Origin of the sequence: Aeromonas sp. L_1B5_3 (assembly GCF_963866575.1) — a bacterium.
GTDB classification, from domain to species: Bacteria; Pseudomonadota; Gammaproteobacteria; order Enterobacterales; family Aeromonadaceae; genus Aeromonas; species Aeromonas jandaei.
Genome location: NZ_CAWMDN010000132.1, coordinates 54683 through 112353 on the forward strand (window position 1 = coordinate 54683; position 57671 = coordinate 112353).

General features: G+C 59.5%; 55 protein-coding genes and 1 tRNA gene (2 of these 56 running past the window's edge). 31 read left to right on the plus strand and 25 right to left on the minus strand.

What is annotated here, in order from left to right:
• The 27 genes from AACR93_RS17260 to AACR93_RS17390 all read left to right on the plus strand — a co-directional run.
• Positions 1–385, plus strand: the final stretch of a protein-coding gene (locus tag AACR93_RS17260) for an amino acid ABC transporter ATP-binding protein (RefSeq protein ID WP_043851475.1). It extends 386 nt beyond the left edge of the window; the window shows 385 of its 771 coding nt (coding positions 387–771); the start codon falls outside the window, past its left edge; the stop codon is at positions 383–385.
• Positions 378–1181, plus strand: a complete 804-nt coding sequence (locus AACR93_RS17265; RefSeq protein ID WP_043851476.1) for an amino acid ABC transporter permease — start codon at positions 378–380, stop codon at positions 1179–1181. Before AACR93_RS17260 ends, AACR93_RS17265 begins: the two co-directional genes overlap by 8 nt.
• Positions 1178–1999: a transporter substrate-binding domain-containing protein gene (locus AACR93_RS17270; protein WP_042033528.1), complete on the plus strand. Its 822-nt coding sequence runs from the start codon at positions 1178–1180 to the stop codon at positions 1997–1999. Before AACR93_RS17265 ends, AACR93_RS17270 begins: the two co-directional genes overlap by 4 nt.
• Positions 1999–2880: an amino acid ABC transporter permease gene (locus tag AACR93_RS17275; RefSeq protein WP_043851477.1), complete on the plus strand. Its 882-nt coding sequence runs from the start codon at positions 1999–2001 to the stop codon at positions 2878–2880. Before AACR93_RS17270 ends, AACR93_RS17275 begins: the two co-directional genes overlap by 1 nt.
• Positions 2874–3611 (plus strand): penicillin-insensitive murein endopeptidase, encoded by a 738-nt coding sequence (gene mepA, locus AACR93_RS17280; RefSeq protein ID WP_043851478.1) that lies wholly within the window; start codon positions 2874–2876, stop codon positions 3609–3611. The genes AACR93_RS17275 and mepA overlap by 7 nt, the downstream gene beginning before the upstream one ends.
• A gap of 44 nt (positions 3612–3655) precedes the next feature.
• A complete protein-coding gene (locus tag AACR93_RS17285; RefSeq protein WP_043851512.1) occupies positions 3656–4261 on the plus strand; it encodes a LemA family protein in 606 nt (201 codons plus the stop codon).
• On the plus strand, positions 4258–4983 hold the full coding sequence (locus AACR93_RS17290) for a TPM domain-containing protein (protein WP_041207439.1): 726 nt from the start codon (positions 4258–4260) through the stop codon (positions 4981–4983). The genes AACR93_RS17285 and AACR93_RS17290 overlap by 4 nt, the downstream gene beginning before the upstream one ends.
• Before the next feature lie 21 nt (positions 4984–5004).
• A complete protein-coding gene (locus tag AACR93_RS17295) occupies positions 5005–5622 on the plus strand; it encodes a TPM domain-containing protein (RefSeq protein WP_041207438.1) in 618 nt (205 codons plus the stop codon).
• Between the two features lie 145 nt (positions 5623–5767).
• A tRNA-Ser gene (locus tag AACR93_RS17300) sits at positions 5768–5855 on the plus strand.
• Between the two features lie 230 nt (positions 5856–6085).
• Complete coding sequence (locus AACR93_RS17305) at positions 6086–6844, plus strand: flagellar motor protein (RefSeq protein ID WP_033114530.1); 759 nt, start codon at positions 6086–6088, stop codon at positions 6842–6844.
• Entirely contained in the window at positions 6819–7697 is an 879-nt protein-coding gene (locus AACR93_RS17310) for a flagellar motor protein MotB (protein ID WP_043851479.1), read from the plus strand. Before AACR93_RS17305 ends, AACR93_RS17310 begins: the two co-directional genes overlap by 26 nt.
• 363 nt (positions 7698–8060) lie before the next feature.
• Positions 8061–8465 carry an NADH-quinone oxidoreductase subunit A gene (locus tag AACR93_RS17315; RefSeq protein ID WP_033114528.1) on the plus strand — a complete coding sequence of 135 codons (405 nt, stop codon included), beginning with the start codon at positions 8061–8063 and terminating at the stop codon, positions 8463–8465.
• Between the two features lie 29 nt (positions 8466–8494).
• A complete protein-coding gene (locus AACR93_RS17320) occupies positions 8495–9169 on the plus strand; it encodes a NuoB/complex I 20 kDa subunit family protein (protein ID WP_033114527.1) in 675 nt (224 codons plus the stop codon).
• A gap of 2 nt (positions 9170–9171) precedes the next feature.
• Positions 9172–10977, plus strand: a complete 1806-nt coding sequence (gene nuoC, locus AACR93_RS17325) for an NADH-quinone oxidoreductase subunit C/D (RefSeq protein WP_043851480.1) — start codon at positions 9172–9174, stop codon at positions 10975–10977.
• A 90-nt stretch (positions 10978–11067) separates the two neighbouring features.
• Entirely contained in the window at positions 11068–11610 is a 543-nt protein-coding gene (gene nuoE / locus AACR93_RS17330) for an NADH-quinone oxidoreductase subunit NuoE (RefSeq protein WP_042033538.1), read from the plus strand.
• Positions 11607–12992: an NADH-quinone oxidoreductase subunit NuoF gene (gene nuoF / locus AACR93_RS17335; protein WP_042033539.1), complete on the plus strand. Its 1386-nt coding sequence runs from the start codon at positions 11607–11609 to the stop codon at positions 12990–12992. Before nuoE ends, nuoF begins: the two co-directional genes overlap by 4 nt.
• Before the next feature lie 56 nt (positions 12993–13048).
• Complete coding sequence (gene nuoG, locus AACR93_RS17340; RefSeq protein ID WP_043851481.1) at positions 13049–15772, plus strand: NADH-quinone oxidoreductase subunit NuoG; 2724 nt, start codon at positions 13049–13051, stop codon at positions 15770–15772.
• Entirely contained in the window at positions 15769–16737 is a 969-nt protein-coding gene (gene nuoH, locus AACR93_RS17345) for an NADH-quinone oxidoreductase subunit NuoH (RefSeq protein ID WP_033114522.1), read from the plus strand. Before nuoG ends, nuoH begins: the two co-directional genes overlap by 4 nt.
• A gap of 8 nt (positions 16738–16745) precedes the next feature.
• Entirely contained in the window at positions 16746–17288 is a 543-nt protein-coding gene (gene nuoI / locus AACR93_RS17350; protein ID WP_033114521.1) for an NADH-quinone oxidoreductase subunit NuoI, read from the plus strand.
• 10 nt (positions 17289–17298) lie between these two features.
• Positions 17299–17850: an NADH-quinone oxidoreductase subunit J gene (gene nuoJ, locus AACR93_RS17355; protein ID WP_033114520.1), complete on the plus strand. Its 552-nt coding sequence runs from the start codon at positions 17299–17301 to the stop codon at positions 17848–17850.
• Positions 17847–18155 carry an NADH-quinone oxidoreductase subunit NuoK gene (gene nuoK / locus AACR93_RS17360; protein ID WP_033114519.1) on the plus strand — a complete coding sequence of 103 codons (309 nt, stop codon included), beginning with the start codon at positions 17847–17849 and terminating at the stop codon, positions 18153–18155. The genes nuoJ and nuoK overlap by 4 nt, the downstream gene beginning before the upstream one ends.
• On the plus strand, positions 18152–19999 hold the full coding sequence (nuoL, locus tag AACR93_RS17365; protein ID WP_043851482.1) for an NADH-quinone oxidoreductase subunit L: 1848 nt from the start codon (positions 18152–18154) through the stop codon (positions 19997–19999). Before nuoK ends, nuoL begins: the two co-directional genes overlap by 4 nt.
• Before the next feature lie 99 nt (positions 20000–20098).
• Positions 20099–21643 carry an NADH-quinone oxidoreductase subunit M gene (gene nuoM / locus AACR93_RS17370; protein ID WP_041207432.1) on the plus strand — a complete coding sequence of 515 codons (1545 nt, stop codon included), beginning with the start codon at positions 20099–20101 and terminating at the stop codon, positions 21641–21643.
• A complete protein-coding gene (nuoN, locus tag AACR93_RS17375; protein WP_041207431.1) occupies positions 21640–23103 on the plus strand; it encodes an NADH-quinone oxidoreductase subunit NuoN in 1464 nt (487 codons plus the stop codon). The genes nuoM and nuoN overlap by 4 nt, the downstream gene beginning before the upstream one ends.
• A gap of 191 nt (positions 23104–23294) precedes the next feature.
• Complete coding sequence (locus tag AACR93_RS17380) at positions 23295–24425, plus strand: FIST signal transduction protein (RefSeq protein WP_043851483.1); 1131 nt, start codon at positions 23295–23297, stop codon at positions 24423–24425.
• A complete protein-coding gene (locus tag AACR93_RS17385) occupies positions 24422–25852 on the plus strand; it encodes an HD domain-containing phosphohydrolase (protein ID WP_043851484.1) in 1431 nt (476 codons plus the stop codon). Before AACR93_RS17380 ends, AACR93_RS17385 begins: the two co-directional genes overlap by 4 nt.
• A 15-nt stretch (positions 25853–25867) precedes the next feature.
• On the plus strand, positions 25868–27412 hold the full coding sequence (locus tag AACR93_RS17390) for an HD domain-containing phosphohydrolase (protein WP_043851485.1): 1545 nt from the start codon (positions 25868–25870) through the stop codon (positions 27410–27412).
• 69 nt (positions 27413–27481) lie between these two features.
• Here the strand turns inward: AACR93_RS17390 and purL are convergent, their stop codons facing one another.
• Positions 27482–31387, minus strand: coding sequence for a phosphoribosylformylglycinamidine synthase (gene purL, locus AACR93_RS17395; RefSeq protein ID WP_043851486.1), 3906 nt, complete (start codon positions 31385–31387; stop codon positions 27482–27484).
• A 148-nt stretch (positions 31388–31535) separates the two neighbouring features.
• Here purL and mltF point away from each other — a divergent pair, with 148 nt between their 5' ends.
• Positions 31536–33020, plus strand: coding sequence for a membrane-bound lytic murein transglycosylase MltF (gene mltF, locus AACR93_RS17400; protein WP_041207429.1), 1485 nt, complete (start codon positions 31536–31538; stop codon positions 33018–33020).
• 360 nt (positions 33021–33380) lie between these two features.
• Here mltF and AACR93_RS17405 read toward each other — a convergent pair whose 3' ends face one another.
• From AACR93_RS17405 to trmJ, 20 genes are all read right to left on the minus strand, one after another.
• Positions 33381–33611, minus strand: coding sequence for a zinc ribbon domain-containing protein (locus AACR93_RS17405; protein ID WP_043851513.1), 231 nt, complete (start codon positions 33609–33611; stop codon positions 33381–33383).
• 124 nt (positions 33612–33735) lie between these two features.
• The gene (gene der / locus AACR93_RS17410; RefSeq protein ID WP_033114513.1) at positions 33736–35232 is read right to left on the minus strand and encodes a ribosome biogenesis GTPase Der; all 1497 of its coding nucleotides are present in this window, start codon (positions 35230–35232) and stop codon (positions 33736–33738) included.
• 74 nt (positions 35233–35306) lie between these two features.
• On the minus strand, positions 35307–36491 hold the full coding sequence (gene bamB, locus AACR93_RS17415; RefSeq protein WP_043851487.1) for an outer membrane protein assembly factor BamB: 1185 nt from the start codon (positions 36489–36491) through the stop codon (positions 35307–35309).
• Entirely contained in the window at positions 36484–37134 is a 651-nt protein-coding gene (locus AACR93_RS17420; protein WP_043851488.1) for a YfgM family protein, read from the minus strand. The genes bamB and AACR93_RS17420 overlap by 8 nt, the downstream gene beginning before the upstream one ends.
• 3 nt (positions 37135–37137) lie before the next feature.
• A complete protein-coding gene (gene hisS / locus AACR93_RS17425) occupies positions 37138–38415 on the minus strand; it encodes a histidine--tRNA ligase (RefSeq protein WP_033114510.1) in 1278 nt (425 codons plus the stop codon).
• Between the two features lie 138 nt (positions 38416–38553).
• Positions 38554–39669, minus strand: coding sequence for a flavodoxin-dependent (E)-4-hydroxy-3-methylbut-2-enyl-diphosphate synthase (gene ispG / locus AACR93_RS17430; RefSeq protein ID WP_033114509.1), 1116 nt, complete (start codon positions 39667–39669; stop codon positions 38554–38556).
• A gap of 10 nt (positions 39670–39679) precedes the next feature.
• A complete protein-coding gene (rodZ, locus tag AACR93_RS17435) occupies positions 39680–40645 on the minus strand; it encodes a cytoskeleton protein RodZ (RefSeq protein ID WP_043851489.1) in 966 nt (321 codons plus the stop codon).
• The gene (tapF, locus tag AACR93_RS17440; protein ID WP_104014527.1) at positions 40635–41426 is read right to left on the minus strand and encodes a PilW family type IVa pilus biogenesis/stability lipoprotein TapF; all 792 of its coding nucleotides are present in this window, start codon (positions 41424–41426) and stop codon (positions 40635–40637) included. Before tapF ends, rodZ begins: the two co-directional genes overlap by 11 nt.
• Before the next feature lie 11 nt (positions 41427–41437).
• Positions 41438–42541: a bifunctional tRNA (adenosine(37)-C2)-methyltransferase TrmG/ribosomal RNA large subunit methyltransferase RlmN gene (locus AACR93_RS17445; protein WP_043851490.1), complete on the minus strand. Its 1104-nt coding sequence runs from the start codon at positions 42539–42541 to the stop codon at positions 41438–41440.
• 168 nt (positions 42542–42709) lie between these two features.
• On the minus strand, positions 42710–43138 hold the full coding sequence (ndk, locus tag AACR93_RS17450; RefSeq protein ID WP_041207423.1) for a nucleoside-diphosphate kinase: 429 nt from the start codon (positions 43136–43138) through the stop codon (positions 42710–42712).
• Between the two features lie 267 nt (positions 43139–43405).
• On the minus strand, positions 43406–44689 hold the full coding sequence (gene pepB / locus AACR93_RS17455; protein ID WP_043851491.1) for an aminopeptidase PepB: 1284 nt from the start codon (positions 44687–44689) through the stop codon (positions 43406–43408).
• Positions 44686–45990, minus strand: coding sequence for an aminopeptidase PepB (gene pepB, locus AACR93_RS17460; protein WP_043851492.1), 1305 nt, complete (start codon positions 45988–45990; stop codon positions 44686–44688). Before pepB (AACR93_RS17460) ends, pepB (AACR93_RS17455) begins: the two co-directional genes overlap by 4 nt.
• Before the next feature lie 150 nt (positions 45991–46140).
• Entirely contained in the window at positions 46141–46479 is a 339-nt protein-coding gene (fdx, locus tag AACR93_RS17465; RefSeq protein ID WP_033114502.1) for an ISC system 2Fe-2S type ferredoxin, read from the minus strand.
• A gap of 1 nt (position 46480) precedes the next feature.
• On the minus strand, positions 46481–48328 hold the full coding sequence (gene hscA / locus AACR93_RS17470) for a Fe-S protein assembly chaperone HscA (RefSeq protein WP_043851493.1): 1848 nt from the start codon (positions 48326–48328) through the stop codon (positions 46481–46483).
• Positions 48329–48356: 28 nt separating this feature from the next.
• Positions 48357–48875 carry a co-chaperone HscB gene (hscB, locus tag AACR93_RS17475; RefSeq protein ID WP_043851494.1) on the minus strand — a complete coding sequence of 173 codons (519 nt, stop codon included), beginning with the start codon at positions 48873–48875 and terminating at the stop codon, positions 48357–48359.
• Between the two features lie 9 nt (positions 48876–48884).
• Entirely contained in the window at positions 48885–49208 is a 324-nt protein-coding gene (iscA, locus tag AACR93_RS17480) for an iron-sulfur cluster assembly protein IscA (protein WP_041207418.1), read from the minus strand.
• A gap of 15 nt (positions 49209–49223) precedes the next feature.
• Positions 49224–49607: a Fe-S cluster assembly scaffold IscU gene (gene iscU / locus AACR93_RS17485; protein ID WP_033114498.1), complete on the minus strand. Its 384-nt coding sequence runs from the start codon at positions 49605–49607 to the stop codon at positions 49224–49226.
• Positions 49608–49644: 37 nt separating this feature from the next.
• The gene (locus AACR93_RS17490; RefSeq protein ID WP_043851495.1) at positions 49645–50859 is read right to left on the minus strand and encodes an IscS subfamily cysteine desulfurase; all 1215 of its coding nucleotides are present in this window, start codon (positions 50857–50859) and stop codon (positions 49645–49647) included.
• 53 nt (positions 50860–50912) lie between these two features.
• Entirely contained in the window at positions 50913–51416 is a 504-nt protein-coding gene (gene iscR, locus AACR93_RS17495; RefSeq protein WP_041207415.1) for a Fe-S cluster assembly transcriptional regulator IscR, read from the minus strand.
• Positions 51417–51509: 93 nt separating this feature from the next.
• Positions 51510–52235: a tRNA (cytosine(32)/uridine(32)-2'-O)-methyltransferase TrmJ gene (trmJ, locus tag AACR93_RS17500; protein WP_043851496.1), complete on the minus strand. Its 726-nt coding sequence runs from the start codon at positions 52233–52235 to the stop codon at positions 51510–51512.
• Between the two features lie 186 nt (positions 52236–52421).
• Here trmJ and AACR93_RS17505 point away from each other — a divergent pair, with 186 nt between their 5' ends.
• Positions 52422–52838: a hypothetical protein gene (locus AACR93_RS17505; RefSeq protein ID WP_043851497.1), complete on the plus strand. Its 417-nt coding sequence runs from the start codon at positions 52422–52424 to the stop codon at positions 52836–52838.
• Here AACR93_RS17505 and ubiT read toward each other — a convergent pair.
• Positions 52791–53324 (minus strand): ubiquinone anaerobic biosynthesis accessory factor UbiT, encoded by a 534-nt coding sequence (gene ubiT / locus AACR93_RS17510; protein WP_082044149.1) that lies wholly within the window; start codon positions 53322–53324, stop codon positions 52791–52793. The two genes, AACR93_RS17505 and ubiT, sit on opposite strands and share 48 nt — an antisense overlap.
• 189 nt (positions 53325–53513) lie before the next feature.
• On the opposite strand from ubiT, the gene ubiU reads away from it, so the two are divergent.
• Positions 53514–54509, plus strand: a complete 996-nt coding sequence (ubiU, locus tag AACR93_RS17515) for a ubiquinone anaerobic biosynthesis protein UbiU (protein ID WP_041207411.1) — start codon at positions 53514–53516, stop codon at positions 54507–54509.
• A gap of 13 nt (positions 54510–54522) precedes the next feature.
• The gene (locus AACR93_RS17520; protein WP_043851499.1) at positions 54523–55395 is read left to right on the plus strand and encodes a U32 family peptidase; all 873 of its coding nucleotides are present in this window, start codon (positions 54523–54525) and stop codon (positions 55393–55395) included.
• Positions 55396–55458: 63 nt separating this feature from the next.
• Here the strand turns inward: AACR93_RS17520 and nlpI are convergent, their stop codons facing one another.
• The 3 genes from nlpI to secF all read right to left on the minus strand — a co-directional run.
• Positions 55459–56403 (minus strand): lipoprotein NlpI, encoded by a 945-nt coding sequence (nlpI, locus tag AACR93_RS17525; RefSeq protein ID WP_280136025.1) that lies wholly within the window; start codon positions 56401–56403, stop codon positions 55459–55461.
• Positions 56404–56493: 90 nt separating this feature from the next.
• A complete protein-coding gene (locus AACR93_RS17530) occupies positions 56494–56862 on the minus strand; it encodes a rhodanese-like domain-containing protein (RefSeq protein ID WP_033114489.1) in 369 nt (122 codons plus the stop codon).
• An 86-nt stretch (positions 56863–56948) separates the two neighbouring features.
• Positions 56949–57671, minus strand: partial view of a protein translocase subunit SecF gene (secF, locus tag AACR93_RS17535; RefSeq protein WP_033114488.1) — the 3' portion only. It continues 225 nt past the right edge of the window; the window shows 723 of its 948 coding nt (coding positions 226–948); its start codon lies off the right edge, out of view; it ends in the stop codon at positions 56949–56951.

Consider the following 57671-nt stretch of genomic DNA (forward strand, 5'->3'; position numbering starts at 1 on the left):
TCTCGGCTTGCTCGAGCGGGTACGCATTCAGGCACAGGCTGACAAATACCCCCATCAGCTCTCCGGTGGTCAGCAGCAACGGGTCGCCATCGCCCGCTCCCTCTGCATGCAGCCTGAGTTGATGCTGTTCGACGAGCCCACCTCGGCCCTCGATCCCGAGATGATCCGCGAAGTGCTGGATGTGATCCGCGAGCTGGCGGACGAGGGCATGACCCTGATCTGCGTCACCCACGAGATGGGCTTTGCCCGTCAGGTGGCGGATCGGGTCATCTTTATGGACGAGGGGCGGATCATCGAATCGGCCCCACCCGCCCAGCTGTTTGGCAACCCGACCCAGCCGCGAACCAGAGCCTTTCTGGAGCAGGTACTCAGCTACCATGACTAACGCAAAACCCGTGCGGCTGCTCGGCTGGCTCTGTGGCACTCTTGTGCTCTCTCTGCTGCTCGGCTGGAGCATATATAGCGGTGCGCAAGCGATGGGATATGAGTGGCAGTGGCCACGCGTATTGCCTTTTTTAGGCGAATGGGATGAAGGAACCTTTTATGCCGGTCCCCTGCTAAACGGGTTGCTGGTGACCTTGCAGGTCGCGCTGCTCAGTTTGCTCGGTACGCTGGTGGTCGGGATCTGCGTGGTGAGTCTGCGTCTGCTCCCCTCCCGCCTTGGGCCACTGCTTGCCATCACCTATTTGGGCTTGGTGCGAACAACGCCACAACTGGTACAGCTCTATATTCTCTACTTCCTGCTCGGCCCCATGCTGGGGCTGGCGCCGCTGACCTGCGCCGTGCTGAGCCTCTCTCTCTATCAGGGCGCCTTCACCGCCGAAGTGCTGCGGGCGGGGATCAAGGCGATCCCCCAAGGCCAGTGGGAGGCAGCGCGTACCCTCGGCCTGTCGCGGGCCATTACCCTGCGCAAGGTGATCCTGCCGCAGCTGGTGCGCATCACACTGCCGCCCCTCACCAACGAGCTGGTATCGCTGATCAAACATTCGGCATTGGTCAGCGTCATTGCCATCTTCGATCTGACCAACGAAGGCCGTACTCTGGTGGCCAATACATTTCTGACTTTCGAGGTGTGGTTCACCGTGGCCGCCCTCTATTTGCTGTTAACGCTGACCCTCTCCGGCTGTGCCCGGCTGCTCGCCCGGCATCTGGATCCGGAACAACAAGGACGCCAATCATGACGATTTCCATCAAAACCGCGCTATCGGGTGCCGCCCTGCTGCTGGCGACCCTCTTGACACCGGCACATGCAGACACGGCCCCTTCCGCTACCCAGGCCCGGATCGAGCAGAGCGGCACCCTGCGGGTCGGCATGTCCACCTTCGCCCCCTGGGCGATGCGGGACAAACAAGGTGCGCTGATCGGCTTTGAGATCGATGTCGCCCGGCGCCTCGCCACCGATCTCGGCTGGCAAGTGGAGTTTGTACCCACCGCTTGGGATGGCATTATCCCCTCCCTGCTGGCGAAAAAGTACGACGTCATCATCGGTGGCCTCACCATCACCCCGGAGCGGGAGAAGAGCGTGCGCTTCACTCACCCCTATTCCCACTCGGGCGTCCAGCTGGCCGCCTCCAGCACGTTGGCCAAAGAGAAAAAAACCATCGCTGACTTCAACCAGCGCGGGGTGATCCTGGCGGTACGCCGGGGCGCATCGCCGGTACAGGTGGCCAAGGCCAACTTCCCCAAGGCAACCCTGCGCCAGTTTGACGATGAATCTCAGGTATTTCAGGAGGTATTGAACGGTCGCGCCCACGGCGCTCTCTCCTCCTCGCCAAAACCGGAGCAGGAGACGCTGCGCCACCCCGATGCCCTGTTCATGCCTTTTGCCAAGCAGTTGGCTCAGGGCGATGAGGGGTTTGCCCTGCGCAAGGGGGATGACGCGCTGGCCGAACAGTTCAACGAGTGGATCGCCGCCCGTCAGGCCGATGGCTGGCTCAAGGCCCGTCACGACTACTGGTTCAAGTCGCTGGCATGGGAATCACAGGTCGCCAACCCCTGATGCAACGCTTGATAAGCCGTACTCTCAAACGATTCAGCTGGCTGGACGGAGTCATAGTGCTGTTGTTGGCACTGGCGGGACTCTGGCTGGCCAGCCGCATCCACATAGGGGTCGCCTATGAGTGGCACTGGCACGATGCCTTCGCGCAGCTCTTTACGCATGGCCCCCGCGGCGAGACGCCCTACTTTTTCAGCGGTCTGCTTACAACCCTGCGTATCGCGCTGCTTGGCATGGTGCTGGCGCTGCTGCTCGGCACTGCACTGGGGGTGGCGGCGTTCAGTCGTCGCCCGTTTCTGGTTCTGCCGGCCACCCTCTTTATCCAGCTCATCCGCAATCTGCCGCCGCTGGTCTTTATCTTCATCTTCTACTTCTTTATCGCCAACCAACTGTTGCCTGCGAGTGGTCTCTCAAGCTGGCTCGGCAACATCTCAATTCCCACCTGGCTGGAAGTGCTGTTTGGCCCGCCGGCTCGCTGGGAGAACCTCATCTCCGGTACCCTCTGCGTCGGCATGATCAGCGCGGCCTTCGTTGCCGAGATCGTCCGCGCCGGTCTTGCCGCCATCCCCCAAGGACAGTGGGAAGCGGCCCACAGCCTCGGGTTATCCCCCTGGGTGAGGTTGCGCCATGTGATCCTGCCGCAGGCGATGCTGTTGATGTTGCCTCCCCTCACCGGCCAGCTCATCGCACTGGTGAAGGATACGGCCATCGTTTCGCTGATTTCGGTGCAGGAGCTCACCTTCGTCGGTACCGAGATGGCCAACTCGAGCGGGCTGGTTTACGAGATCTGGCTGCTGGTGGCGGCTGCCTATTTGTTGATATGTTTGAGTCTGTTTATTCTGCTCAGCCGACTCGAAGTAAGACAAGGAGCACGCAAATGCTGACGTCCCTGTTACTGGCTACTGTGTTGCAAGCCGAAGCGATCGGCGGATACACCGCAGGCTGCCTCAAAAACGGAATGGCACTGCCGCTGGAGGGCCCTGGCTATCAGGTGATCCGCACCAAGCGGCTACGTTACTACGGCCATCCCGATCTCATCCACTATCTGCAGACACTGGCCAACCAGACCCGGATGGCCGGATTGCCGGATCTCTACATCGCCGATCTGGCGATGGCCCATGGTGGCCCCTTTACCACCGGCCATCGCAGCCACCAGACCGGCCTTGATGCCGATATCTGGTTTCGCATGGCCAACCGCCCCATCAGCAAATGGGAGCAGGATGCCCCCAAGGAGTGGGCGCTCATCGACGAACCCAGCTACAAGATGCTGCCGGGCCGCTTCGGGCCGCAACAGCTCACCCTGTTGCGGCTGGCGGCCAGCAAACCCGAGGTGGCCCGCATCTTTGTCAATCCGGTAATCAAGTCGGCGGTCTGCCAGCAGGCTGGTGATGAAGCCTGGGTTGCCAAGCTTCGCCCCTGGGTTGGCCACTTCAGCCATTTTCACGTGCGGCTGCGCTGCCCGGCGGGAAGTCCTGATTGCGAGCAGCAAGCACCTATTCCCCCCGGTAACGGCTGCGGAGCCGAGCTGGCCTCCTGGCTGAAAGACAAACCACAGCTGCCCAAGGTGTCCAGTATCAACAAGATGCCTGTGCTGCCCGCGCGTTGTCGCAACTGACCCCAAGCTGTTATGGTGGTTCCCTGTTTCGCAAGCCATTAATGATGGAGAACGACAAGATGGCCATATCAATCTGGCGCAAAACCACGCAGAGCCTCCTGACTCTGACCCTGCTGCTGAGCCTGACCGGCTGCGGCATGAACAACATCCCGACGCTGGATGAGCAGGTCAAGGCCACGTGGGGACAGGTTGAAAACCAGTACCAGCGCCGGGCAGATCTCATCCCCAATCTGGTAGCAACCGTAAAAGGCTATGCCAATCATGAACAGGAGACCCTCAAGGCGGTCACCGATGCCCGCGCCCGGGTTGGCAGCCTGCAGGTGAGCGACCCGGCCCAGCTCAAGGAGTTTGAAGCGGCGCAGAATCAGCTCACCAGCGCCCTCTCCCGCTTGATGGTGGTCGTGGAACGTTATCCTGAGCTCAAGGCGGATCAACAGTTCCTCACCCTGCAAGCCCAGCTGGAAGGGACGGAGAACCGTATTGCCGTAGCCCGCCGCGACTATATCGAGGCGGTGCGCCAGTTCAACACCGAAATCCGCACCTTCCCCGGAGTGATCTGGCACAAGATGCTCTACTCCGATCTGGAGGCAAAACCCAGCTTCAGTGCCAAACCCGGAGCGGATGAAGCACCCAAGGTGAGCTTCCAATGAACATGATGCTGCGCTGGTTTCTTCCCTGTCTGCTGCTCTGGGCCAGTGCCCTGCAAGCAGCACCGGACTTCCCGACGCTGAGCGGGCGGGTGGTGGATGAAGCCAGTCTGATGTCCCGCAAACAGGCCCACCAGCTGACCCAGCAGCTGGCCGCTTTTGAAAAGCGCAGTGGCATCCAGTTGGTCGTGGTCTCCGTCGACAGCTTGCAGGGCGAGACTATCGAAGAGTATGGCTATCAGCTGGGCCGGCACTGGGGGATCGGACAGAAAGGCAAGGACAACGGCGTCCTTCTGCTCATCGCTCAGGACGAGCGCAAGGTTCGCATCGAAGTAGGCTATGGGCTGGAAGGTGATCTGCCCGATGCCATTGCCGCCAACATCATTCAGACCCGGATCCTGCCAGCGTTCAAACGGGGTGACATGGTGGCCGGGGTCGTTGCCGGCAGTCAGGCCATCATGCAGGCGCTGGGCGGTCAGTATCAGCCGACCGACAACGCCAGCAAGGAGGACAAACTCGGTGGCCCTTGGTTATTCATCCTGATGGTGATTGCGATGATCGTGCTCCATAACCTGCGAGGAGGCGGTGGTGGCCCGGGCGGGCGACGTCGTTCGGCCTACATGGCAGGGGGATTTGGAGCTGGCTCCTTTGGCAACCGCTCTGGCGGTGGCTTCAGCGGCGGTGGCGGCAGTTTTGGAGGCGGTGGTGCCTCTGGTGGTTGGTAACAGGGATTAAGAGACGACAACATGATTTCCAAACAGTTTTATCACACGCTTCAGGCCAGGGTCAGACAAGCCGAACAGGCCACGGATGCCGAACTGGTGACCGTGCTGGCCCCGGCCAGCGATGGATATCGCTATATTCCCACCCTCTGGGCCGCTCTGTTGGCTATGCTGACCCCGCTGCTGGTATTCCAGCTTGGCTTCTGGCTCGGCTGGTACGAGATCCTGCTGGTGCAGTGGTCAGTCTGGCTGCTGCTGAGCCTGCTGTTCCACTGGACCCCTATCAAGATGCGGCTGATCCCGAAACAGGTACGCCAGCACAGGGCCGCCCTGATGGCTCGCCTGCAATTTGTCGAGCAGGGGCTGCACCGCACCCGCGATCGTCTGGGGGTGCTCATTTTTGTCTCGGCCGCCGAGCACTATGTCGAGATCCTGGTGGATGACGGCATTGCCCAGCATATCGACAACAGCCAGTGGCAGGAGATCATCAACGACTTCGTGATGCGGGTACGCAACAACGAGATCGAGCAAGGTTTTCTGGAGTGTGTGGAGCGCACCAGCGCCATTCTGACCGACGCCTTCCCTGCAACCCGTGACCAGAACGAGCTGCCGGACAGCCTGATCATCCTCGACAAGCCCTGAATCGGATTAAAAAAACGGCTTTCTGTTCAAGGGTTAGGCACTCGAGAAAGATTATGAAAAATAAGGGGAAAAATGGTTGACCCGCCCAGCCATTTCCCCTAAATTACGCCCCGTTCCAGCGCAACAGCGCAGCGAACGAAAATTTGGTGAGGTGTCCGAGTGGCTGAAGGAGCACGCCTGGAAAGTGTGTATACGGCAACGTATCGAGGGTTCGAATCCCTCCCTCACCGCCAAATTTAGAAAAGCCGACCTCAGGGTCGGCTTTTTGCTTTTCTACTGCTTGCTCGCTCTATCTTCCCTATTATTTATCCTGCACTGCCTGCTTTTTAAGCGCCCTCGATATCCATGCCATGCAGACTTGGCCAGAGCTCTAATTTATTGCTCGCAGATTGGATATCATTTTGAAAAACTGATACTTAAATAGCTAAACTAGCCATTATCAACATTCAGGGATGTGTAAAAAATGAGCTTAATCGGCTTGGTGCTGGCGTTGATCGCCATCTTGGGCGGTAACATGATCGAGGGCGGCCACCCCAGTGCGCTGCTCGATCTGCCCGCCTTTCTTATCGTAATCGGCGGTACCATCGGCGCCGCACTGACCCAGTTTCCCTTCTCCGTAGTAGGTAACAGCCTGAAACGGTTCAAATGGCTGCTTGCGCCCCTCAAACTCGACATGCTGGAACAGGCCCAGCTGCTCGAAACTCTGGCAGGCAATGCCCGGCGCAGCGGTATGCTGGCGCTTGAGGGGATGATCGAAGAGATTAAAGACCCCTTTTTGAAAAAAGGGGTACAGATGATGGTCGATGGCTACGAGAAGACCAAGATCCACGAGGTGCTGGAAAACGAGATCGAATTTGAACAGGAAGATCTCGAGCAAACCGTCAAATTCTATGAAGCCATGGGGGGCTACTGCCCAACCATGGGGATCGTGGGTGCGGTATTCGGCCTCATCCACGCGATGGGCTTGCTGGATGCACCGGACAAACTCGGTGGTGCCATCGCGGTAGCCTTTATCGCAACCATCTACGGGGTATCAGCCGCCAACCTCATCTTTTTGCCATTTGGCAACCGCTACAAGGCATTTGCTCACCAGATCCGCCACTACAAGGAGATGACCCTCACCGGTATTCTCTGCATCGTGGATGGCGAGTCTCAAGCCAGACTGCAAGTAACCCTCGAACCCTATCTGGGAGGTCATGGTGGCCAAAAAGAAAAAGGCTGAAGCGCCAGAGAACCACGAACGCTGGCTGGTCTCCTATGCCGACTTCATGACTCTGCTATTCGCCCTGTTCGTGGTGCTCTACTCCTTTGCGATGGCCAAACAGTCAGAGACCCGGGTGTTGATCCAGGGCTTTATCGAGTCGCTGGGTAAAATTGGTCTGGTCTCCCCTCCCGCCGGTTCACCAGTCATGCAGGGGGGGACAGGCATTCTGGAGCCTGAATCCAAGACCACACCGAGCAGCCCGAAGAAAGAGACGGTGTTGGAGAAGGATGCTCCGATGGCGGCATCTGACCCGTTCAACGAGACCATAGGCGCCTCGGAGAAGCCGAGTGCCACCGAATCCTGGCCACACAAGACCAAAGAGCAGGAGTGGGTTCAGGTCACCAAGAAGAAACTTGAGCAGCAACTCAAGGCACAGATTGAATCCAAGGATCTGGAAGTCGAGCAGCTTGGCAGTCAGCTGGTGATCCGCATCGGCGAAAAGGCGCTCTTCCCGGCCGACTCGGCATTTCTGCAGCCCCAGTTTGTACCGCTGGTCAACAAGATATCGGGCATTCTTGCCGATATTCCGGGGGCCATCGTGGTCACTGGTCACACCGATGATTCACAGGCTCCGGTAGAGCTCTACCGAAACAACTGGGAACTGTCAGTACTGCGCGCCTCCGCGATAGTGCAGACACTGCTTGGCAATCCCAAACTGGATGCCAAGCGGGTTATCGCCCAGGGCGTGGCTGATACCCAGCCACGCTATGCCAACGACACAGCAGATCACCGGCAGGCCAACCGCCGGGTCGAGATCACCCTCTCTCAAGGCAAAGCCGCCGAACAGACTCTTCCCCTGCTCAAACCCTGAGCGATAACACCCTCCGCATAAAGCCACCGCCCTGACTTCACACAGGGCGGCGGGTAACCCCTTTCAAAAAGCACAGACATATAGCCACTTATTTGAAATGGCTATTCCAGACAGAAATGCAGCCACTTGTCGCTGGATAATAATCAACCTTCTAAAGCTCAAATTTCAGACATGTCATCTGATCTGACCAGCGTCAATTACATACATTTTTCTCAATAAAATTGAGCTCCGTAACAAAATTTAATTTCCACTTAACCGATTAATAATTAATCCATAAAAATGACATGTAAATCAGTACTAAAGTGTCATAATGCGTGACATCATTGTTACACCGCATGATTAATTCGGTTAGGGAAAACCTCTATGTTTGCTGATATTGCTGTTCAACATTGGGCTTTTGCCATTTACGTCATTGCAGCTATTTGCCTCTGCCTGGGGATGATCGGCCTTGCTGCCGTGCTGGGTGGCCGTGCTCATGGCCGCACCAAAAACAAACCCTTCGAATCGGGCGTTGACTCGGTCGGCAGTGCCCGGCTGCGTTTCTCTGCCAAGTTCTATCTGGTCGCCATGTTCTTCGTCATCTTCGATGTCGAGGCACTCTACCTGTTCGCCTGGTCCGTTTCCGTTCGCGAAAGCGGCTGGGTCGGTTTCATTGAAGCCACCATTTTCATCGGTCTGCTGTTGATCGGTCTGGTCTACCTCTGGCGCATCGGTGCGCTGGAGTGGTCGCCGCGCAAACCGCAGCTGAACAACAAAAACAGTGACTGAATCACAGACCCTTTCCTTGAGGTTGCACCATGAAGTACACCCTTACCCGGATAGACCCGGACGCACCGGTTGAACGCTATCCCCAGGAGCAGAGCCAAACCGTCGATGACCCTCTGATGCAGCAAGCCGAGCGCGGCATCCTGATGGGACGGGTCGAGGAGGTGTTGCAAAATGCCGTCAACTGGGGTCGCAAGAACTCCCTGTGGCCTTACAACTTCGGTATCTCCTGCTGCTACGTGGAGATGTGTACCGCCTTCACCTCACCCCACGATGTGGCCCGCTTCGGGGCCGAAGTTATCCGAGCCTCTCCCCGTCAGGCCGATTTCATGGTGATCGCAGGTACACCCTTCATCAAGATGGCGCCCGTCATCCAGCGTCTCTATGAGCAGTTGCTCGAGCCTAAATGGGTGATTTCGATGGGTGCCTGTGCCAACTCGGGCGGTATGTATGACATCTACTCGGTGGTTCAGGGCGTCGACAAGTTCCTGCCGGTCGATGTTTACATTCCGGGTTGCCCACCCCGTCCCGAAGCCTTTTTGCAAGCCCTGATGCTGCTGCAAGACTCTATCGGCAAAGAGCGTCGCCCCCTATCCTGGGTGGTTGGCGATCAGGGGATCTACCGTCCCGAGATGCCGGCCGAGAAGGACCGCAAGCGTGGCGAGCGGATCGATGTGACCAACCTGCGCACGCCGGATGAGATCTGACCATGAAACTGACTCGCGATTTTCCCAGCAATTATGCAATGGCCCAGTGGCAACCCACCGATCACAAGGATGCCAAGGTCATTGGCGAACTGTTCGCCCATTTCGGGGCACAGCATTTCACCGTGCAGACTACCCGTACCGGCGTGCCTGTCGTCTGGCTTGCCCGGGAGCTGCTGCTCGATGTAATGAACTTTCTGCGCAAGGTGCCCTCCCCGTTCGTGATGCTCTTCGATCTGAGTGCGACTGACGAACGGCTGCGCACCCACCGTGAAGGTCTGCCGCAAAGTGACTTCACCGTTTTCTATCACCTCATCTCCATCGACCGTAACGCCGATGTGATGCTGAAGGTGCCGCTTGCCGAAAGCGATCTGCACCTGCCGACCGTCACCGGCCACTTCCCCAATGCCAACTGGTATGAACGGGAAGTATGGGATCTGCTGGGTATCACCTTTGATGGTCACCCCCACCTGACCCGTATCATGATGCCCAAGAGCTGGCAGGGACACCCGCTGCGCAAGGATTACCCTGCACGCGCCACCGAATTTGATCCCTTCATGCTCGATGCTGCCAAGCAGGACATGGAGCAGGAAAACCTGCTGTTCAAACCGGAGGAGTGGGGTCTGGCCCGTGGTAACGAGAACGAGGACTACATGTTCCTCAACCTCGGCCCCAACCACCCCTCGGCTCACGGCGCCTTCCGGCTGGTACTGCAACTCGATGGAGAGGAGATCCGCAACTGCGTGCCCGATATCGGCTACCACCATCGCGGTGCCGAGAAGATGGGCGAGCGCCAGTCCTGGCACAGCTACATTCCCTATACCGACCGGGTCGAGTATCTGGGCGGAGTGATGAACAACCTTCCCTACGTGCTGGCGGTCGAGAAGCTGGCCGGCATCAAGGTGCCCCAGCGGGTCGACATGATCCGAGTGATGATGGCGGAGCTGTTCCGCATCCAGAGCCATCTGTTGTTCCTCGGTACCTATATTCAGGACGTGGGGGCCATGACCCCGGTCTTCTTCACCTTTACCGACCGCCAGAAGATCTACACCATCATCGAGGCGATCACCGGCGCCCGCATGCATCCGGCCTGGTTCCGTATCGGTGGTGTTGCCCACGACCTGCCCAACGGATGGCAACGTCTGATCCAAGACAACCTGCTGAGCTGGCTGCCCAAGCGGCTGATGGATTACGAGAAAGCCGCGATGCGCAACAGCATTCTGCGTGGTCGTACTATCGGGGTCTCCGCCTACACCACCGAACAGGCTCTGGCTTGGGGCACTACGGGTGCAGGCTTGCGCGCCACCGGCCTCAACTTCGACGTGCGCAAGTGGCGTCCCTACTCCGGTTACGATCAATTCGACTTCGAAGTGCCGGTCGGCAGCAACGGCGATGCCTATGATCGCGCCACCGTTCGCATCGAGGAGATCCGCCAAAGCCTCTCCATCATTGAGCAGTGCATGAAGAACATGCCGGAGGGCCCGTTCAAGGCGGATCACCCGCTGACCACTCCGCCGCCCAAAGAGCGCACGCTGCAGCACATCGAGACCCTGATCAACCACTTCCTGCAAGTGTCTTGGGGCCCGGTCATGCCGGCAGCCGAGTCGTTCCAGATGATTGAGGCGACCAAGGGGGTCAACAGTTACTACCTGACCAGCGATGGCTCAACCATGAGCTACCGGACCCGGATCCGCACCCCGAGCTTTGCTCACCTGCAACAGATCCCCTCGGTGATCAAAGGGAGCATGGTGTCGGATCTCATCGTCTATCTGGGCAGTATCGATTTCGTTATGTCGGATGTGGACCGTTAACTCATCACGGGTTGCTCGCCAAGGCGAGTGACCCGCAATGACGAGACAACAGGACTCGCAGTAAAAGGACAAGCCACAAAAGGTCAAGTCATGAGCCAGCAATGTCAGTGTCACAATAATCAGACCCCGCAGGGGCAAGGGGCTTGCAGCAGCAAACAGGACGACTTTGTCCTGAGTCAGGCTGAACGCGATGCCATCGAACATGAGAAACACCATTACGAAGATCCCCGTGCTGCCAGCATCGAAGCGCTCAAGATAGTGCAGCAGGCCCGTGGCTGGGTGCCTGACGGCGCCATTTCAGCGATTGCCACCGAGCTTGGCATTCCCGCCAGCGACGTGGAGGGGGTTGCCACCTTCTATAGCCAGATCTTCCGTCAACCAGTTGGTCGCCATGTCATCCGCGTTTGCGACAGCATGGTCTGCTACATCAACGGTCACGAAGAGCTGCTGGCTGGCCTCAAGGAGGTGATGAACCTCGCTCCCGGCCAGACCACAGCCGATGGCCGCTTCACTCTGCTGCCGGTCTGCTGCCTTGGCAACTGCGACAAGGGGCCGGCCATCATGATCGATGACGACACCTATGGCGGGCTCGACCCCGTCACCTTGCTGAAAACCCTGGAGGCTTACCCATGAGCCTGCAACAGAGCAAGATCCTCACCTCCTTTGGCACCGCCAACCGCACCCCGCGTGCGGCCGAGACCCATCCGCTCACCTGGCGGCTGCGTGACGACGGCCAGCCGGTATGGCTGGAGGAGTATCAGGCCAAGCAGGGTTATGAAGCGGTGCGCAAAGCGCTCGGCCAGATGAGTCCGGACGAGATTGTCAGCACCGTCAAGGATGCCGGTCTCAAGGGGCGTGGCGGCGCGGGCTTCCCCACTGGCGTGAAGTGGGGGCTGATGCCCAAAGACGAGAGCATGAATATCCGCTACCTGCTCTGTAACGCCGACGAAATGGAGCCTAACACCTGGAAAGACCGGCTGCTGATGGAGCAACTGCCCCACCTGCTGATCGAAGGGATGATCATCTCGGCCCGGGCGCTGAAAGCCTATCGCGGTTATATCTTCCTGCGCGGCGAGTATGTAGATGCCGCCATCAACCTGCGCCGTGCGGTAGAAGAGGCAAAAGCCGCCGGTTTGCTGGGCAAAAACATTCTGGGCTCGGGTTTTGATTTCGAGCTGTTTGTTCACACTGGCGCCGGTCGCTACATCTGTGGCGAAGAGACGGCACTGATCAACTCGCTGGAAGGGCGCCGCGCCAACCCGCGCGCCAAACCCCCCTTCCCCGCCGTTTCCGGTGTCTGGGGCAAGCCCACCTGCGTCAACAACGTCGAGACCCTCTGCAACGTGCCCGCCATCATCGGCAACGGGGTAGCCTGGTATCACGGGCTGGCGCTGCCGGGCTCTGAAGACCACGGTACCAAGCTGATGGGCTTCTCCGGCAAGGTAAACAACCCCGGGGTGTGGGAGCTGCCATTTGGCATCACCGCCCGCGAACTGTTTGAAAACTATGCCGGCGGCATGAAGAGCGGCTATCGCCTGAAAGCCTGGCAACCGGGCGGCGCGGGTACCGGCTTTTTGCTGCCTGAGCACCTCGATGCCCAGATGTACACCGCTGGTATCGGCAAGGTAGGCACCCGGATGGGGACCGGCCTCGCCATGGCGGTGGATGACTCCATCAGCATGGTCTCCCTGCTGCGCAACATGGAGGAGTTCTTCGCCCGCGAGTCATGTGGCTGGTGTACTCCCTGTCGCGATGGCCTGCCCTGGAGCGTCAAGCTGCTGCGCGCGCTGGAGCGTGGTGAGGGACAATCAGGCGATCTGGCTACGCTCGAGCAGCTCTGCAATTTCCTGGGCCCGGGTAAAACCTTCTGCGCCCATGCTCCGGGCGCCGTCGAACCGCTTGCCAGCGCGATCAAGTATTTTCGCTCCGAATTCGAAGCGGGGATCAAGGGCAGCGGCGATAACCGCAAGCCGGTCAAAGGGATCCAGCCCAATCTCTTGGGTGAACGCTGGTAAACGCCAAGCGCATCAGACAATAGCCGAATTCACAAAACAGGTTTCAGGGAAGTTGTATGGCGACCATTCATGTAGACGGTAAAGAGTACGAGGTAGACGGGGCAGATAACCTGCTGCAAGCCTGTCTGTCCCTCGGTCTGGACGTCCCCTATTTTTGCTGGCACCCGGCGCTTGGTAGCGTGGGAGCCTGCCGCCAGTGCGCGGTGAAACAGTATCAAAATGCCGATGACAAGCGTGGCCGTCTGGTGATGTCCTGCATGACACCGGCCACCGATGGCACCTATATCGCCATCGAAGATGAAGAGGCCAAGGAGTTTCGCAAGAGCGTGGTGGAGTGGCTGATGACCAACCACCCCCACGACTGTCCGGTGTGTGAAGAGGGTGGAGCCTGCCACCTGCAGGATATGACGGTGATGACCGGCCACAACAGCCGTCGCTACCGCTTCACCAAACGCACCCACCAGAATCAGGATCTCGGCCCCTTCATCAGCCACGAGATGAACCGCTGCATCGCCTGCTACCGCTGCGTCCGATACTACAAGGATTATGCCGGTGGCGAGGATCTTGGCGTCTACGGTGCCCACGACAATGTCTATTTCGGTCGAGTCGAGGATGGCACGCTGGAGAGCGAATTCTCCGGCAACCTGGTGGAAGTCTGCCCTACCGGGGTTTTCACCGATAAGACTCACTCCGAGCGCTACAACCGCAAATGGGACATGCAGTTTGCCCCGAGCGTCTGCCAGCAGTGTTCCGTGGGCTGCAACATCAGCCCGGGCGAACGTTATGGCGAACTGCGCCGTATCGAAAACCGCTTCCACGGCAGCCTCAACCACTACTTCCTCTGCGATCGCGGCCGCTTTGGCTATGGCTATGTCAACCTGGCCGACCGCCCGCGCCAACCGCTGCTGCGTGAAGGTAACGACAAGCTGGCCATCACGGTCGATGGTGCCCTCAACCGCGCCGCCGATGCCTTGCGCACCGCCAGTGGAGTGATCGGTATCGGTTCGCCTCGCGCGTCACTGGAGAGCAACTTCGCTCTGCGCGAACTGGTGGGTGAAGAGAACTTCTATTGCGGCATGGAGCAGGCCGAGTGGGAATGCCAGCAGAAGATCCTGCAGATTTTGCAGCATGGCGGCGTATCAACACCAAGCCTGCGCGACATGGAAGAGGCCGACGCCATTCTGGTACTCGGCGAAGATGTCACCATGAGTGCGGCTCGAATTGCGCTGGCCCTGCGTCAAGCCGTCAAGGGCAAGGCCCGCGAGCTGGCCCGCAAAATGAAGGTCGACCTGTGGCAGGTTGCCGCGGTGCAGACTCTGGGCCAGAACGAGCGCTATCCGCTGCTCATCACCAGTCTCGACAACAGCCGTCTCGATGACGTAGCGGCCGACAAACTGCACGCACCCTACGCCGATCAGGCGCGCCTTGGCTTTGCCATCGCCAACCTGCTCGACAATGCGGCGCCAGCTATCGCCGACCTCTCTGCCGAACAGCAGGCTCAGGCTGCACGCTGGGCCGAGCTGCTGGGCAACGCCAAAAAGCCGCTCATCATCGCCGGCTCCAGCGCACGCAGCGTGGCGCTGGTTGAAGCAGCCAGCAATATTGCTCGTGCCCTGAAAGGGCGTGGTCTGGAAGCCAGCATCGCGCTGGTTGCCCAGGAGGCCAACTCGCTCGGTCTTGCCATGCTGGGTGGCAAGCCGCTTGAGGCTGCTTTCGAGCGCATCGAAGCGCAAGAGAAGCTGGCGCTGGTGACGCTGGAGAACGACCTTTATCGCCGTGCTCCGCGTAACCGTGTGGATGCTGCATTGGCGAGACTGCAGCACCTGCTGGTCATCGATCATCAGGATACCCGGACTGCACAAAAGGCAGATCTGATCCTACCGGCCGCCAGCTTTGCCGAAGCCGATGGCACCCTGGTGAACATGGAAGGTCGCGCCCAGCGCTTCTTCCAGGTTTATGCTCCGGCCTTCTACAACACCGATATTCAGGTGCGTGAAGGGTGGCGCTGGCTGGCGGCGCTGCAAGGCGCTCTTGAGCACACATCTCTGCGCTGGCAGAACTTCGACCAGATCAACCATGACTGCGCCACCAGCAATCCGCTGCTGGCCACCATGCTGGAAGCTGCCCCCAACGCAGGCTTGCGGATCCGCGGCATGCGTCTGGCTCGTGAACCGCACCGCTACAGTGGCCGCACCTCCATGCTGGCCAACCAGAACGTCAGCGAGCCACGGGTGGCTCAGGATCCGGATTCCCCCTTCAACTTCTCCATGGAAGGGTATGCCGGGGCCCGTCAACCGCTGCCGCAAGTACCGTTCGCCTGGGCACCGGGCTGGAACTCTCCTTCCGCCTGGAACAAGTTCCAGGATGAGGTGGGTGGCAAACTGCGTGCCGGAGATCCGGGTCGCCGTCTGCTGGAAGCAAGCGAAGATACCCTTGGCTGGTTTACTACCATCCCCTCCCCCTTCAAGGCAGAGGATGCGCTGCAAGTGGTCAACTATGTCCAGTTGTTTGGTGGTGAGGAGCTCTCCGCCCGCAGCCCGGTCATCCAGACCCGGATGAACGAGCCCGAGCTGGTGCTGAACCCGGTCGATGCGCAGCGTCTGGCCCTGCATGCCGGCAATCAGGTCTCCTTCTCCTGGGGTGGCAGCCACTGGCAACTGCGTCTGCGTCTGAGCGAGCAGCTGGCAGCCGGTCTGGTAGGTCTGCCCCTTGGCGTCAACGGCCTGCCAACTGCGCTGCAACAGGCATATATCAATAACCTGCAGGAGGTCATCGCATGAGCGATTCGCTGATTGATCTGTTGCTGGAGGTCGGCAAGGCACTGCTCGTGCTGGTGGGGATCGTGGGGGCTGGCGCCTTCATGAGCTTCATCGAACGCCGCCTGCTGGCGCTGTGGCAGGATCGCTACGGCCCCAACCGGGTTGGCCCGTTCGGCCTGCTGCAACTGGCGGCCGACATGGTCAAGATGTTCTTCAAGGAGGACTGGATCCCGCCATTCGCCGATCGGCGGATCTTCATCCTGGCTCCCATCATCGCCTTCACCGCCTTTATTCTGGCGTTTGCGGTGGTGCCGATCAGCCCCACCTGGGGCGTGGCGGATCTCAACGTGGGTCTGCTTTACATTCTGGCCATCGCGGGGCTGGCGGTCTATGCGGTGCTGTTCGCTGGCTGGTCGAGCAACAACAAATACTCCCTGCTGGGTAGTCTGCGCGCCTCGGCCCAGACCCTCTCCTACGAGGTGTTCCTCGGCCTCTCCCTGATGGGAGTGGTGATCCAGACCGGCAGCTTCAACCTGCGCGACATCGTCGAGGCTCAGGCTGGTCTGTGGAACGTGGTCCCGCAGATCCTTGGCTTTGTCACCTTCCTGTTTGCCGGTGTGGCCGTCACCCACCGCCACCCGTTTGACCAGCCGGAAGCCGAGCAGGAGCTCGCCGATGGCTATCACATCGAGTATGCGGGGATGAAATGGGGTCTCTTCTTCGTGGGCGAATATATCGGCATCGTGCTGATCTCCTCGCTCATCGTGACCCTCTTCTTTGGTGGCTGGCATGGTCCCTGGTTGCCCCCCTTCATCTGGTTTGCTCTGAAGACCGCCTGCTTCATGGTGTTCTTCATCCTGCTGCGGGCCTCCCTGCCTCGCCCGCGCTTTGACCAGGTGATGGCGTTTGGCTGGAAAGTCTGCTTGCCGCTGACCCTGCTCAATATGCTGGTCACCGCGGCAGTAGTGCTGATGAATGTGCAGTGAGGCACGAGATGAAAATTTTTAGCATTATCCAGGGTGTTGGCACCCAGTTACGCAGTCTGGCCATGGTCTTCTCCCATGCCTGGCGGCCTCGTGAAACCCTGAACTACCCGGAAGAGGCGGTCTATGTGCCGCCCCGCTACCGCGGCCGTATCGTGCTGACTCGCGATCCGGACGGTGACGAGCGCTGCGTGGCCTGCAACCTCTGCGCGGTCGCATGCCCGGTCGGCTGCATCTCGCTGCAAAAATCCGAGCGGGAAGATGGTCGCTGGTACCCGGAATTCTTTCGCATCAACTTCTCCCGCTGCATTTTCTGCGGCTTGTGCGAAGAGGCTTGCCCCACCACCGCTATCCAGCTGACGCCGGATTTCGAAATGGGCGAGTATCGCCGCCAGGATCTGGTGTACGAGAAGGAAGATCTGCTGATCAGCGGGCCAGGCAAATACCCGGACTACAACTTCTATCGCATGAGCGGGATGGCCATCGACGGCAAACCGAAAGGGGAAGCCGAAAACGAAGCCAAACCCATCGATGTCAAGAGCCTGCTGCCCTGAGGAGTCAATCATGGAACTGGCATTTTATGCCTCGGCCCTGGTGGCCATTTACAGCACGCTGCGGGTGATCAGCACCAGCAATCCCATGCATGCGCTGCTTAATCTCATCATCTCCCTCATCGCCGTGGCCATGATCTTCTTCTGCCTGGGTGCCGCCTTTGCCGGCGCCCTGCAGGTGATCGTCTACGCGGGTGCCATCATGGTGCTGTTCGTGTTTGTGGTGATGATGCTGAACCTGGGTTCAGCACAGGCGCAGGAGAAAAACTGGCTCACCCCCATGACCTGGGTGGGGCCAGCCCTGCTCTCGCTGATCCTGCTGGGCTTCCTGGCCCACGGCATCCTCGGGGTGACCGGCGGCCTGCTCGGGGTGACCGATGTTACCGCCAAACAGGTGGGTGTCGAACTCTTTGGTCCCTATGTGCTGGCAGTGGAGCTTGCCTCCATCCTGCTGCTGGCGGGTCTGGTGACCGCCTACCATCTGGGCCGGGAAGACAAGAGCGGCGAAGTGCTCTCCGTCCCCCGCAATCAATCACGTCCGTCACATGAAGGAGGTCAGCAATGAATGGAATCCCCATGGAGCACGGCCTCCTGCTGGCCGCGGTGCTCTTCTGCATCGGGTTATGCGGCCTGCTGATCCGCCGCAACCTGCTCTACATCCTGATGAGCATCGAAATCATGATGAATGCGTCGGCACTGGCATTTGTGGTGGCGGGTAGCCGCTGGGCTCAGGCCGATGGCCAGATCATGTACATACTGGTGATTTCTCTGGCAGCAGCGGAGGCCAGTATCGGCCTTGCCCTGTTACTGCTGCTCTATCGTCGTTACCACACCCTTAACGTGGATACTGTGAGCGAGATGCACGGATGAGCCTCTTATATCTGACTTTTCTATTTCCGCTGCTGGGGTGGCTGGTATTGGCCTTCTCCCTCGGCCGTCTGGGGGAGCGCACCTCGGCGCTGATCGGGGTAGGTTCCATTGGTCTCTCGGCGCTTACCACACTCTGGGTCGGCATGGACTTTCTGGCCAACCCGCCCGAGGGTGGCGTCTATATCCAGCACCTGTGGCAGTGGATGGCGGTAGGCCACTTCACCCCCACCTTCAGCCTGGCGCTGGATGGCCTGTCACTGACCATGCTGGGCGTAGTGACCGGGGTGGGCTTCTTCATCCACCTGTTCGCATCCTGGTACATGCGCGGTGAAGAGGGCTACTCCCGCTTCTTCACCTACACCAACCTCTTTATCGCCAGCATGCTGTTTCTGGTACTGGCCGATGACCTGCTGTTTGTCTACCTCGGCTGGGAAGGGGTGGGGCTGTGCAGCTACCTGCTGATCGGCTTCTACTACAAGGATCGCAACAATGGCACGGCGGCCCTCAAGGCCTTCATCGTGACCCGTGTTGGTGACGTGTTCCTCGCCATCGGCCTGTTTATCCTTTATCGCGAACTGGGCACTCTCAATATTCACGAGCTGCTGGTTCGTGCGCCGACCATGTTTGCCGAAGGCTCCCCAGCCCTGTCACTCGCCTGCCTGATGCTGCTGGGCGGTGCGGTCGGTAAATCGGCCCAGCTGCCGCTGCAAACCTGGCTGGCAGATGCGATGGCAGGCCCGACGCCGGTCTCCGCGCTGATCCACGCTGCCACCATGGTGACCGCCGGTGTCTACCTGATTGCCCGCACCCATGGTCTGTTCCTGCTTGCGCCGGAGATCCTCCATCTGGTCGGGCTGGTTGGCGCCATCACGTTAGTGCTGGCCGGTTTTGCCGCGCTGGTACAGACCGACATCAAGCGGATCCTTGCCTACTCCACCATGAGCCAGATTGGCTACATGTTCCTGGCACTCGGTGTCGGCGCATGGGAAGGGGCCATCTTCCACCTGATGACCCACGCCTTTTTCAAGGCGCTGCTGTTCCTCTCCGCCGGTGCCGTTATCGTCGCGACACACCACGAGCAGAACATCTTCAAGATGGGTGGCCTGCGCAAGAGTCTGCCGCTGGTCTATGCCTGCTTCCTGGTGGGTGGTTCGGCGCTGGCCGCGCTGCCGCTGGTCACCTCCGGTTTCTACAGTAAGGACGCCATCCTGTGGCAAGTAGAAGCCTCTGGCCAAAGCGCTCTGCTGTGGGCCGGTCTGGTGGGGGCGTTCCTGACCTCCCTCTACACCTTCCGACTGATCTTTATCGCCTTCCATGGCAAAGAGCAGACCAAAGCTCACGCTGGTCACGGCCTGGCTCACCATCTGCCGCTGCTGGTACTGCTGGTGCTCTCCACCGGCATCGGGGCACTGATCACCCCGCCACTGGCAGGTGTGCTGCCCGCAGGCCCGGGCGATCATATCGAAGAGGGTCGCCATGCGCTGGAGATAACCTCCGGCATCATTGCCATTGCAGGGATCGCGCTGGCCGCATTTCTGTTCCTTGGTGAGCGCCGTCTGGCCACATCCATTGCCAACAGCGCGCCCGGCCGTCTGCTCAGCGCCCTCTGGTTCAACGCCTGGGGCTTTGACTGGCTCTACGACCAGCTGTGGGTCAAGCCCTATCTGCTGGCTACCCGTCTGGTCGGACAGGATCCGCTGGACTGGATGATGGGCCTGCCCGCCTGGTTCGCCCTGCGTGGCAACCAGCTGCTAGCCTGGACAGTCACCGGCAAGCTGCGCTGGTATGCCGCGTCCATGGGGATCGGTGCCGCACTGGTGCTGGCACTGCTGCTACTGGGGTAAACGCGATGAACAACACGAAAATCGTACAGCCGGGCTGTTTGCCGACCTTGATGGAACAGGGCGTGCAATCTCATATGAACTTGAACGAGAGCTGATACCGTGACCTTACTCTGGATCTTGTTAATTCCTTTCATCGGCGGCTTGCTCTGCTGGCAGATGGAGCGTCTCGGCGGGCAGTTTGTCCGCTGGGTTGCCCTCCTCTCCATGAGCGCCAGCCTGCTGCTCTCCTGTGCCATCTGGCTAAGTGGTGATTTCTCTCTTGCCACCACCGGCCTCGATAGCGCGGGCGTCACTGGTGCCGCTTCCCCATGGGCTGCCGAATGGCGTCTGCCCTGGATCCCCCGCTTCGGCATCTCCCTGCATCTGGCAGTGGATGGTTTGTCACTGCTGATGGTCATCCTCACCTGCTTTATCGGGGTACTGGCCATCCTCTGTTCGTGGAAAGAGATCGTGCAACGCATCGGCTTCTTCCATCTGAACCTGCTCTGGATCCTGGGTGGCGTGCTCGGCGTCTTTATGGCGCTGGATCTGTTCCTCTTCTTCTTCTTCTGGGAGATGATGCTGGTTCCCATGTACTTCCTGATTGCGCTCTGGGGCCATTCGGTCACTGACGGCAAATCACGGATCAACGCGGCGACCAAGTTCTTCATCTACACCCAGGTGAGCGGCCTGATCATGCTGGTGGCTATCATCGGGCTGGTGCTGACCCACCAGCATGCTACCGGTGTCTTCACCTTCAACTATCTGGATCTGCTCAATACCCCGATGAGCAAGGGTGTACAGTGGCTGCTGATGCTGGGCTTCTTCATCGCCTTCGCGGTCAAGATGCCGCTGGTGCCGCTGCACGGCTGGTTGCCGGATGCCCATAGTCAGGCGCCGACCGCAGGCTCGGTGGACCTGGCCGGTATTTTGCTGAAAACCGCGGCCTATGGTCTGCTGCGCTTTGCCCTGCCGCTGTTCCCGGAAGCCTCCGCCGAATTTGCTCCCTACGCCATGGTGCTGGGTCTTGTCGGCATCGTGTATGGCGCCATCGTGGCCTTTGCCCAGACCGACATCAAACGGCTGGTGGCCTACACCAGCATCTCCCACATGGGTTTTGTGATGATCGCTATCTATTCGGGTAGCGAAGTGGCCCTGCAGGGTGCCGTTGTGCAGATGATCGCCCACGGTCTCTCCGCCGCCGGCCTCTTCATCCTCTGCGGTCAGCTCTACGAGCGCCTGCACACCCGCGATCTGCGCCAGATGGGTGGTCTGTGGGGACGCCTGCGCTATCTGCCGGGTGTGATGCTCTTCTTCTCGGTCGCCTCTCTGGGCATGCCGGGCACCGGCAACTTCGTCGGCGAGTTCCTGATCCTGATCGGCAGCTTCCAGGTCGCCCCGGTGATCACTGCGGTCGCTACCTTCGGTCTGGTGCTGGCCTCGGTCTACTCCCTCATCATGCTGCAGCGCGCCTGCTTTGGCCCGGCCAAAGACGAGAGCATCCTGAAAGGACTGGATCGCCGCGAACTGACCATGATGATGGTAATTGCGGGCCTGCTGGTTCTGCTTGGCCTCTATCCCCAACCCGTGATTGATACCGCCAGCAGCAGCCTTATCAACGTGCTGCACTGGTATCTGCTGCCAACTGCTGGAGCTCTGCAATGACTTTCTCCGCTTCCCAACTGCTGGCACTGCTTCCCCTGCTGCTGACCACCGGGGCCATGGCCGCCCTGATGCTGGCCATCGCGTGGCGCCGCTGTGTCACTACCGCCTTTACCGTCACCATCATTGGTCTCAACCTGGCGCTCTTCTCCCTGCCCATCGTGATGGCGCAAGGAGATCAGGGGGTCACCCCGCTGCTGCAAGTCGATGGCTATGCCGTCTTCTACATGGGATTGGTGCTGATTGGTGCGCTGGCAACCTGTACCTTCGGCCAGTCGTGGCTGAAAGCCTACCCGGATAACCGGGAAGAGTTCTTCCTGCTGCTGCTGATCGCCACGGCCGGTGGTCTGGTGCTGGCCTGCTCCCGCCACCTCGCCTCCCTCTTTATCGGGATCGAGATGCTGACCCTGCCGATGTTCGGTCTGGTCGGGTACGCCTACCGCGAGCGCCACTCGCTGGAAGCCGCGGTGAAGTACATGGTGCTCTCTGCCGCCGCCACCGCCTTCCTGCTGTTTGGTATGGCGCTGCTCTATGCCCAGGCTGGCAGCCTGAGCTTTGATGCCCTCGGGGTAACCATGGCCCAGAGCCCTGCTCACCATCCGCTACTGATGGGTGGCCTCGGTCTGATGCTGGTCGGTTTTGCCTTCAAGCTCTCCCTGGCCCCCTTCCACCTCTGGACGCCGGATGTCTATGAAGGTGCACCGGCACCGGTCGCCACCTTCCTCGCCACCGTCAGCAAAGTCGCCGTGTTTGCCGTACTGCTGCGCTTCTATCTGGCCGTACCGGCTGCTGCCGATCCCATGATCCACTGGTTGCTGGCCGCCATGGCGTTCATCTCCATCCTTATCGGCAACCTGCTGGCACTGGTGCAAAGCAACATCAAGCGGATGCTGGGCTACTCCTCCATCTCCCACTTTGGCTATCTGCTGGCGGTGATCGTGGCGAGCCGTATCGGCCAGATGCCGGTGGAAGCGGCCGGGGTCTACCTGCTGATGTATCTGTTCACCAGCCTGGGCGCCTTTGGCGTCGTCAGCATGATGTCGAGCCCCTATCGCGGCAAGGATGCGGACTCTCTGCACAGCTATCGCGGCCTGTTCTGGAAGCGTCCCTACCTGACCGCCGTACTGACCGTGATGATGCTCTCTCTGGCCGGTATCCCGATGACCCTCGGCTTCATCGGCAAGTTCTACCTCATCGGTGTGACTGTCGAGGCCCAGCTCTGGTGGCTCTCCGCCGCCATCATCCTGGGCAGTGCGCTGGGTCTCTACTACTACCTCCGAGTGATGGTGACCCTCTATCTGCGCGAGCCGGGCATGCAGCAACGCGATGCCAGCGCCAACTGGGCGCTCTCCTCCGGTGGCGTGGTTGTGCTGCTCTCGGCCGCGCTGGTGGTATTGCTCGGCCTCTACCCACAACCGGTCATCTCGCTGGTACAGGGTTTCCAGAACGTCGTACTGCAGTAACTCAAACTGCGGCTCAATCAAAACCGGCTCCTGTGGCCGGTTTTTTATTGCCACCTAACCGAATACATCCTGCCACGACTCAAATTTGTCAGTCTTTAGAAAGGCTTATACCGACACATTAAATATTGATGGGTATTCACCCAGCCCCCTTGCTGATATATTGATGACTGGCAGGAATGGAGTTCCGAGCGATGATGCAGCCTACTTTTCATCAATTTGATGTGCATCCACTGACCGACACACTGCTTCCCTACCGAGGGGGACGACTCGATGTGTTGCTGGCCGAGCGGGATGCCGCACGTGTTGCCGAACTGCAGCAGCAGTGCCAACGCCTCGATATTCAGCTTTGCGGGGCCATCTTTCCAAGCCTGGTCAGCCAGCATGGTTTCCACGAACAGGGGGCTTGGCTATTACCCCGCCCGCCATCTCACAACCCTCTGCTGCTCCCACTCTCCTATACCGCCAGCGCCGATGAGCTGGCCGCCATAATCTGCGAGCAGCTGACCCCTCGGCTCTCAGAATGGCCAGCTCCACAGAAAGTCCCCACCCTATTCCTTACTTTCGACGCCATGATCCCCAATATTGCCTCCATTCTCGAAGGGCTCTATCTGCGGCTGGCGGACAGGGTCAACTATGCCGGCGTCAATGCTGGCAGCGGCCAGTTCACGGCAATGCCCTGCCTTTTCGACAACCAGACATTGCTGGAACACGGAGTCAGTTGCGCACTGCTTCCCTACCAAAGTTACTCACTGCTCGAGCACGGCTACCAACTCACAGCCCAACCCATGCTTGCCACCAGCAGCGAGGGCAACAAGATCTCCTTTATCGACTGGGAACCTGCCTTCAGCCGTTATCAGTCTCTGATCCGGCAGCAATTCCAGCAGAGCCTCACGCCGGAGCTGTTCTACAAGTACGGCGTCCACCTGCCGCTCGGGTTACTCAGAGCAAATGGCGACGTGATCGTTCGCATCCCGGTCGCCGTCACCGAAGAGGGTGCCCTGCTCTGCGTAGGAGAGGTGCCTGACCACAGTATCCTCACGCTGCTCAAGGCGCCGCAAAGTCCGACCGCCCATGCCATCGAGCTGGCCGGGAAACTCAGCCAACATGGTGTGCCTGAACGCATCGAGCTCTACTACTGCGCCGGGCGTCAACAGCACTTCGGTGAGCAGAGTGCGCTTGAGCTGGAGACCCTCTTCACCCACAGCGGAGCCCACGAGCTGGTCGGCGCCCTCTCACTTGGTGAAATAGGCAGCCTGCGACCGGGGGACTATCCGCTGTTTCACAACGGCGCCATTCTCTGCAATGGGGAGGGGTCTCGGTGAACAACGATCACGCCATGGCCATTGTCTGCGACCTTTCTCTCTGTATCGGGCGTGAGGTCACCCTTGATGCCTTGCTGACCAAGGTGCTGCAACGCTTCCTGTTTCACTGTGCCTGTCCGGTCGGGGTGGTACTACAGCAGTTGCCGAAAGGGGAGCAGAGGATCGTCAAGGCTATCGGGGACGAACAGTTGCTCCAGCATCACGGGCAGTCCGTGAGCCTCCCTTCCTGGGTCATCGACGGCGATCAATGCATCCTGCGTGCCCCGATCCCTCTGCCCGGCTCTCGCACCTATCCATTTGCTTATCGCCTCAAAGTCGAGGGGGGATATCTGATGCTGCTGCTCTCCCCCAATCCGGAGCATCAGGGTGAACAGATCTGCCAACTGTTCAGCCCGATCCTTGGCAACCTGGCCCGCGCCATCCAGTTGTGCCGTGACAGCGAGCAGCTGGCGCTGCGCCAGCAGGCAGAACTGGTCGATATGCAGCGCTTCAACGAATCCCTATTAAGGGCCATCCCCATCCCGGTGTTCTGCAAGGATGTCGAGGGGCGTTTCATCAGCTGCAACCCGACCTTCACCCAGATCACCGGGATCAGCAAGGCTGAGCTGCTGGGCAAACGAGTGGATGAAATACTGCCGCCCGAGCTGGCCGAGGAGTATATACAGCGCGATCTGGAGGTGTTGCGCAGCAGGCAACCGCAATATTTCGAGCACCTTCTGCTGGATCGCAATGGCAGGCGCTATCAGGTGCTCAACTTCAAGGATCTCTTCTATGACCATCAGGGTGAGGTGGCCGGCATCATAGGGGCGCTGGTAGATATCACCCGCATCAAGGAGAGTGAACAACAACAGCGAACCCTGTTGTTTCAAACCATAGCGGCGCTCTCTTCTGCCATTGCCCACAAGGATCCCAGCACCGCAGGCCATGAGCGGCGCGTGCACGATCTGGCACTGGCCATCGGCCAGCATCTGCAACTTTCTCAGGATCGGCTGGATGGACTTGGCCTAGCGGCCCTGGTGCACAACATCGGCCTGCTGCAGATCCCGGCGGAGATCCTCACCCGCCCCCGTGAACTGAGGCCCGTTGAGTTCGAACTTATCAAGCAGCATCCGCAGGCCGGTTGCGAGATCCTGCAACAGATAGACTTCCCCTGGCCCATCACCACCATAGTGCTGCAGCACCATGAAAACATGGATGGCAGCGGCTACCCGCAGGGACTGCAGGGTGACGACATCTGTCTGGAGGCTCGGATCATTCGGGTGGCAGATTCTCTCGCTGCCATGACGGCCCACCGACCTTTCCGGCGGGCTATGTCGCTCACCGAGGCCTTCGCCGAGCTGACGCGCTATGCCGGCGTTCGCTATGACGAGCAGGTAGTCAGCGCCTGCTTTACCGTGTGGCAAGCGGGCGACCGCTTTACCAACTGAACCAAACAGCCCCATATGACACCAAATAAAATCACTCGCCCAACCTCACCACAGGCAATCAACCTGCCACCTGATGCCTTCCTGCTCAGTCAGGTGATGGACCAACTGCCTTATCGTGTCCTGCTCAAAGACACCAGTTCCGTCTTCATCGCCTGCAACAGGTTGGTAGCCGATGATCTTGCCCTCCCTCCGGAACAGATCATCGGCAAATGCGATACCGACTTTTTCCCGGCCGAGCTGGCTAAGCGCTATCAGGATGACGATCTCAGGGTCATGGCCAGCGGCACGCCCCAACATCACGAAGAGCCCTATCTCAGAGGTGGCGAGGCTCGCTGGCTCAGCACCACCAAGTTTCCCTTGCGCGACAAGCTAGGCGAAGTGGTCGGTGTCGGCGTCTTCTTTGACGACATAACAGAAGCGAAGCAACAGCAGGAGCGGTTACAACAATACACCTGGACACTGGAGGCCATCGGTCGCGCCCACCATGCGATGCTGGAGCAGGACGATGAGAAGAAACTGCTGCAGGAGATCTGCGACGCCATCACCTTTGATGGCCGCTTCCCCCTCGTTACCGTATTGCAGGAGGTAGCTGGCCAGAGCGTACTACAGGTGCTGGCACAGGCGGGCAATGCGGTCTGGTTCTCCAACGATGAGTGGCTCACCCGGGATCGGACTCTGCACCACGCCATCCGCGAGGGATCCGTGTGCAACGAGGCGCTGGCCAGCGAGTTTGTTCACCATACCGCGACCCTGCGCGCCCGCCTGCTGCTGCCGCTGCAGTGGCACGACAGCTTGCGGGGCGGCCTGCTCATTCACAGCGAGCAGGCTCGCGCCTTTACCGATGAGGAGATGCATCTCTTCAGCCGGCTGGCTGACTACCTTGCCTACGGTCTGCAGGCCCGTAGCACCCAGGAGGCCTATCTCGCCGCCCAACGCGACAAGGTGTTGCATGCACGTCAGCTGGAGCTGGCACTGGAAGATGCCCTCGGAGCCATTGCCGCCGTGCTGGAGCAGCGCGATCCCTACACCGCCGGCCACCAGAAGCATGTCGCGACCCTGGCGCTGGCCATCGGTCGCGAGCTGCAGCTCGATGAGAAGCGGCTTAGAGGGCTGTATCTGGGAGCCATGGTGCACGATATCGGCAAGATCCAGGTACCGGTCGACATCCTCACCAAACCGGGCAGGCTGACACCTCAGGAGTTCAATCTGGTCAAGGAACACCCGATCGCCGGCTATCAGGTGCTCAAGGATGTCGCTCTGCCCTGGCCCATAGCCCAGATGATCCACCAGCACCACGAGTATCTCGACGGCTCCGGTTATCCATCAGGGTTAAAGGGCGAGCAGATCCTGCTGGAGGCGCGCATTCTCACGGTGGCCGACATAGTGGAATCCATGTCCTCCGATCGTCCCTACCGCGCAGCCCTTGGCATTCCTCAGGCCAGAGCCCACATCATCGAGCTACGCGGCACCAAGCTGGATGAAGCAGTAGTGGACGCCTGCCTGCGCATTCTCGACCGTGGGGACTTTACCCCCCATGAGCTGGGCCACGGTCAAACCTGAGGTCGTACATGCCATAAAAAAACCGGCCAATTGGCCGGTTTCTGTTGTTACGCGCTAGCGTCGTCTCTATTAACCCAGACGAACCCGGGCGTTGCGGAACATCCGCATCCAGGCACCGTCCTCACCCCAGTTGTCAGGGTGCCAGGAGTTGGCCACGGTGCGGAACACCCGCTCCGGGTGCGGCATCATGATGGTGGCGCGACCGTCGGTGGTAGTCACTGCGGTGATGCCGTCCGGCGAGCCGTTCGGGTTGGCCGGGTACTGCTCGGTCACGCTGCCGCGGTTATCGACAAAGCGCAGCCCCACCAGCCCGCTGGTTTGCAGTGCGTTCAGGTGAGCGGCATCGCGCACCTCGACGCGCCCTTCCCCGTGGGAGACGGCAATCGGCATCACGGAGCCTGCCATGCCGGCGAAGAAGGCCGACGGTGACTCCTGTACCTGCACCAGACTGAAGCGAGCCTCGAAGCGTTCGGAGCGGTTGCGCACAAAGCGCGGCCACAGCTCGGCGCCCGGGATGAGATCCCGCAGGTTGGACATCATCTGACAACCGTTACACACGCCCAGCGACAAAGTATCGCCACGCTCGAAGAAGCGCTGGAACTGCTCGCGAGCGTTGTCGTTGAACAGGATGGACTTGGCCCAGCCTTCGCCCGCCCCCAGCACGTCGCCGTAGGAGAAGCCGCCGCAGGCCACCAGGCTCTGGAACTCCTCCAGCTTGATGCGACCAGAGAGGATGTCGCTCATATGGACATCCACTGCCGCAAAGCCGGCGCGGTCAAACGCCGCCGCCATCTCCACGTGGGAGTTGACACCCTGCTCGCGCAGCACCGCCAGACGGGGGGAGACCCCACGGGCAATGTAAGGTGCAGCCACATCTTCGGCCGGGTTGAAGCTGAGCTTGGCCTGCAGGCCCGGATCGGTGGCGTCCTGACGAGCAGCATGCTCCTGATCCGCGCACTCGGGGTTATCGCGCAGGCGCTGCATCTGCCAGCTGGTCTCGCCCCAGATGGTGCGAAGGGCAGTGCGGCTGGCGCGATAGACCTCCTGACCGGCGCGTTGCAGGGTGATGAGATCCCCCTCGCGCACTGTGCCGAGCACGTGAGAGCAAGCCGCCAGACCGTGGCCGGCCAGCAGGGTCATCACCGCCTCTTTATCTTCGCGGCGCACCTGAATGACGGCGCCCAGCTCTTCGTTGAACAGGGCCGGCAGCAGCTCGCCACCGATGCGATCGAGCTGGATGTCGAGGCCGCAGTGACCGGCAAACGCCATCTCGGTCAGGGTGACGAACAGGCCACCGTCGGAGCGGTCGTGATAGGCGACGAGTTTGCGATCGGCTACCAGTGCCTGAATGGCGTTGAAAAAGCCTTTGAGCTGGACTGGGTTGTCGAGATCCGGCGCCTTGTCACCCAGCTGGCGATAGACCTGTGCCAGTGCGGAGGCACCGAGGCGCTGCTTGCCATTGCCAAGGTCGATGAGGATAAGGTCTGTCTCACCGAGATCGGTACGCAGCTGCGGAGTAACCGTGTTGCGCACATCCTCGACCCGGGCAAACGCCGAGATGAGCAGGGAGAGCGGCGAAGTGACGCTTTGCTCCTTGCCATCCTGCTGCCAGCGGGTCTTCATGGACATGGAGTCCTTACCCACCGGAATGGTGATGCCAAGGGCCGGGCAGAGCTCCTCGCCCACCGCTTTGACCGCCTCATAGAGGCCGGCATCTTCACCCGGGTGACCGGCGGCGGCCATCCAGTTGGCGGAGAGCTTGACCCGCTTGAGGGACCCGATGTGAGCCGGTGCCAGGTTGGTGAGCGCTTCCGCCACCGCCATGCGGGCAGAAGCCGCGTGGGAGAGCAGCGCCACCGGGGTGCGCTCGCCCATCGACATGGCTTCGCCGTGGTAGCTGTCGTAGGTAGCAGCGGTGACGGCACAATCGGCCACTGGGATCTGCCAGGGACCAACCATCTGGTCGCGGTTGACCAGGCCGGTCACGCTGCGATCGCCGATAGTGATGAGGAAGGACTTCTCTGCCACCGTGGGCAGACGCAGCACCCGCTCGGCCGCCTCGCCCAGGGTGATGCCATCGAGTTGGAGCGCTTTGCCTTGTGCAGGCAGGGTCACCACATCGCGATGCATCTTGGGGGTCTTGCCCAGCAGCACATCCAGCGGCAGATCGATGGGATGGTTGTCAAAATGCTGATCGGAGAGCGTCAGGTGCTTCTCTTCGGTGGCAGTACCGATAACGGCATAGGGTGCGCGCTCGCGCTCGCACAGCGCCTTGAACAGCGGCAGCTTCTCCCTGGCCACCGCCAGCACGTAACGTTCCTGGGATTCGTTGCACCAGATCTCCAGCGGGCTCATGCCTGGCTCGTCGTTCGGGATGGCACGCAGGTCGAAGCGACCGCCGCGATCGCCGTCGCTCACCAGCTCCGGCATGGCGTTGGAGAGGCCACCGGCGCCCACGTCGTGAATGAAGACGATGGGGTTGTCGTCCCCCAGCTGCCAGCAGCGGTCAATCACCTCCTGACAGCGGCGCTCCATCTCGGGGTTGTCACGCTGCACCGAGGCAAAATCGAGATCTTCGGCCGACTGGCCGGAAGCCATGGAGGAAGCCGCGCCGCCGCCCAGACCGATGTTCATCGCCGGGCCACCCAGTACGATGAGGGCTGCCCCCACCGGGATCTCCCCTTTCTGGACATGCTCGGAGCGGATATTGCCGATACCGCCCGCCAGCATGATGGGCTTGTGGTAGCCACGCACCTCGACGCCATTGTGGCTCGGCACCTCCTCTTCGAAGGTACGGAAGTAACCGAGAATGGCCGGACGGCCGAACTCGTTGTTGAAGGCGGCGCCGCCGAGCGGCCCCTCCTGCATGATGTCAAACGCGCTGACGATGCGGCTCGGCTTGCCGAAATCCTGCTCCCAGGGCTGCTCGAAGCCGGGGATGCGCAGGTTGGAGACGGAGAAACCGACCAGACCCGCCTTGGGCTTGGCACCGCGACCGGTGGCACCCTCGTCGCGGATCTCGCCGCCGGAGCCGGTGGCCGCCCCCGGGAACGGGGAGATGGCAGTCGGGTGGTTGTGGGTCTCTACCTTCATCAGGATGTCGACTTGCTCCTGATGATACTGGTACTCGCCGCTGGCCGGGCTCGGGAAGAAGCGGCCACCCTGGCTCCCTTCCATCACGGCGGCGTTGTCTTTATAGGCAGAAAGGACATGATCCGGCGTCTGCTCGAAGGTGTTCTTGATCATCTTGAACAGCGACTTAGGCTGCTGTTCGCCATCGATGGTCCAGTCGGCATTGAAGATCTTGTGACGGCAGTGCTCGGAGTTCGCCTGGGCGAACATGTAGAGCTCGATGTCGTTGGGGTTGCGACCCAGCCTGGTGAAGTTCTCCACCAGATAGTCGATTTCGTCGTCGGCCAGCGCCAGACCGAGCGCCACGTTGGCTTCGGCCAGGGCTGCGCGACCACCGCCCAGCACATCCACCTGGGTGAAGGGGCGCGGCTCGTGGTGAGCAAACAGGGCGCTCGCCGCTTCCATGTCGGCAAACACCGTCTCCATCATGCGATCGTGCAGCACGGCCGCCACATCGGCGCGCTGGGCGGCGCTCAGCTCACCCTTGGCCTGCACGTAATAGGCAATGCCGCGCTCCAGCCGCTTGACCTTGTTCAGGCCGCAGTTGTGGGCGATGTCGGTTGCTTTGGAAGACCAAGGGGAGATAGTGCCGGGGCGGGGGGTAACGAGAAACAGCTGACCGCTGGGGGTGTGTTCGGGGATAGTCGGGCCGTAGCGCAGAAGCTGGCCCAAGGTCGCTCGCTCGGGGGGCGACAGCGGGCTCGAAAGCTCGGCAAAGTGCACGTATTCGGCATAGACATCCTCTATCTCTACTCCTCTCTCCTGTTTCATCTGCGCAAATCGCTGCAGCAGTTTTTGGACACGAAACTCAGACAGTGCAGGGGCACCACGCAAGATATCCATATGACCTTTCTCACCAAGTTTTGAAGTGGGGGGAATTGAGACGCGCGTATTATAGGGAGCTGGCTCACAGCGAACAAACGTTTTTCTCGTTTTGTGTAGTGTGACTCGGCGCACACTCTCTGGTATAAAGGTGCTTCTTTTTTGACAAATGCCGATTTTTTCAACAAAGGTACTCACCTACTTGCGCTGCATTTTTCGACTATTTATCGGGCTGACGTTGCTGCTGACCCTAGTCGGTTGTGACTTCTACACCCCCTCCAGCCAGCTGGAGCAGATCCGCCAACGGGGCGAGATCCGGGTTGGCACCATCTACGGCCCCACCTCCTATTACCAGCGTGACGACACCGCCCAGGGGTTCGATTACGAGCTGGCGAAAAACTATGCCGACTGGCTGGGGGTCAAACTCACCATAGTGCCGGTTAACAGTTCGGATGAACTGGTAAACCTGCTCAAGAAAGGCAAACTCGATCTGGCTGCGGCCGCCATCATGGTCACCCCGGAGCGGCGCCAACTGTTTCGCTTCGGACCTGGCTTCTATCAGGTTTCCCCCAAACTGGTTTATCGCAACGGCAAGCCAAAGCCGGACTCTCTCGATGATATCAAGGGCAAGCTGGTGGTGGCGGCCGGTTCGACCGGTGAAGATCTGCTCAAGGAGCTCAGCAAAACCAATCCTGACCTCAACTGGAGCGTCAGCAACAGCGCCGATCTCGAAGATCTGCTGAGACAGGTGGTTGAAGGCAAGATTGACTACACAGTGGTGCAGGACACTGTGCTCGCCCGCAGTCAGCGCTACTACCCGGAGCTCACCGAGGGGCTGACCCTGGCCCAGAAGCAGACCGTCGCTTGGGCCATGAGCAAGCTGCCCGATGACAGCCTCTATGCCAGCGTCATCGACTTCTTCGGCCAGCGCTTCATGGATGGTGCCATTGCCAAACTCGACGAGAAGTACTTCGGCCACGTGCAGAACTTCGATTTCGTCGATACCCGCACCTTCCTGCAGCGGGCCAAGAGCCTGCTGCCCAAATACCAGTCGCTGTTCCAGAACCATGCCAAGAACATCGACTGGCGACTGCTGGCCGCCATCAGCTATCAGGAATCCCACTGGGATCCGCAGGCCCGCTCTTACACCGGTGTGCGCGGCATGATGATGCTGACCGAGCCCACCGCCAAGGCGATGGGGGTCAACGACCGGCTCCATCCGGAAGAGAGCATCAAGGGCGGAGCCCTCTATCTGCAGCAGATGATGGAGAAGGTGCCCGACTCGGTGCCTGATGACGAGAAGGTGTGGTTTGCCCTCACCGCCTACAACATAGGTTACGGCCACATGATGGATGCCCGTCGCCTCACCAAGGATCTGGGCAAGAACCCGGATGCCTGGGGCGACGTGAAAGAGGTGCTGCCGCTGCTGCAGCAGGCGCGCTGGCATCGCAAGGTGCGCTACGGCTATGCCCGTGGCGGCGAGGCACGCAACTACGTCAACAACGTGCGCCAGTATTACCAGAGCCTGCTCTGGCTCGACAATGAGAAACAACGAGCACAACAGCGCGAAAACATCGACAACGCCAGCGAACCTGAGCTGGCGGAGCGCCCCACCGTCATCGCCGAAGTGGTCAATCAGATCACCATGCGCTAACAAACCATTATTCGACTGTTTTCACGCAAACTTCTCTGTTACCATCGAATTACATCGGAGCCTATCCGAAATCGCATTGTTTTCATTATGTTGAGAGATTAAATAACAGCAATTTCGGATGGGCTCCATCAATGACCCAAGGCCCGGATGGCCACCTAAGTTGGGAGGAGACCAAGATGCAAAAACGTAGAAAAATCAGTCTGGTCAGAAAAGCAAAGTGCAGCTGGAGCCCCAGACGCAAACTCAAGCTTAATGACATCAAGCGCAACCTGTGGCGCAGAAATCGATCCTATACCCTGCTTATCGCAGAGCACACAGCATAAACCCGGCATTAGCCGGGTTTTTTATGCTCTGGATTTTTCAGGCTTGCTGGATGTCAGCACTAAATTGCACCGAGCGCTTGGAGACCAGCGAGTTGCAGTGATTGCAGAAGTAATCGACCGCACCGCACGCCTTGAGGCGCTCCAGCTCCTGATGGCAGGTGGGGCAGAGTGCGGTGACCCGCACAATGGCCTTGCAGTTACCGCAAGTTTGCTCCTTGCAGCGGGCATCCAGTTCACTCTGGCAGGATGGACAAAGCAGGGCTTCCATAATCAACTCCTCGAAAAGTGGATCTGCCATGGTCTGGCTCCATGGCAGATCCCCCTCCCCTTACTGATCACCTTACCATGGCGAGAATAACAAAGCGGCTGCCGGTGAGGGCAGCCGCCAGGGCTTATTTCTTCTTCATCTTCAGCAGCCGTTTGCGCTGGCGCTCCTGACTCAGGGTCAGGGTATTCTTCTTGCCTTCAAACGGGTTGACCGACTCCTGGAACTCGACCCGGATCGGTGAGCCCATGATCTTGAGGGACTTGCGGAAGTAGTTGATCAGATACCGCTTGTAGGAGTCCGGCAGGTCGTTGAGCTGGTTGCCGTGGATCACGATGCGCGGCGGGTTGTAACCACCGGCGTGGGCATATTTCAGTTTGACGCGGCGACCGTTAACCATTGGCGGCTGGTGATCTTCCTGTGCCATCTGCATGATGCGGGTCAGCATGGCGGTGCTGGTACGGCGGGTGGCGGACTGGTAAGCCTCCTGAATGGATTCAAACAGGTGGCCAACACCGCTGCCGTGCAGGGCGGAGATGAAGTGAACGCGAGCAAAGTCGATGAAGCCCAAGCGACGATCCAGCTCGTTCTTCACATCCTCTTTCACCTTCTGATCCAGACCATCCCACTTGTTCACTACCAGCACCACAGAGCGGCCGGTGTTGAGCACGAAGCCAAGGATGCTCAAGTCCTGATCGGTGATGGTCTCCTGAGCGTCGATCACCAGCAGGCAGACGTTGGCATCTTCGATGGCCTTGAGGGTCTTGATGACGGAGAACTTCTCCACCGTCTCGTGCACCTTGCCACGACGGCGCACGCCGGCGGTATCGATGATGACGTACTTCTGCTCGTCACGCTCCATCGGGATGTAGACGGAGTCACGGGTGGTGCCCGGCATGTCATAGACGATGACCCGATCTTCACCCAGCATGCGGTTGGTCAGGGTCGATTTGCCGACGTTGGGGCGACCGACGATGGCGAACTTGATGGGCAGATCGGCGAACGGCGTCTCCTTGGTGTCCTCTTTGGTATCGAGTTCACCGGCAGCCACCATGCGCAGCAGGGCTTCTTCGTCGAAGTCCTCTTCTTCCTCGTCCTGCACCTCTTCGTCACCAGCGGCTTCGACCAGCGTCTCCAGGTGAGGAGCCAGTGCCAGCTCCAGCAGGCTCAATACGCCACGACCGTGGGCGGCCGCCATCTGGTAGACCTCACCCAACGCCAGACCGTAAAACTCGGAAACGGCAGAGTCACCGTCGATGCCGTCGGTCTTGTTGGCGACCAGAAACACCTTCTTGTGGGTCTTGCGCAGGTGCTCGGCGATGGCCTGATCCGCAGCAGTCAAACCGGCACGAGCATCCACCATGAACAGCACCACATCGGCTTCTTCGATGGCCAGCAGGGACTGCTCGGCCATCTTCAGCTCGATCCCCTCCTCAGTGCCATCGATACCGCCGGTATCGACCACGATAAATTCCAGCTCGCCCAGCTTCGCCTGGCCATATTTGCGGTCCCGGGTCAGGCCGGGGAAGTCGGCAACCAGGGCATCCCGGGTACGGGTCAGGCGGTTAAACAGGGTGGATTTCCCCACATTGGGGCGGCCCACCAGGGCAACAACAGGAGTCATAAAAGCCTCATTCTCAAGACGACAAAGGCTCCGGGTCCGAAGACCAGGAGCCGGATATTCAAATTAACGGACGATCAAGGACGCTTTAGCGCGTACAGCTTGCCGCCACGGCTCTGCACATACAGGGTGTCACCATCCACAAGCGGGGCGGCATACAGACCACTGCTGTCGAGCTGCTGCATCGCCTTGATGGTACCGTCGGTACGATCAAGCCAGTACAGGTATCCTTCCACATCACCCACCACCACATAGTCACCGAAGATGACAGGTGCAGTGACGGTACGATTCTCCAGCTGGGTGTTGGACCACAGCTCCAGACCATTGCGACGGTCGATTGCAAACAGGTGGCTGCGACTGTCGGTCAGCACAATGGCATTGCCGGTGATCGCCAGATCGCGATAGCCGGAATACTTGCGCTTCCACACCTCGTCGCCGCTCATCAGCTTGCGCGCCATCAACTGGCCATTGTAGGCGATGGCGTAGAGCTCATCACCGGCAATCAGCGGGCTGGCATCGACGTCCACCATCCGGTCAAGCTCGGTAGCACCGCGCGGGTCGGCCACCTTGGATTGACGCACCGGCTGGCCGTTGCTCAGCAGCGCGATGCCAACCTTGCCATCGGCGCGGCCATAGATGACAGCGCCATTGGTGATCACCGGGGCACCGGCACTGCGCAGGGTCAGCGGTGGCTGCTCTTCGGAGAGCGTCCACTGCATTTTGCCTTCGTCGGTGTCGAGCGCAATCAGGCGACCGGAGGTGGTCAGTACCACCACGCGACCATCTTCAACCGCAGGGCTGGCGACCACTTCACCGGGCACATTGGTCTGCCACAACACTTCGCCGTTCTCTTCGTTGAGGGCGTAGACCACCCCGTTCTCGGAGCCGAGGAACAGCTTGCCGTAGCGGGAGACCAGACCGCCGGAGAGACGGGCGCTGCGCTTGTCGGCGTTGACCGCCAGGTCGGCCAGATCTACAGTCCAGAGACGATCGCCACTGGCACGGTCGAAGGCGGTGACATCGCCATCGCGCGCAGCGGCATAGATGCGCTCATCTTCCACTGCCGGCTTGAGCTGGGAGTAGAAGTCACCGATGCCGTCACCGACGGTGGAAGACCACTCGGTATCGGCACTGAAAGCGGATTCAACCTTGGGCAGCGGCGCCATCGGGTTGAGATCCTCTTCGGAACTGAACAGGGAGCAACCCTGCAGGGCGAAGGAGACCGCAGCCCCCAGCGCCACCATTTTGAATAGATTACGCATCCGGTGCCTCACCCGTGGTCATGGCCGGCAGGGCCAGATCGTCCATCTTCAACTTGAGCTCCTGGCTACCCTGCAGGCCGCCGGCATCGGCAGCTGCCTGATAGGCATCGCGAGCCTCCTCAATCTTGCCCTGCTTTTGCAGGATGTCACCGCGCACTTCGGCCACCTGGGCCTTGAAGGCGTCGCTGTTGATCTTGCCAAGCTGGACCAGCGCGTCATCGGCTTTGCCCTGATCGTTCAATACGCGAGCCAGACGCAGTGCAGCGATGGGACGAATGCTCTCGTCACCGCTGGTGGCCACCTGGGTCAGCTGCTCGGCAGCCAGATCCAGCTTGCCGGCCTTGACGGCGGCAGCAGCCAGTTGCAGCGCGGCCAGCTCGCCATAGGAGTCGCCCTTGTTGGTGGAGACAAACTGCGCTGCCTGCTCGAAACCGGCGGCATCGCCTTTAGCCAGCTGGGTAATCACCTGGTTGTAGGCGTGGGAGGAGGCCTCCATGGTCTGTTGCTGGTACTGGTTGTAGTAGCGCCAGCCAAACAGGCCGACCAGACCGATCACGGTACCGGCGATCACCGAAGTCCCGTTCTCTTTCCACCACTCCTTGATAACCTCAACCTGTTGTTCTTCGGTGGTATAAACTTCCACAGCTTACTCTCCTTTGGCTGCCAGCAGGGCAATGGCGGCGTCAACCTTGACGGTCTGTTGCTCGGCCTGACCACGCAGATATTTGATAGTGATCTCCCCGTTTTGCACCTCGGTCTCACCAAGGATCAGGGCGATGGACGCGCCGCTCTTGTCGGCACGCTTGAGTTGTTTCTTGAAGTTGCCGCCGCCGCAGTGGCTCATCAGGCGCAAATCTGGCAGCGCATCACGCAGACGCTCGGCCAGCTGGAAGCCAGCCTGCTCGGTCCCCTCGCCCACCATCGCCAGATAGACATCGACCGCCGGGCGAATGTCGCCGTTGAGCTCAAGAGTCTCCAGCATCAGCACCAGACGCTCCATACCCATGGCAAAACCGACCGCTGGCGTCGGCTGACCACCCAGCTGCTCCACCAGACCGTCATAGCGGCCACCGGCACAGACGGTGCCCTGGGCACCCAGACTGTTGGTCACCCACTCGAATACGGTGAGGTTGTAGTAGTCGAGACCACGTACCAGACGCTCGTTCACTTCGTACTTGATGCCGGCAGAGTCGAGCAGGCGCTTGAGCCCCTCGAAGTGAGCCAGACTCTCTTCGCCCAGATGGTCGAACAGACGGGGGGCACCGACCAGCACGGCCTGCACTTTCTCGTCCTTGGAATCGAGCACTCGCAGCGGGTTGCTGTACATGCGGCGCTGGCTCTCTTCGTCCAGCTGATCCTTGTACTGCTCCAGATACGCAACCAGCGCATCACGGTAAGCGGCACGCTCGGCGCTCTGGCCCAGAGTGTTGAGCTGCAGGGTCACATGCTCGCTGATACCGAACAGACGCCACAGGCGGTTGGTCAGCATGATGAGCTCGGCGTCGATATCCGGCCCGTTGATGCCAAACAGCTCGACACCAAACTGGTGGAACTGGCGATAACGGCCCTTCTGGGGACGCTCGTGACGGAACATAGGGCCCATATACCACATCCGGCGCTCCTGGTTGTAGAGCAGGCCGTGTTCGATACCGGCGCGGACGCAGCTGGCGGTCCCTTCCGGACGCAGGCTCAGGCTGTCGCCATTGCGATCTTCAAAGGTGTACATCTCTTTTTCGACCACGTCGGTCACTTCACCGATGGCGCGCTTGAACAGATGGGTCTGCTCGACAATCGGCATGCGCACTTCGCTGTAGCCATAGCTGGCAACGACCTGGCGCAGGATCTGTTCAACCTTCTGCCATACCGGGCTCTGCTCCGGCAGGCAATCATTCATACCGCGAATAGCTTGGATCTGTTTTGCCACGTTGATACTCGAGAAAAAGAGGTAAAATTTGGCCGCATTATAGGGATTTTCACCCCCGAGGTAAAATCAGGGAATCCGCAAGCGGGGTGTAAAATCAGTCACCTGGAAAGAGGGCCACCCGAAGTGGCCCCTGTCCGTTCAATCCTTGTCCACCAGGATCCGGTTAACCGGGTCCAGCATGGCGGCGCGGGCACGAATGCGGCGCTCAAGGGTCGGGATGAGATCCTTGTTGTCAAGCCGGTCAACGCGCTGGCCCCCTTCGTAGAAGGCACTCTTGTTGGCCGCACCGGCAAGACCGAGATCTGAAACCAGCGCTTCGCCCGGCCCGTTCACCACACAGCCGATGATGGAGACATCCATCGGGGTGATGATGTCTTCGAGCCGCTCTTCCAGCGCATTGACTGTGCCAATGACGTCGAACTCCTGACGGGAGCAGGAGGGGCAAGCGATGAAGTTGATGCCACGGGAGCGGATCCGCAGGGATTTGAGGATGTCGAAACCGACCTTCACTTCTTCTACCGGATCAGCCGCCAGCGAGATGCGCAGGGTGTCGCCGATGCCATCAGCCAGCAGCATGCCAAGACCAATGGAGGACTTCACCGCACCGGCACGGAAACCGCCCGCTTCGGTGATGCCCAGATGGAGCGGCTGCTCAATCTGCTTGGCCAGCAGGCGATAGGCGCCCACGGCGAGGAATACATCAGACGCCTTGACGCTCACCTTGAAGTTCTGGAAATCGAGGCGATCGAGATACTCGACGTGACGCATGGCGGACTCTACCAGTGCCTCCGGGGTCGGCTCGCCATACTTCTCCTGAATATCCTTCTCGAGCGACCCGCCATTGACCCCGATACGGATCGGGATATTGAGGTCGCGCGCGCAATCGACAACAGAGCGGACACGCTGCTCGTTGCCGATGTTGCCCGGATTGATGCGCAGGCAGTCAGCGCCATACTCGGCCACTTTCAGGGCGATGCGATAGTCAAAATGGATATCGGCAACGATGGGGATCCGAGTCTGCTGTTTGATCAGCTTGAACGCTTCCGCCGCTTCCATAGTGGGCACGGAAACCCGGACGATATCGGCACCGACCCGCTCAATCCGCTGGATCTGCTCGACTGTGGCGGCGACATCGGTGGTCTTGGTGTTGGTCATGGTCTGCACCGTAATGGGGGCATCGCCCCCTACCGGTACATTGCCAACCATGATCTGCCGTGATTTACGACGAATAATGGGAGATTCGTGTGCGGACATGACGAACAGATTACTCCTGCGGCAGTGAGAAGCGGGCAGTACGGCCGTTGTTGTAACGGCTCATATCAAAGGACTTGCCCTTATAGTCGAGCTTGACCGCCATCGGCGCGCCAATGATGAACTTCAGGGGCTCGGCACCTTCCAGTACCAGCTCGTCATTTGCCTTCTTCAGACCGCTGAAGAGAGTCTTGCCCTTGGCATCCTTCACATCTAGCCAGCAGTCGGCGGTAAAGCTCATCTTGAGTTGCGGCGCAGTTGCCGGATCAACCGCAGTCTCTTCAGATTGGGTCGCAGTGGCACCGGATGCGGCAACATCGGCCACCGTGCTGACGGCGCCGCTGGCGTCGGTCAACACCACGGCAGCAGAAGCCGGAGCCAGGGTGGCAGCCGCGTCGGAAACAGTAGTAGTCGGGGCAACGATAGTAGCTGCCGCGGCAGAGACATCCTGAGCCGGCGCAGTTGCATCATTTGCCACCGCAACGGTTGCGGTGTCGGCAGTTGGCGCTGCGGTTGTGCTCATTTCGGTCGCGGCCAGCGCCTCATCTCCGGCAGAGCGGCGGGTCGTACTCTGCCACCACCAGGTAACGGAGAGCGCAATCAGCACCAGGATCACCAGCCAGGTCACGACTTTCAGACGACTGTCGCTCGCCTGCTGACGGGAGCGACGCGAGAAGCTCTGCATGTCGATATTGTCGGGCGGCGTCAGCCCCAGCTTGTCATAGGCGGCAAGAATGGTCTCCTCCGGGATCCCCACCAGCTTGGCGTAGGTGCGCAGATAGCCCCGGATAAAGGTATGAGACGTATGCTTGTCGTACGTATCCGATTCGATAGCGGCAATCAGGGTCAGACGAAGGTGAATGCGGGACGCAACCTGTTCTCGTGTCCAGCCGAGCTGTTCACGGGCGTTGCGCAGCAGCTGGCCTGGGCCCACTGCCTGGGTGTCGTCTTGAAAATCGTGTTGCTGTTCAGTAGTCATTGGCTAAATAACGCTTGGCTTGTTGCGAAGTGGGATATTGCCTTACCAGCTCATTCCCGAATTGGTGGAGTAATGCCGGTTTGTCCATTGCCTGTGCAAGCCGCAATCTCAACCAGAGACTGTCCTCGTTCTCGTCTGACACTTCTGCAAAACGGGCGAGGTAGGACTGCACATCAGGCAGCTTGCCATCTTTCATGGAAAGCTCGGCCAAGTCCAGCAATAACCTTGGGTTGCGGGGATTATACCCCAAGGCCAAGCGATAGTACTCGCTTGCTTTATCATTTCTATGATTTTGCTGGGCGCAAAGTGCCGCATTTTCATAGGTATCGGCAATTTTCACGTAGCCTGGCTGAATAACAGCCTGGTTGAACGCCTTGTCAGCCTCGTCATAGCGGCCGCGGTCACACAAAAAGGCACCATAGTTGTTCATTGCGTCAGCATTGGACGGATCCATGGCCAGGGCGTTCTTGTAGCTGGTCTCTGCCGCCTTGAAATCACCGACCTGTTGATAGAAATAGGCGAAGCCGATCTGAACCGCTGGATTGGAGGGGTCATATTTGAGGGCGCGATCAAGATTGAACTTGGCCTGTTCGGCATTGCCCTGCTGCAGATATTGAATACCGAGATCGATGCGGGTCTGGGCCGCCGCCTTCAGGTCGGGCCCCGACTCACGCTGGGTGGAATTCTGGCCAGCGTAAGTGGTCTCGGTCACACAACCTGGCAGCGCACTGAGCGCTGCCACTACCATCAATGTACGTGTATCCATTCCCTGTCTATACAATGGCTTAGCAATTAAACCATTTTGACGGAAATCCCATCCTGTTGCATCCGATTTTTGATGGTGCGCTTGGTGCGGTCAATCACGTCGCCCACCAGCTGGCCGCAAGCGGCATCGATATCGTCACCACGGGTCTTGCGGACGATCACGGTGAAACCGTACTCCATCAGCACCTTGGAGAAGCGGTCGATCCGGCTGTTGCTCGGCTTGCCGTAGGGGTTGCCCGGGAAGGGGTTGAAGGGGATCAGGTTGATCTTGCTCGGGGTATCCTTGAGCGTTTTGGCAAGCTCATGAGCATGCTGCATATCGTCATTGATATGATCGAGCAGCACATACTCGACGGTCACCCGACCACCGTTGGCATTGGATTTGCCCAGATAGCGACGAACCGCAGCGAGGAAGGCCTCGATGTTGTATTTGTCGTTAATCGGCATGATCTCGGAGCGCAACTTGTCGTTTGGTGCGTGCAGAGAGATGGCCAGCGCCACGTCGATCTGGTCGCCCAGCATGTCGAGCGCCGGCACCACACCGGAGGTGGAGATGGTGACGCGACGCTTGGAGATGCCAAAGCCGTAGTCATCCATCATCAGGCGCATGGCCGGCACCACGTTGGCGAGGTTGAGCAGCGGCTCACCCATCCCCATCATCACCACGTTGGTGATGGGGCGCTTGCCACCCACGACACGGGCCGCACGCCACACCTGACCGATGATCTCGGAAACTTTCAGGTTGCGGTTGAAGCCTTGCTGAGCCGTGGAGCAGAACTTGCACTCCAGTGCACAGCCCACCTGGGAGGAGACGCAGAGGGTCGCGCGGTCATCTTCCGGGATGTAAACAGTCTCTACTTCCTGATCGCCCACCTGCAACGCCCACTTGATGGTGCCATCGGAAGAGCGCTGTTCGCGGCTGATCTCGGGCGCCTTGATCTCGGCGATCTCTTTCAGGCGCTCCTTGAGCACCTTGTTGACGTTGGTCATCTGATCGAAATCATCACAACCAAAGTGATAGATCCACTTCATGACCTGATCTGCCCGGAACGGCTTCTCGCCCAGTTCGACGAAGAAGGCACGCATGGCATCCCGATCAAGATCCAGCAGGTTGATTTTTGTTTCGCTCATCAATGGCCTCGGTTCAAACACTTCAATCAATTATTGGCTGACGACGTCAGGGGGCGGCATTGTACAAATTATGGGTGCGGCTTTCCACCTGGAGAATAGAGGGATATTGGAAGAACGACCAAAACAACAAAGGGAGCCGAGGCTCCCTTGGGTCATCATCCACGAAAATCAGCCGCGCGGGCAGATCTCGTTGTCAGAGAAGAAGTAAGCAATTTCACGGGCAGCGGAAGCCGGTGCATCGGAGCCGTGCACGGCGTTGCGATCGATGCTCTCGGCGTAGCAGGCACGCAGGGTACCGGCCAGCGCCTCTTTCGGGTTGGTTGCGCCCATGATTTCACGGTTGCGACGGATGGCATCTTCCCCTTCCAGCACCTGTACCATAACGGGGCCGGAAGTCATGAAGCTGACCAGTGCGTCATAAAAAGGCTTGCCCTGATGTTCGGCATAGAAACCGGCTGCCTGCTCGCTGCTCATCCGCAGCATTTTGGATGCCACCACCTTCAAGCCTGCGCTTTCGAAACGGCTATAGATGGCACCGATCAGGTTCTTGCTGACAGCATCCGGCTTGACGATAGAGAAGGTACGTTCGATGGCCATTGATATCTTTCCTTAACTACAGTGTTTTATTGTTAGAATCCATGTTCGCTGGCGATTATACGTAAACAAAAACCGGAAAAACACACAAACAAGCAACTTTTTATTAAACATCACTCCCCTGCATTCAACATTCATACTCATCTTGACCGGGCTGAGCGGGAAAATATGTGCGCTTGCGCACGATAGTCTCCTTAAGCCAGCAAAACGACATCTTTTGCTCACTATTCAACCATCACTAAAAAGGCACCCGAAGGTGCCTTGTCATACTTAAAGTACTTCTGCCAGCAGCGTGCGCGCTATGGTACGCATCCCCAGGGTATTGGCCCCTGGTGCCCACAGGCTGTCGCCGTTGTCACTGAAGCAGGCAGCCAGATCGATGTGAAGCCACCCCTCCCCCTCATTGCCGACGAAACGGGAGAGGAAACCCGCAGCATTGGAGGCGCCACCCGGTCCGCCCCCCTTGACCGGACGACTGTTGGCCGTGTCGGCATAGTGGGAAGGACACTGCTGGCGGTGCCAGGGTTCCAGCGGCAACGGCCAGGCCGGCTCCAGCTCTGCATCTGCGTATGCCATGGCCCGGCTCACCAGCCCCTTGTCGAGGCCGAACAGGGCATTGTAACGTCCACCCAGCGCCATCACTGCCGCACCGGTCAGGGTTGCGGCATCGATGATCAGCGGCGCACCGGACTCGCTCGCCAGTTGCAGGCCGTCCGCCAGCACCAGCCGCCCCTCAGCATCGGTATTCACAATTTCGACCGTGGTGCCGTTCTTGTAGGTGAGGATGTCCCCCAACTTGTAGGCGTGACCGGAGACCAGATTCTCGGCGCAGCAGAGGATGAGCTTCACCCGCTTGTCGAGCCCGCGCAGCATGGCCAGCGCCAATGCGCCGGTCACAATGGCGGCGCCGCCCATGTCGCACTTCATGGTGAGCATCCCCTCGGAGCTCTTCATGGAGTAGCCACCTGAGTCAAAGGTGATCCCCTTGCCTACCAGAGCCGCTGCCACCGGCGCCTTGGGGTCCCGCCCCGGATTGAAGTCGAGCTCCAGCAGCACCGGCTCGCGCTCGCTGCCACGGCCGACCTGATAGAGGCCGACCCAGCCCGCCTGTTGCAGCGCTTCCCCCTTGAGAATGCGGTGGCTCACCTTGTCCGGAGCCAACTCGGTAATAAAGGAGGCGGCTTCAACCGCCAGCTCCAGCGGCCCCAGCTGCTCCGGCGTGGCATTGGTCATCTCCCGCACCCAGCGGCCACAGAGCCAGCGTGCTTCCAGTTCCTCTCTGTCCTCTTCCGAGGACATGGCCCACTGCAATTGCACCTCGGCCTTGGGGGTTTGCAAGCCCTGGGCAAAGGCCCACTGCTGCTCACGCTCCCAGTGGCCAGCCAGCGTCACCTTCTGGATCCCCTGCTGGCAGAGACGGCGCGCCGCTTGCTGGATATCCAGCAGGGCATTGGTCGTTGTTAGATGGATCACCATGCCATCGGCGCGGTGCGAAAGCAGTGCCCCCTCCCCCCACTCGGCAGGGGCCAATTCCCGGCTCAACCAGACGTTCATGCGCTCACCTCCTGCAGCCAGCGGGCGATGGTACGCAGACCATGGCCCTTGGCACCGGTTGCCCACAGATCGTTGCCCGCTTTCTGGTAAGAGGCAGCCAGATCCAGGTGTACCCAGCCCTTGCCCTCATCGCGCACAAAGCGGGAGAGGAAAGCCGCTGCCGTAGTGGCACCAGCTGTCCCTTCAGCCGAAGCGACGTTGCCCAGATCGGCAAAGGCCGAGGTGAGCTGGCCGGCATGCCAGGGCTCCAGCGGCAGTGCCCAAGCCTGCTCGTTTTCCGCCTTGGCGGCGGCCAACGTGCGAGCCTGCTCGGCTTCATCGAGGGCGAACACCGCATTGTAGTCGCGGCCCAGCGCCATCTTGGCAGCACCGGTCAGGGTGGCAGCATCGAGGATATAGGCCGCGCCACTGTCAGAGGCTGCCATCAGGCCATCGGCCAGCACCAGACGCCCTTCGGCATCGGTATTCTGGATCTCGACCGAAATGCCGTTCTTGTAGGTGAGGATGTCGCCCAGCTTGAATGCGTGGCCCGAGACTAGGTTTTCGGCGCAGCAGAGGATCAACTTCACCCGCTGATTCAGACCGCGGCTGATGGCCAGCGCCAGCGCACCGGTCACCATGGCGGCACCGCCCATATCGGACTTCATCGGCAGCATGTTGTCAGAGGACTTCATGGAGTAGCCACCGGAGTCAAAAGTGATCCCCTTGCCCACCAGCGCAGCAACGACCGGGGCGTTGCGATCACCGGTCGGGTTGTAGTCAAGCTCTAGCAGCACCGGCTCGCGCTCGCTGCCACGGCCCACCGACCAGATCCCGATATGGCCCGACTCGCGCAGCGCTTCACCGGCCGTGATGCGGGCGGTCACCTTGTCGCCAGCCAGACCGCGGATAAGCAGCAGCGCCGACTCCGCCAGACTCATGGGGTAGATCTCCTCCGGGGTGCCATTGGTGATCTCGCGTACCCAGCGGGTCGCCTTGAGCAAGCCATCCAGCTCGCGGGCATCCGCGTCGCTCTGCTGGCCGAAATCCAGTTCACGGGCTCCCTTGGCGGCGTAGAAACCCTGAGCAAACGCGTAGCGACGTTCCAGATCCCAATCTTCACCGGCCAGCGCAACCCGCTTGATCCCGCTCGACTCGAGACGACGGGCAGCACGCTGCACCGCGCGCAGCACCTCTTTCTCAACAGAGAGAGCGCCGAGGTGAATAGTGGCTTCATCGCCATTGAAACTGAGCAGGGCACCCTCGCCCCAGTGAGCGGCCGCAGCCTGGGTGGACAACCCTACCTTCATCATGTCAGCCATCTTCTCTTGCTTCCTTTTTTACTGGCACTGTTTTAATGCGCAAACAGGTAAGAACGAATACAAAAAAGGCCGTGCCCCAAAGGGGTCACGGCCTTCACCATATCACTGAAGCACCGATGGATGCTGCACGTGCAATTCACTTGTGTGTAATTAATGGCGTTCAGAGGCGAGGTTCAGGGTGTACTTGGGCAGCTCCACCACCAGATCCTCATCAGCCAGTTTGGCCTGGCAGCTGAGGCGGGATTCCGGCTCCAGCCCCCACGCCTTGTCCAGCATGTCGTCTTCCAGCTCGTCGCTCGGCTCGAGGGAGTCAAAGCCTTCACGCACCACACAGTGGCAGGTGGTGCAGGCACAGGACTTCTCGCAGGCATGCTCAATCTCGATGCCGTTGCGCAGCGCCACATCCAGAATGGTCTCGCCGCTCTCCCCTTCGAGGGCAGCGCCATCCGGACAGAGCACGGGATGAGGAAGAATGATCAGTTTTGGCATATTACACCTTGTTGACGTTTTGTCCGGTCAGCACCTTGCGAATGGAAGCATCCATCCGGCGGGCTGCAAACTCGCCACTGGCAGCATCCGCCGCCTCGATGGCTTCTTTGATTTGGTTGGTACTCCCTGACTGACGCATGGCCAGCAGATGGGCGATGGCGCCGTCGATTTCGGCGCGCTCTGTCGCATTGAGCAGTGCATCGCCATCGGCAGCCAGCGCGGCATTCAGGCTCTCGACCACACGGTCAGCTTCAACCTGCTGCTCTGCCAGCATGCGGGCATCCATATCCTGCTGGGCATTCTCGATGGAGGCGCTCAGCATGTTGAGGATATCCTCCTCTGCCAGCCCGTAAGAGGGCTTGACCTGGATCTCGGCCTGCACGCCGGAGGATTTCTCCATGGCGCTGACCGAGAGCAGACCATCCGCATCCACCTGGAAAGTGACGCGAATATGGGCGGCACCGGCGGCCATCGGCGGAATACCGGTCAGGGTAAAACGGGCTAGGGAGCGGCAATCCGCCACCAGCTCACGCTCCCCCTGCACCACGTGGATGGCCATCGCAGTCTGACCATCCTTGAAGGTGGTGAACTCCTGGGCGCGGGCCACCGGTATGGTGGTATTGCGCGGGATCACCTTCTCGGCGAGGCCACCCATGGTCTCAAGACCCAGGGAGAGCGGGATGACGTCTAGCAGCAGCATCTCGGCATCTGGTTTGTTGCCCACCAGAATATCGGCTTGAACGGCAGCGCCGATGGCCACCACCTTGTCGGGATCGATACTGGTGAGCGGCGTGCGACCAAAGAACTCGCCCACCATCTCGCGCACCAGCGGCACCCGGGTGGAGCCGCCCACCATCACCACCTCCAGCACTTCCACCTGCTCGAGACCCGCATCGCGCAGGGCGCGGCGGCAAGCCAGTAGAGTGCGTTTCACCAGCGGCGCGATGAGCTCATCAAACTGGCTGCGGCTCACCGAGCCCTGCCAGCCGGCAAAGGTGCAAGGAACACTGTCGGCATCGGTCAGACCGTGTTTGACGGCGGCAGCCACATCCAGCAACTCACGCTGCAGACGGGCATCCAGCTCGCCGGTCAAACCGGCTTGATCTTTAATCCAGTCAGCCAGCAGATGATCGAAATCATCGCCACCGAGGGCGGAATCACCGCCGGTCGCCATCACTTCGAATACACCGCGGTGCAGACGCAAAATAGAGATATCGAAGGTACCGCCACCCAGGTCATAGACAGCGATGACCCCTTCCTGACCGGAGTCGAGGCCATAGGCGATGGCTGCGGCGGTCGGCTCGTTGAGCAGACGCAGCACGTGCAGACCGGCCAGACGGGCCGCATCCTTGGTGCCCTGACGCTGGGCATCATCAAAATAGGCGGGCACTGTGATGACCACGCCATCGAGATCGCCACCCAGGGTCTGGGCGCCGCGCTCGGCCAATTTTTTGAGGATCTCGGCCGAGACTTGGACCGGGTTGACCAGCCCCTGACGGGTCTGCAACTGCGGCATGCCGTTGTCGGCTGCCACGAATTGGTAAGGCTGCTGGCGGGTATCGATATCGGCCAGCGCCTTGCCCATCATCCGTTTGACCGAGACGATGGTATTGTGCGGGTCGAGCGCCGCTTCACGCTTGGCATCGAAGCCCACCCGGATTGCATCCGCCTGATAGTGAACGACAGAGGGGAGCAGGTCGCGCCCCTGTTCATCACTGAGCGTGGCGGCCTGACCGCTGCGTACTGCAGCGACGAGAGAATTGGTGGTACCGAGATCGATGCCGACGGCACGCTTGTGCTGATGGGGAACAGCGCTCTGGCCGGGTTCGGCGATTTGCAGTAATGCCATGGGTAATGAGACTTCCAGCGTTAAAGGATCAAGACTCGAGGAGCGAGTCTTCGAATCGTTCCAGCTCTTCGAGGAGCTTGTCGACAAACTTGAGTTTGCGAACGCAGTCAGCGGCGACAGGATCGTTGCCAGTGGCAAGCGAGTCGGTCAGCTGCTGCATCAACAGCTGGTGATCATGCCTGATCTCGCTGCGAAAATCCTTGATGGCGCGCTCAGGGTTAGCGTCACCTTTCAGATCGGCCAGACGCTCGCGCCATTCAAGCTGCTGCATCAGAAAAGCCGTGTCTTGCAGGGTTTGCTGTTCGCCACGAATATCGGTGCCACGCAGAGAGAGCAGATATTCGGCACGGCGCAGCGGCGCCTTGAGGGTGGTGAATGCGTCGTTGATCTGGGCGGCACGCTGTACCGCTGCCAGCTGCTCCCGCTCGGGAGCAGTGGCGAAACGATCGGGATGAAACTGGGTCTGCAGCTGACGGTAGGTATCGGCCAGCTGCCGGGTGTCGAGCTCGAAGCCTTCAACCAGCCCAAACAGCTCGAAATGGTTCATGCAATCCTCTTAGACACTGAAGCTTTCGCCACAACCACACTCGCCTTTGGCGTTGGGGTTGTTGAATTTGAAGCCCTCGTTGAGCCCCTCTTTGACGAAATCCAGCTCGGTGCCATCCAGATGGATGAGGCTCTTGGCATCGACAATAATCTTGACGCCCTGCTGCTCGAATACCTGATCTTCTCCGGTCAGCTCATCGACAAACTCGAGCACATAGGCAAGGCCCGAGCAGCCGGTGGTCTTGACGCCGAGGCGCAGGCCAATGCCCTTGCCCCGGTTGGTCAGAAAAGAGGAAACCCGTGCCGCGGCGGCATCTGTCATGGTAATAGCCATACTGCTCTCCGGCGCTTAGAGACCTTTCTTCTGCTTGTAATCGGCGATGGCGGCCTTGATGGCATCCTCGGCCAGAATGGAGCAGTGGATCTTCACCGGCGGCAGAGCCAGCTCTTCGGCGATGTCGGTGTTCTTGATGCCGGCCGCTTCGTCCAGCGTCTTGCCCTTGACCCATTCGGTCACCAAGGAGCTGGAGGCGATGGCAGAGCCGCAACCATAGGTCTTGAACTTGGCATCTTCGATGATGCCCTCTTCGCTGATCTTCAGCTGCAGCTTCATCACGTCGCCACAGGCAGGTGCACCCACCATGCCGGTTGCAACGCTGGGGTCATTCTTGTCAAAACCACCGACGTTGCGCGGGTTTTCGTAGTGGTCGATTACTTTTTCACTGTAAGCCATATCTAACTCCTGCTAATTCTGTTGCTCACTGAAGTGATCAGTGATGAGCCCATTCGACCGTATTCAGATCAACGCCATCCTTGTACATCTCCCACAGCGGAGACATCTCGCGCAGACGACCGATGGAGTCACGAATGAGCTTGACCGCATAGTCAATCTCTTCTTCGGTGGTGAAGCGACCGATGCTGAAACGGATGGAGCTGTGAGCCAGCTCGTCGTTCAGACCCAGCGCACGCAGCACGTAGGAGGGTTCCAGACTGGCAGAGGTACAGGCAGAACCGGAAGAGACCGCCAAATCTTTCAGCGCCATGATGAGGGATTCCCCTTCCACATAGGCGAAGCTGACGTTGAGGTTGCCGGGAACACGCTGCTCCAGATCACCGTTGAGGTAGACGGCTTCGATATCTTTCAGGCCATCCCACAGACGCTGACGCAGGGTCATCACGCGCTCGTGCTCGCTTGCCATCTCTTCCTTGGCGATACGGAAGGCTTCACCCATACCAACGATCTGGTGAGTCGGCAGGGTGCCGGAACGCATGCCGCGCTCGTGACCGCCGCCATGCATCTGGGCTTCGATACGTACGCGCGGCTTGCGGCGAACGTAGAGCGCACCAATCCCTTTCGGACCGTAGATTTTGTGGGCTGAGAGAGAGAGCAGATCAATCTTCATCGCTTCAACGTCGATCTCGACCTTGCCCACGCTCTGGGCAGCATCGACGTGCAGCAGGATCTTGCGGGAGCGGCACAGCTCGCCCAGCCCTTTGATGTCCTGGATCACGCCGATCTCGTTGTTCACGTGCATCATGCTGACCAGAATGGTGTCGTCACGCATGGCGTTCTCGATCATCTCGAGGGTAAAGAGGCCGTTGGGCATCGGCTCGAGATAGGTCACCTCGAAGCCTTCACGCTCCAGCTGACGGCAGGTGTCGAGCACCGCTTTGTGTTCGGTCTTGGAGGTGATGATGTGCTTGCCTTTGCTGGCATAAAAGTGGGCAACACCCTTGATTGCCAGGTTGTCAGACTCGGTTGCACCGGAGGTGAAGACGATCTCGCGCGGGTCAGCACCAATAAGCTCTGCCACTTGATTACGGGCCAGATCTACCGCCTCTTCGGCCTGCCAGCCGAAACGGTGAGAACGGGAAGCCGGATTGCCAAACAGGCCATCCATGGTGAGACACTGCATCATTTTTTCTGCGACACGCGGGTCCACCGGACAGGTTGCCGAATAATCAAGGTAAATAGGCAGTTTCATGTTTTTCTCCGTCACAGTTCGGGTCATACAGAATCCCGCTGTGGAAAGCACGTTTATAGTTGGACTTTCAAGCTCACATCGCCGTGTTCTGCCCGTTCAATCAGGGACAACACACTTTTCATCTGTTCATCTTGCTTGCCGGCAATCCGGCGTACATCGGCCTGGCGAACCAGCTCGGCCAGTGTGATCTCGCCGAGGAAGCTGGAGATCCGCTCGCTCAGATCACGCCACAGGGAGTGAGTCAGGCACTGGGTACCACCATGACAACCCCCTTTGCCGAGGCACTTGGTGGCATCTACCGACTCGTCAACCGCGGTGATAACCTGGCCGACCGAAATCTCGTCAGGGGCCAAACCGAGGCGATAACCGCCACCGGGACCGCGCACGCTGCTCACCAGGCCATGTTTGCGCAGGCGGGCAAACAGCTGCTCGAGATAGGACAAGGAGATGCCCTGGCGCTCGGAAATATCGGCGAGGGGAACAGGCCCCTGCTCTGCATGCAGCGCCACGTCGAGCATGGCGGTTACAGCGTAACGTCCTTTTGAAGTCAGTCTCATGTGCCTTACCGTCTTGCGAAGCAATTTAATGGGGCACATAGTCACATACCCGACCAAATCAGTCAAGTATATGGTTGAGTAATCCAGTCAGGTTTAGCCCTGCGGTCTCGTCTTTTGCACCGAGGTAAGAATGCCCCGCAGAATATTGAGCTCAACCGACTCCGGACGAGCCCGGTTGAACAGGCGGCGCAGCTTGTTCATCACCTGCCCCGGATGATCATCGGTGATGAAACCGGTCTTGAGCAGCGTCTGCTCCAGATGCTGGTAAAACCCCTCCAGCTGTTCGGCACTGGGGTAATCCTGAGCCATATCTTCAGCAACATCTTCCTGCCCCTGCAACCAGTGCATCCGCACTTCGTAACAGAGGGTCTGTACCGCCATGGCCAGGTTGAGGGAGCTGTATTCGGGATTGGCCGGAATGGCCACGTGGTAGTGGCACTTCTGCAGTTCATCGTTGGTCAGGCCAGTCCGCTCGCGACCAAAAACCAGCGCAACAGGATGCTTCATCCCTTCGGCTACCGCCATCTTGCCCGCTTCGCGGGGATCGAGCATAGGCCAGCTCAGAGTGCGGGAGCGTGCACTGGTGCCAATCACCAGACCACAGTCAGCGATGGCTTCATCGAGGGTCGGGACGATACGGGCATTGGCCAGAATATCGCTGGCACCTGCTGCAAGGGCGTTGGCGTTGCCATCAGGTAAAGCTTGCGGATCAACCAGTACCATTTGGGTGAGCCCCATGGTCTTCATGGCGCGCGCCGCAGAACCCATGTTGCCGGTATGAGAGGTATTTACCAAAACGATACGAATATGATCCAACATGCCCAATCAATCTTCAGTCAAAAATGGCGCGCAATTATAACATAAGAGAGCGCTATTTTGGCACCGTTAAAGGCATCCCATTTCAGAACAAAAGCGGGCGTTGGTATAACAAACCGGCATGAGGCAAGGAGGAGGAAAAACTAGACTTAATGGATACGTAGAATTGTTCACGGGAGAGATCCGGCTATGCTGCCTCCGTTTATCTACGAGAAATTGCCCAGCCTCTATCTGCTGGCGGCCACTGCCATTATCACCCTCGGTAACCAGCCCCTGCTCTGGTTTGCGGGTGCACTCTTATATATCGCTGGCGCAGTCACCTGGATGATGCGCTCCAGTTATCGGCGCACCGACCTCATCATCTTTCCCACCAAACGCTGGTTACAACCGGAATGGCTTTATGAAGCCCAACCCTTTGTCTGGCTCGCGCTGGGACTGGCCATGGCGCAGCTGCCGACGCCACAAGTCCTGCTGGCGCTGGTGCCTTGCCTATGGGCTTGTCACTGCCTTTGGGCACGGCACCGTTACCGCCGCCATGCCCACGGCGTGACGATTCACTTACGACGGGATCCCGCCCGCCGCCGTCTGAACCGGAGTCTGCGCTGATTCAGTGCGAGCCTGCTCGATAAAGGTGGCCAGATCCATCAGGGGGTACTTCATCAGCACCGGCAGCCCATCGATGTCCAGGCTGTCCATCAGGTTTTTCACTTCCAGTCCCAACTCGGTATCCCCTTCAATCTTCAGCTTGCGCTGGAAGAAGAGCGCGTCAGGATCCTCCTTGCGGCCAGCAATCAGGATCAGATCATTGGCAGTGCCGCTAAAACAGACATCGGCCTGCTCGCAGCTTTTTGCCACGACCAGTTGACCGCTCTGCTCGCTGATATACCAGCAGAGCCCCAGGTCGGTGACCTCTACTTTCAGCCACTTGTCTGCCAGGAACTCGAAATCGCCGTCCGCGATGGCTTCCTTGAATACCCGTGCCAGCAAGCTCTCCATCAGCTGCTTTTGCAGATTGAAGGGAACCAGCTTGAGCGGATGACGCAAGAGACGGGGCGCCTGCTCGACCAGGCGACGTTGCAGTTGTTGAAACACGATGGACTCCTTTGTTTTGCGCATTCAAGCACAGTGATGCCGGCAAGATCCTGTTGGAAATCAAACTTGTGCAGAGTTGGGTTGATAAGGGAAAGCCACACAAAGCTGCCTCAGGTCAAAAAGCCAAGGGGCGGCGGTGCATACAATCAGGGCTCGTTTGCCCTTCATATGCACTCTCGGAGCGTACCAATGGAATTACTCTGTCCGGCAGGCAGTTTGCCGGCACTGAAAACCGCCGTGGATAACGGGGCCGATGCCGTTTATATCGGTTTCAAGGATGACACCAATGCCCGCCACTTTGCCGGTCTCAACTTTACCGACAGCAAGCTGGAGAAGGCGGTAGATTATGTGCATCAGCATGATCGCAAACTTCATATCGCCATCAATACCTTCGCCCATCCTGGTGCCGATGCTCGCTGGAAGCAGGCGGTCGACCGCGGGGTAGCTCTCGGTGCCGATGCTCTCATCATCGCCGATCTTGCCGTGCTCGATTATGCCAGCCGCCGTTATCCCGACATGGAGCTGCATGTCTCGGTGCAGGCCAGCGCCACCAATGCTGCCGCAATCCGCTTCTATCAGCAGCAGTTCAATGTCAAACGGGTGGTGCTGCCACGGGTGCTCTCCATGCATCAGGTGAAACAGCTGGCCCGCGAGACCGATGTCGGCCTTGAAGTCTTTGCCTTTGGCAGTCTCTGCATCATGGCCGAGGGACGCTGCTACCTCTCCTCCTACATGACCGGCGAAAGCCCCAATACCGTCGGCGCCTGCTCGCCGGCCAAATTCGTGCGCTGGGAAGAGACCCCGAACGGCCTCGAATCACGGCTCAACGAGGTGCTGATCGACCGCTACGGCCCGGGCGAAAATGCCGGCTACCCGACCCTGTGCAAGGGGCGTTTCGAAGTGGATGGCCAGACCTACCACGCGCTGGAGGAGCCCACCAGTCTCAATACCCTGGGCCTCTTGCCCGAGCTGTTCCAGACCGGTATCCAGTCGGTCAAGATTGAGGGTCGTCAGCGCAGCCCTGCCTACGTGGAGCAAGTAACCCGGGTCTGGCGCGCCGCCATCGACGCCTATCAGGCCAATCCCGAGGCCTATCAGGTCAAAGCCGAATGGGATGCCCAGCTCGCCCGTGTTTCCGAAGGTAGCCAGACTACCCTTGGCGCCTATCATCGTCAGTGGCAATAAGGAGCCCCTATCCATGAACTTCTCTCTCGGGCCCCTGCTCTTCTACTGGCCCAAAGCTGATACCGAAGCCTTTTACCGCGCCGCAGCCCAAAGCGAAGCAGATATCGTCTATCTCGGGGAAACTGTCTGCAGCAAGCGACGCGAACTGAAAGTCGATGACTGGATCTCCCTCGCCCGCGAAGTGGCGAGCTCCGGCAAGCAGGTGGTGCTATCGACACTGGCGCTCATCTCTGCCCCCTCCGAGCTGAAAGAGGTGAAACGGCTGGTCGACAATGGCGATCTGATGGTCGAAGCCAACGATCTGGGCACAGTCCAGCTTGCCCATGAAGCGAACCTTCCATTTGTCTGTGGCCCGGCCATCAACGCCTACAATGCCGATGTGTTGCGCATGCTGCTCAAACAGGGGATGAAGCGCTGGGTCATGCCGGTGGAGCTTTCACGGGACTGGCTGGTACAGCTTGAGCAGGATCTGGGGGCGACGCGCCAGCAGTTCGAAGTAGAGGTGTTCGCCTACGGCCACCTGCCGCTCGCCTACTCGGCACGCTGCTTCACCGCCCGCTCTCTCGACAAGCCGAAAGACAACTGCGAACTCGCCTGCATCAACTACCCCACCGGACGGCTGGCCAACAGCCGCGAGGGGCAGCGCGTCTTCAACCTCAACGGTATCCAGACCCAGTCCGGTTACTGCTATAACCTGGGCAATGATCTGGCCGGGATGGCAGGTCTGGTGGATGTGGTACGTCTCTCCCCACAAGGAATGGAGACGCTGGAGATGCTGGCTCGCTTCAAGGCCAACCAGCAAGGTGACGCGCCCCTCCCCCTGCACAAGGGGAGCGAGTGCAACGGCTACTGGCGCCAGATCCCCGGCATGAGCCTGGTGGAATAAACGCAAACCACGCAAAAACAAAAAGGCCTCGCAATGAGGCCTTTTTTACACTTTCACGCTCCCTCAGGAGGGGCGGTCGCTCTTGCTCTGGCCACTCTGGGCGCCGGGAGGCAGCGGCTTGCGTGCCATCAGCTCCAGCTCCAGCAAGGCATAGCGATGCTCGATGAAGTCGTAGACGTTGTTGGAAAGCGCCAGTTTGAAGTAGCTGATCGCCTCCTTGCGGTTGCCCCGACCCAGCTCGTACTTGCCCAGATAGAAGTAGGTTTCGCACAGGCGCTCGGCGAGCTCCCGGTTATCCTTCACCCCTTTGACCACATTGCCCATCAACTCGGTGGCATTCATCTCGCCGGTGTAGAGACGAACCAGATCCCAGTTCCAGGCATCGTCATCGTACTTGTTGAGACGCTCACGCATCCGGCTCATGGCCGCTGCGGGATCGAGTTTCTGCTCGGCCAGATAGAGCCAGATCACCCGATAAGGGTCTTCCGGCTGCGCCTCGTAGAAGCGCTTCATATCGGCGGCTGCCAGCTCCGGGCGATTGCCGTAGTAGAGCGCAATGCCACGGTTCAGGTAGGCATAGTCGTAATCGGGCGCCAGTTCGAGCGCCGAATCGAATGCCTCGTAGGCTTCGTCATAATTCTGCTGTTGCACCAGATAGACGCCGATGAAGTTGTAGGCTTCGGCGAAATCGGGCTTCTCCCGCAAGGCACGGTTGAAATCGAGCCGCGCAAGGGAGCGCAAACCAACGCGATCAAAGACCACTGCACGCTCATAGAACAGCTCGGCACGCTGCTCCGTGGTCAACTCCATCTCGCTGAGCATCTGCCCGAGTCGAGCTAGCGCCAGCTCGCTCTGGTAGGAGACCTGCAAAGGGGTCGCCAACACCAGAGATGCAGGCTGCGGCTTGGGAACCTGAGGGGCATTAACCTGACTGCTACTGCTGCAACCCCACATAGGGAGCAGCAACAGGATACCGAGGAGGTATCCAATCCCTTTCCTGACGTTCAATGAACACTCCGACGCTTACGCTTGACCCCGCATATGGTAAAGGTCAACCGTCGCTTTGTCATGTAGCTCAGCCTATCTCTCTCAAATAAATCAGGATTCGACAGGGTATCCGGCCTCCAGCCAGCCGCGAAAACCACCGTCGACGCTGATCACCTTGCGATAACCCATCTGTTGCAGATTGTCCGCCGCCAGAATGGAGCGAAAACCGCCGCCACAGTAGAGGTAAAGCTCGGTATCGACATCGGGAAAACGGGTCTCGATATCGCGCTCAATCACGCCACGGCCCAAATAGAGGGCGCCGGGCAGATGACCTTTGGCCCACTCGCTCTCTTCCCGCACATCGATCAGATGAAAAGCGCGCCCCTCATCCTGCCAGCGCTTGATCTGGTGAACATCGGTCTCGGCTACGCGGGAGCGGATCCCTTCTACCAGCGCCAGAAAACGGGGATTATGTTGCATGGCAAGCTCCTTTTGTTGAAATCATCTGCGTCAGCATACGACAACAGCGAAAAAGAAAAGAGCGCCTTGTGGCGCTCTTTCGTGGTTTACGGCAGGATTTCCTGTTGATCCGCACCCTCTTTCTCTACCTGGGTTGGCAGCATGTGCTCGCGCTTGACGCCGAGGAACATGGCAAACGCACTCGCCACATAGATGGAGGAGTAGGTACCGAAGGCCACACCGATCACCATAGCCACGGCAAAACCGTGGATCAGCGCGCCGCCCTTGAGCAGCAGCGCCAGCACCACCACGAAGGTGAGGCCGGAGGTGATGATGGTACGACTCAGGGTCTCGGTCATGGAGAGATCCAGGATGTAGTCGGTATCCCCTTTGCGTACCTTGCGGAAGTTCTCCCGCAAGCGGTCGAACACCACGATGGTATCGTTCAGGGAGTAACCCACCAGGGTCATCAATGCCGCCAGTACGGTCAGGTCGAACTCGTACTGGAAGTAGGCAAAGACGCCCAGGGTGATCACCACGTCGTGCACCAGCGAGAGGATGCCGCCCATGGCCAGACGCCATTCAAAGCGCACCGCCACGTAGATCAGGATACAGATGATGGAAGCCAGCATGGCCAGTGCACCATCGGTCGCCAGCTCGTCACCCACGGAGGGACCGACGAACTCGACGCGCTTGAGCACGGCACCGGGATCAAGCAGCTTGGCAGCAGCCAGCACCTCGTTACCCTGCTCCTCTACCTTGACACCCTCTTTCGGGGTCAGGCGGAACAGCACATCACGGCTGGAGCCGAAGTGTTGCAGGCTCGCCCC

Coding starts and splice junctions, on each gene's coding strand:
- iscA (WP_041207418.1), bottom strand. CDS start 49,208: ATGGCTATTACCATGACAGATGCCGCCGCGGCACGGGTTTCCTCTTTT.
- AACR93_RS17520 (WP_043851499.1), top strand. CDS start 54,523: ATGAACTTCTCTCTCGGGCCCCTGCTCTTCTACTGGCCCAAAGCTGAT.
- AACR93_RS17270 (WP_042033528.1), top strand. CDS start 1,178: ATGACGATTTCCATCAAAACCGCGCTATCGGGTGCCGCCCTGCTGCTG.
- pepB (WP_043851491.1), bottom strand. CDS start 44,689: ATGAACGTCTGGTTGAGCCGGGAATTGGCCCCTGCCGAGTGGGGGGAG.
- nuoN (WP_041207431.1), top strand. CDS start 21,640: ATGACTTTCTCCGCTTCCCAACTGCTGGCACTGCTTCCCCTGCTGCTG.
- bamB (WP_043851487.1), bottom strand. CDS start 36,491: ATGCGTAATCTATTCAAAATGGTGGCGCTGGGGGCTGCGGTCTCCTTC.
- AACR93_RS17390 (WP_043851485.1), top strand. CDS start 25,868: ATGACACCAAATAAAATCACTCGCCCAACCTCACCACAGGCAATCAAC.
- AACR93_RS17505 (WP_043851497.1), top strand. CDS start 52,422: ATGCTGCCTCCGTTTATCTACGAGAAATTGCCCAGCCTCTATCTGCTG.
- rodZ (WP_043851489.1), bottom strand. CDS start 40,645: ATGACTACTGAACAGCAACACGATTTTCAAGACGACACCCAGGCAGTG.
- nuoG (WP_043851481.1), top strand. CDS start 13,049: ATGGCGACCATTCATGTAGACGGTAAAGAGTACGAGGTAGACGGGGCA.
- AACR93_RS17275 (WP_043851477.1), top strand. CDS start 1,999: ATGCAACGCTTGATAAGCCGTACTCTCAAACGATTCAGCTGGCTGGAC.
- iscR (WP_041207415.1), bottom strand. CDS start 51,416: ATGAGACTGACTTCAAAAGGACGTTACGCTGTAACCGCCATGCTCGAC.
- AACR93_RS17405 (WP_043851513.1), bottom strand. CDS start 33,611: ATGGAAGCCCTGCTTTGTCCATCCTGCCAGAGTGAACTGGATGCCCGC.
- hscB (WP_043851494.1), bottom strand. CDS start 48,875: ATGAACCATTTCGAGCTGTTTGGGCTGGTTGAAGGCTTCGAGCTCGAC.
- AACR93_RS17310 (WP_043851479.1), top strand. CDS start 6,819: ATGGTGGCCAAAAAGAAAAAGGCTGAAGCGCCAGAGAACCACGAACGC.
- AACR93_RS17490 (WP_043851495.1), bottom strand. CDS start 50,859: ATGAAACTGCCTATTTACCTTGATTATTCGGCAACCTGTCCGGTGGAC.
- nuoK (WP_033114519.1), top strand. CDS start 17,847: ATGAATGGAATCCCCATGGAGCACGGCCTCCTGCTGGCCGCGGTGCTC.
- ubiU (WP_041207411.1), top strand. CDS start 53,514: ATGGAATTACTCTGTCCGGCAGGCAGTTTGCCGGCACTGAAAACCGCC.
- mltF (WP_041207429.1), top strand. CDS start 31,536: ATGCCGATTTTTTCAACAAAGGTACTCACCTACTTGCGCTGCATTTTT.
- ndk (WP_041207423.1), bottom strand. CDS start 43,138: ATGGCCATCGAACGTACCTTCTCTATCGTCAAGCCGGATGCTGTCAGC.
- nuoC (WP_043851480.1), top strand. CDS start 9,172: ATGAAACTGACTCGCGATTTTCCCAGCAATTATGCAATGGCCCAGTGG.
- nuoH (WP_033114522.1), top strand. CDS start 15,769: ATGAGCGATTCGCTGATTGATCTGTTGCTGGAGGTCGGCAAGGCACTG.
- AACR93_RS17380 (WP_043851483.1), top strand. CDS start 23,295: ATGATGCAGCCTACTTTTCATCAATTTGATGTGCATCCACTGACCGAC.
- ispG (WP_033114509.1), bottom strand. CDS start 39,669: ATGTCCGCACACGAATCTCCCATTATTCGTCGTAAATCACGGCAGATC.
- AACR93_RS17530 (WP_033114489.1), bottom strand. CDS start 56,862: ATGCAACATAATCCCCGTTTTCTGGCGCTGGTAGAAGGGATCCGCTCC.
- pepB (WP_043851492.1), bottom strand. CDS start 45,990: ATGGCTGACATGATGAAGGTAGGGTTGTCCACCCAGGCTGCGGCCGCT.
- AACR93_RS17285 (WP_043851512.1), top strand. CDS start 3,656: ATGGAGAACGACAAGATGGCCATATCAATCTGGCGCAAAACCACGCAG.
- mepA (WP_043851478.1), top strand. CDS start 2,874: ATGCTGACGTCCCTGTTACTGGCTACTGTGTTGCAAGCCGAAGCGATC.
- fdx (WP_033114502.1), bottom strand. CDS start 46,479: ATGCCAAAACTGATCATTCTTCCTCATCCCGTGCTCTGTCCGGATGGC.
- AACR93_RS17265 (WP_043851476.1), top strand. CDS start 378: ATGACTAACGCAAAACCCGTGCGGCTGCTCGGCTGGCTCTGTGGCACT.
- AACR93_RS17290 (WP_041207439.1), top strand. CDS start 4,258: ATGAACATGATGCTGCGCTGGTTTCTTCCCTGTCTGCTGCTCTGGGCC.
- nuoJ (WP_033114520.1), top strand. CDS start 17,299: ATGGAACTGGCATTTTATGCCTCGGCCCTGGTGGCCATTTACAGCACG.
- AACR93_RS17320 (WP_033114527.1), top strand. CDS start 8,495: ATGAAGTACACCCTTACCCGGATAGACCCGGACGCACCGGTTGAACGC.
- der (WP_033114513.1), bottom strand. CDS start 35,232: ATGACTCCTGTTGTTGCCCTGGTGGGCCGCCCCAATGTGGGGAAATCC.
- AACR93_RS17315 (WP_033114528.1), top strand. CDS start 8,061: ATGTTTGCTGATATTGCTGTTCAACATTGGGCTTTTGCCATTTACGTC.
- AACR93_RS17305 (WP_033114530.1), top strand. CDS start 6,086: ATGAGCTTAATCGGCTTGGTGCTGGCGTTGATCGCCATCTTGGGCGGT.
- nuoF (WP_042033539.1), top strand. CDS start 11,607: ATGAGCCTGCAACAGAGCAAGATCCTCACCTCCTTTGGCACCGCCAAC.
- nuoE (WP_042033538.1), top strand. CDS start 11,068: ATGAGCCAGCAATGTCAGTGTCACAATAATCAGACCCCGCAGGGGCAA.
- hscA (WP_043851493.1), bottom strand. CDS start 48,328: ATGGCATTACTGCAAATCGCCGAACCCGGCCAGAGCGCTGTTCCCCAT.
- nuoI (WP_033114521.1), top strand. CDS start 16,746: ATGAAAATTTTTAGCATTATCCAGGGTGTTGGCACCCAGTTACGCAGT.
- iscU (WP_033114498.1), bottom strand. CDS start 49,607: ATGGCTTACAGTGAAAAAGTAATCGACCACTACGAAAACCCGCGCAAC.
- nuoL (WP_043851482.1), top strand. CDS start 18,152: ATGAGCCTCTTATATCTGACTTTTCTATTTCCGCTGCTGGGGTGGCTG.
- purL (WP_043851486.1), bottom strand. CDS start 31,387: ATGGATATCTTGCGTGGTGCCCCTGCACTGTCTGAGTTTCGTGTCCAA.
- AACR93_RS17445 (WP_043851490.1), bottom strand. CDS start 42,541: ATGAGCGAAACAAAAATCAACCTGCTGGATCTTGATCGGGATGCCATG.
- AACR93_RS17295 (WP_041207438.1), top strand. CDS start 5,005: ATGATTTCCAAACAGTTTTATCACACGCTTCAGGCCAGGGTCAGACAA.
- trmJ (WP_043851496.1), bottom strand. CDS start 52,235: ATGTTGGATCATATTCGTATCGTTTTGGTAAATACCTCTCATACCGGC.